The sequence below is a fragment of the Tardiphaga sp. 768_D3_N2_1 genome, from assembly GCF_052076105.1.
Classification (GTDB): Bacteria; Pseudomonadota; Alphaproteobacteria; order Rhizobiales; family Xanthobacteraceae; genus Tardiphaga.
In genome coordinates this window covers 848,425-906,095 of record NZ_CP197245.1, presented here as the reverse complement: position 1 = coordinate 906,095, position 57,671 = coordinate 848,425, and the positions used below count along the sequence as shown (strand labels likewise).

Genomic DNA, 57,671 nt, shown 5'->3' with positions numbered 1-57,671 from the left:
CGCCCGGCTTGTCGAGGTCCTCGGCGGTAAGGAACAGATATTGCGGACAGGTCTCGGCGAAAATCTTGACGCCGCGGCCGCGCGCTTCGCGGATCACCGCCGCGCCCTCGCGCGTCGAGACGTGGAAGATCATCACCGGCTGATCCAGCAATTCGCTGAAGGCGATCAGCCGCGTGAATGCCTCGGATTCCGAGACGCGCGCATGGCTGACGGCATGATATTTCGGCGCGGTGTAGCCCTTGTCGATCAGCCGCTTCACCATCCAGGCGATGACGCCGTGGTTCTCCGCGTGAACGCAGACCAGTGCCCTGGCCTCGCGCGCGGCGGCGAGAATATCCAGCAGCTTCTCGTCATCGACCTTGAGCCGGTCATAGGTCATGAAGATCTTGATCGAGGAATGGCCCTGCTTCACGAGCGCCGGAATATCCTCGGCAATGACCTTGTCGGTGACGTCGGAGACGATGATGTGGAAGGCGTAATCGATCATCGCGCCCTTCTTTGCGAGCGCCGTGTAATCGGTGACGACCTCCTGCACATCCATGCCGACATGCTGGGCCGCAAAGGAGATCACGCTGGTGGTGCCGCCGAAGGCGGCAGAGCGCGTCGCGCTCTCGAACGTGTCGGCATTCATGATGCCGGCTGCCGAAAGCTGTTCGATATGGGCGTGAGCATCGACGCCGCCGGGCAGCACCAGCTTGCCCGTTGCATCGATCTCTTTGCGGCCGGCGGCCAACCCGCTGCCCAGTGCCACGATGGTCTCACCGGTAATACCGACATCGGCGGAAAATACATCGCTCGATGTGGCAACGGTGCCACCACGGATCACGAGGTCGTAGACGGGATCGGACAAGGGCAGAACTCCAGCTAGTCGAACATTTTAGAGGCTTTGACGGTCAGCACTTTCCGGCAATACTGCTGCCCTGACAAGGAGCCTGACATGCAGCCCCGCAAGAAGATTTTGGTGGTCAATCCGAACAGCAATCCGCAGGTGACGCGCAATCTCGCGGAGGCGTTGCAACCGGTGATGTTCAACGCCGGGCCCGAGATCGAATGCGTCACGCTGGCGGAAGGACCGCTGGGCGTGCAGACGCAGGCCGATCTCGAAAGCGTCACGATACCGCTGAGCCGGCTGGTGGCCGCCGACAATTCCGCCGATGCCTTCGTCATCGCCTGCTATTCCGATCCCGGCCTGCATGTGTGCCGCGAGGCGACGCAGCGTCCGGTGTTCGGCATCGCTGAATCCGGCGTGCTGACGGCCCTGTCGCGCGGCGACCGCTTCGGCGTCATCGCGGTGGCCCAGGGCTCGATCGGCCGGCACATGCGTTATCTGCGCCAGATGTGCCTGATGGATCGCTTCGCCGGCGAACGTCCGCTCAACATGACTGTGGCGGAGGCTGCCTCCGGCGATGACACGCTGGCGCGCATGATCAAGGTCGGCCGCCAGTTGAAGGATGAAGACGGCGCCAATGCCGTGGTGATGGGCTGCGCCGGCATGTCGCGTCATCGCAGCGCGCTCGAGGATGCGCTGGGCATTCCGGTGATCGATCCGACCCAGGCCGCGGTGAGCATGGCGATCGGCACGGTGATGTTTCAGTAGGGATTGCGATTAGAACGCAGGCCTCTCGCCCGTCGTCCCCGCGAAGGCGGGGACCCATAGCCTCAGGCCTTCTGAGCCGAAACGCGACGCCCGCCACAGTAGTGCCCTACAGCACTTCAACACGCTGACCGTGGTTATGGGTCCCCGCCTTCGCGGGGACGACAGCTGAGTTTAACCGCTCACTCCGGCGGCAGAACCACGCCCGTCTGGCTGGTGATCCGGCCGTAATGCTCGATGCGGCGGTGACGCTTGAAATCGAAGATGGTGTCCTTGCCAAACTTCGTGTCGTCGAGATCGACGGTGCACACCAGCAGCTCGTCGCCTTCGGTTTTGGCTTCGGCGAGAATGACGCCGTTGGGATCGACGATCAGCGAGCCGCCGATCAGGGGATGACCGTCTTCATCGCCGGCCTTGGCGACGGCGACGACGAAGGTCGAGTTCTGATAGGCGCCGGCCTGCACTGACAGGCGATTGTGGAACAGGCGCTGCTCCGGACCCTCGACCGACTTCTGCGAATTCACCGACGGCGTGTTGTAGCCGAGCACGATCATCTCGACGCCCTGCAGGCCCATCACGCGATAGGATTCCGGCCAGCGACGATCGTTGCACACCATCATGCCGAAGATACCGCCGAGCGCGCGGAAGACAGGAAAGCCGAGGTCGCCCGGTTCGAAATAGCGTTTTTCCAGATGCTGGAAGGCACGCTCGGTGTCGAATTCGACATGGCCGGGCAGATGCACCTTGCGATATTTGCCGACGATCTTGCCGGTTTTGTCGGTGAGGATCTGGGTGTTGAAGTGGTGGCCGTCGGGCGTCAGTTCGGCATATCCGATCGACAGCGCGATACCGGCCTTGGCGGCGGCATCGAACAGCGGCCGCGTCGCAGCATTCGGCATTTCGGACTCGAACCAGGTGTCGACTTCCTTCTGGTCGGTCATGTACCAGCGCGGGAAGAAGGTGGTCAGCGCAAGCTCGGGATAGACGATGAGGTCGGCGCCCTTCCCCTTGGCCTCGTCCAGCAGCACCAGCATCCGCTTGACCACGGCCTCGCGGCTTTCGGCTTTCTGGATCGGGCCTAACTGGGCGGCGGCGACGGTCAGCTTGCGCATGGGATCATCCGGATTGGAGTGGTCGAGACATCTATCGGGGCTTGTATCAGGTCCCGGCCCTCGCTTCGAGCCGAATGGGAAGGCGTTCAACCCCGTGGAAAAACCCGGAATTGCTTAGTCCGAAAGCTTGCCTGCCTAACAATCGGGCGCAGCATTCATGCCAGGGAACACCTTGGTTCTGCAAGAATTCTCCCTCCCGCAGAGGATTAGAGAATGACTCCCTCCGGCCTTGTGCCGTAGGTTGCGCGGGCCATGCGCTGGTTCCATCTGCGCAGGCCCGACGCAGGAGATTTCGACACCATGACCCGCCTGGAAATGACGCGCCGCACGGCACTGCTGACCTCCGCCGCCATTGCCGCCAATGTCGCGAACCCGTTCCGCGCCTTCGCGCAGGAAACGCCCAAGAAGGGCGGCGTGTTCAATGTCCATTACGGTGCAGAACAGCGTCAGCTCAACCCCAGCATTCAGGCCTCCACCGGCGTCTACATCATCGGCGGCAAGATCCAGGAGTCGCTGGTCGATCTCGACGCCAATGGCCAGCCGGTCGGTGTGCTGGCGGAAAGCTGGGAGGCGTCCCCGGACAACAAGACCATCACCTTCAAGTTGCGCAAGGGCGTGACCTGGCACGACGGCAAGCCGTTCACCTCGGCCGACGTCGCATTCACCGCCATGAACATGTGGAAGAAGATCCTCAATTACGGATCGACCCTGCAACTGTTCCTCACCGCCGTCGAAACGCCGGATGCGCAGACCGCGATCTTCAAATATGAGCGCCCGATGCCGCTCGGCCTGCTGCTCCGCGCGCTGCCGGACCTCGGCTACATCTCCGCCAAACATCTCTACGAGACCGGCGATATCCGCCAGAACCCGACCAATCTCGCGCCGGTCGGCACCGGCCCGTTCAAGTTCAACAAATACGAGCGCGGCCAGTACATCATCGCCGACCGCAACGAGAATTACTGGCGCCCAAACGCGCCCTATCTCGACCGCATCGTCTGGAAGGTGGTCACCGACCGCGCCGCCGCAGCAGCCCAGCTGGAAGCCGGCGACCTGCATTACTCGCCGTTCTCGGGCCTGACGATTTCCGACATGGCGCGGCTCGGCAAGGACAAGCGCTTCATCGTCTCCACCAAGGGCAATGAAGGCAACGCGCGCACCAACACCATCGAGTTCAATTTCCGCCGCAAGGAGCTTGCGGATATCCGCGTTCGCCGCGCCATCGCGCATGCGATCAATGTGCCGTTCTTCATCGAGAACTTCCTCGGCGACTTCGCCAAGCTCGGCACCGGCCCGATCCCCTCGGTCTCAACCGACTTCTATCCGGGCCCGGATACGCCGCAATATGCCTATGACAAGAAGAAGGCGATCGCGCTACTCGACGAGGCTGGCTTCAAGCCCGGCGCCGGCGGCACCCGTTTCTCGCTGCGTCTGCTGCCCGCGCCGTGGGGCGAGGACATCTCGCTGTGGGCGACCTTCATCCAGCAGTCGCTGAGCGAAGTCGGTATTCCCGTCGAGATCGTCCGCAACGACGGCGGCGGCTTCCTGAAGCAGGTCTATGACGACCACGCCTTCGACCTTGGCACGGGCTGGCACCAGTATCGCAACGATCCCGCGGTCTCGACCACGGTCTGGTATCGCTCCGGCCAGCCGAAGGGCGCGCCCTGGACCAACCAGTGGGACTGGAAGAACGACGCCATCGACAAGGTAATCGACGACGCCGCCACCGAGATCGATCCGGTCAAGCGCAAGGCGCTCTATGCGACCTTCGTCAAGGAAGCCAACACCGAACTGCCGGTGTGGATGCCGATCGAACAGATCTTCGTCACGGTGATCAATGCTAAGGCGCGTAACCATTCCAACACGCCGCGCTGGGGATCGTCGAGCTGGCACGATCTTTGGCTTTCCGCCTGAGCCAAACTTCGCCACAATAGCCAGATGCGCATCCTGAGCCTTGCGGGGCGGCGGCTCGCCGCCTCGATACCAACACTATTCCTGATCCTGATCGGCGTGTTCCTGCTGCTGCAATTCGCACCGGGAGACACCGTCGACGCCATGATGGCGCAGATGGGCGGCGGCGATGCCGCAACCGCGCGCGAGCTGCGCAAGTTCTACGGGCTCGACCTCTCGATCCCGATGCAGCTCGGCAACTATCTGTGGCGGCTGATCCGCCTCGATCTCGGTTTCTCCTCGATCTATGGCAAACCGGTGGCCACCGTGATCATCGAACGGCTACCGCCGACGATCCTGTTGATGACGGCGTCGCTGTCCTTTGCGTTCTTCTTCGGCCTGCTGCTCGGCGTCATCGCCGCGCGCGGCGTCAACAAGTGGCCGGATACGCTGATCTCCACGCTCGGCCTCGTCTTCTACGCCACCCCGTCATTCTGGTTCGGACTGATGGCCATCGTGGTGTTCTCGATCTATCTGCAGTGGCTGCCGGCCGGCGGCTTCGAGGATATCGGCGCCGTACAGAGCGGCTTTGGCCGCACCATCGACATCGCGCAGCATCTGATCCTGCCGACGTTGACGCTGGGCCTGATCTTCCTCGCCATTTATCTGCGCATCATGCGCGCCTCCATGCTGGAAGTGCTCAATCTCGATTTCGTGCGCACCGCGCGCGCCAAGGGGCTCGACGAGACTCGCGTGGTGGCCAAGCATGTGCTGCGCAATGCGCTGCTGCCGATGGTGACGCTGATCGGTCTGCAGGCCGGCACCATGCTGGGCGGCTCGGTCGTGGTGGAGAGCGTGTTCTCTCTGCCTGGCCTCGGGCGTCTCGCTTATGAGTCTGTCGTGCAGCGCGATCTCAACACGCTGCTCGGCATCGTCTTCGTCTCGGCGTTGCTGGTGATATTGGTCAATTTCCTTGTCGACCTTCTCTATGCGCGGCTCGATCCGCGCATCCAGGCGGAGGGCTGACGATGGACGCCGTGAAACGCTATTTCCGCAGTCCGGCCGCCGTAGTTGGCCTGTTGCTGCTGCTGGTGGTCATCGTGATGGCCATATCGGCGAGCTGGCTCTATCCGCGCGATCCGCTGGCGCTGGCCGGGCGGCCGCTGATCTGGCCATTCTCCAATCCGCGCTTTCTGCTCGGCACCGATAATTCCGGCCGCGACATCGCCGCGCAGATTTTCTACGGCGCGCGTATCTCGCTGTTGATCGGCGGCGTGGCCACCCTGATCGCGGTCGTCATCGGCGTGCTGATCGGGGCGTTCGCCGGCTTCTATGGCGGCAAGGTCGACACCATCCTGATGCGCATCACCGAAGCGTTCCAGACGCTGCCGAATTTCGTGCTGCTGCTGGTGCTGGTCGCGGTGTTCGGCTCGACCATCACGACGGTGACTATTGCGGTCGGCATCGTCTCGTGGCCCGCGCCCGCGCGATTGACGCGCGCGGAGTTCATGTCGCTGCGCAGCCGTGAATTCGTCCAGGCTGGACGCACGCTCGGCATGAAAGATATTCAGCTGATCCTTGGCGAGATCCTGCCCAATGCGCTACCGCCGGTGATCGTCTATGCCAGCGTGGTGATGGCGCTGTCGATCCTGCTGGAAAGCGCCCTCGCCTTCCTGCGCCTCTCCGATCCGAATGTCGCATCATGGGGCAATCTCATCGGCCTCGGCCGCGACGTGCTGCGCGTGCAGTGGTACGTCTCCGCGATCCCCGGCATCGCGATCCTGCTCACCGTGCTGTCAGTGTCGCTGGTCGGCCAGGGCCTCAACGATGCACTCAATCCGAGGCTGAAGAGCCGATGAGCGCCGTGGACAATCCGATCCTCACCATCGACGGCCTCAGCGTGAAGCTGCCGAAAGGCGCCGACCGCTCGCATGCGCTGAACGGCGTCTCGCTGGCAATTGCTGCCAACGAGATCGTCTGCGTGGTCGGCGAATCCGGCTCCGGCAAGTCTGTCATGGCCAATGCCATCATGCGGCTTCTGCCGGGCGAAGTTGCCATCGATGGCGGCCGCGTGCTGTTCGAGGGCAAGGACCTCGCCAGCGCCAGCAATGCCGAGATGCGCAAGGTGCGCGGCGCCGGCATCGCGATGATCTTCCAGGAGCCGATGACGGCGCTCAATCCGCTGCGCACCATCGGCGACCAGATCGGCGAGATGTTCGAGATCCACACCGAACTTTCGAAGAAGGAGATCAAGGCGCGCGTGCAGGCGCTGCTTGCCGACGTGCACATTCCCGATCCCGCGCAGGCGGCGCGCGCCTATCCGCACGAACTCTCCGGCGGCCAGCGCCAGCGCGCCATGATCGCCATGGCGCTGGCGCTCGATCCGCGCCTGCTGATCGCGGATGAGCCGACCACTGCGCTCGACGTCACCACGCAGGCGCAGATCCTCAAGCTGATCAGGGAATTGCAGAGCCGCCGGAATACCGCGGTGCTGTTCATCACCCACGATTTCGGCGTGGTCGCCGAGATCGCCGACAGGGTCGTGGTGATGCAGCACGGCAATGTGGTCGAACAGGGCACCGTGAAGGATGTGCTGACGAATCCGCAGCATCCCTATACGCAGCAGCTCATCGCCGCCGTGCCACCGCTGACGGCGCCGCCGCCGCGTGCGCTCTCGGATGACATCATCCTCGATCTCGCCGGTGTCTCGAAGACCTATCGCAATGGCGGCTTTCTCGGTCGCGGCGTACGCGTGACGCATGCGGTGAAATCCGTCTCGCTGAAACTGCCGCGCGGTGCAACGCTGGGCATTGTCGGCGAATCCGGCTCCGGCAAATCGACGCTGGCCCGCTGCATCATCAGGCTGATCGATCCCGATGGAGGATCAATCCTACTGGAAGGCAAGGACTGGGCGAAGCTTACGCGCGATGAGGTGCGCCGCGAGACCCAACATATCCAGATGGTGTTTCAAGATCCGTTCGCCTCGCTCAACCCGCGCCGCAAGGCCGGCGAGCTCGTGGCGCAGGGCCCGATCGTCCATGGCACGCCACGCGCAGACGCCATGGCGCAGGCAAAGGAACTGTTCCGGCTGGTGGGCCTTGATCCCTCGGCCATCGACCGTTTCCCGCATGAATTCTCCGGCGGCCAGCGTCAGCGTATCGGCCTTGCGCGTGCGCTCGCGCTGAAGCCCGATGTGCTGGTGGCGGATGAAGCCGTCTCCGCGCTCGACGTCTCGGTGCAGGCGCAGGTGCTGAAGATGCTGCACGAGCTGCGCGAGCGGCTCGGGCTCTCCATCGTCTTCATCACGCATGATCTGCGCGTCGCCGCGCAGATCTGCGATCTGGTGGCCGTGATGAAGGACGGCGAAGTCGTCGAGCATGGATTGGCCGGCGAGGTGTTCGGCAATCCGCAGCATGCTTATACGCAGGCGCTGCTGGCCTCGATCCCCGGCGGCGATTTTGCGCGGAGCAGAGCGCCTGTGACGGTATAGATTCTATTGAGGTGAAAGCTCTCGATGTCGTCCCCGCGAAGGCGGGGACCCATAACCACGGTCGGCGTAATAGAAGTGGCAGAGTTACGGCGATCTTTTTCTGATTTGATCTATAGTGTGTATGGGTCCCCGCCTTCGCGGGGACGACTTGAGATCAAATTTCCCTCGCGTCCCTGCGCCGATAGACCAGCAACATGAAGGGGGCGAGCAGGCGCATCAGTCCATGGGCCGCGATCGGCACCGGCTCGGAGAATGGCAGTGCCAGTTCGCTCTCCGGCACGCCGCGGACCACCTTCGCAAATTCATCGCCAAGCGCCACCGACAGCGCGACACCGCGGCCGTTGCAGCCGGTCCAACCATAGGCATTGGGCCCGAGTCTGTGCATGCGCGGCAGGAAGTCGGTGGTCATGCCCACATAGCCGTTCCAGACATAGTCGAACTGGACATCGCCGATCTGCGGCCACAGCCGCTTCAAGCGTTCGGTCACCATCACTTTCAGCCGCTCCGTCTTGTCACCGAGACCGACCACATTGCCGCCGGTAACCAGGCGGTTGCGCGCATCGTAACGCGCGAAATACAATTCGCCATGGGTGTCGGACATGGACTGACGGCCGGGAATGATGGTCTTGCGCGCCTCGTCTGACAGTGGCTGTGTCGCCATCTGCCAGGACAGCACCGGCATCACTTCACTGGCGATGCCGGGCGAGAGCTGCTTCGAGAATTCGCCGGTATAGGCATTGGTGGCAACGACCAGACTGCGCGCGCTGATCTCGCCGGCTTTCGTCTTGACGATCCAGCGATCACCCTTGCGCTCATAGCTCTCCACCGGCGAGCGCGCATAGATGCGGCCGCCCTGCTCCAGCACCACGCGCGCGAGACCGCGCGCCAGCGCCAGCGGATTGATGTGGCCGCCGGTCCTGTTCCAGAAGCCGCCGAACCACGCATCCGATCCGAGCAGCCCGCGCATCTGCTCACGCGACAGCAACTCCACCGGCGCGCCATGTTTGGACCACTGCCGCACGCGGCGCTCGGCGATCTTGATACGGCCCGGCGAATGTACCGGCTGGATCCAGCCATTCTGCTCGGCTTCAGCCTGGATCTGATAGCGGCGCGTGAGATCGAACAGGATCGAGGCGCTGTCACGGATCAGCCCGACAAGGCGCTCACCGGCTGCGCCATAGCGCTTGATGATGTCTTCGGGATCAGGCCGCGACAGCGTCGGGATCACCTGACCGTTGTTGCGCCCGGACGCACCCCAGCCGGGCTCCATGGCTTCGACAACCGCGACATCCACGCCGGCCTCGCGCAGATGCAGCGCCGTCGAGAGCCCCGTGAAGCCGCCGCCGATGACGACGACATCGGCTTCGACAGCCCCCTTCAGCTCGGGCAATTCCGGACCCGAAGGCGTGACGCCGGCCCAGAGCGACTTCGGCCAGGGCACATTTGCGGTATCCATCATCACGCCTTTCTGCAGCATCAATCATGTATTGCGCCGCGCAACCGAACATAACCGTTCTCTTGCGGCACCCTGTCATTCTGCATAGTTTACGCACCTGATCCATTGCAAGGTAATGAGCACGTGACGCTGAAAAACATCGTTGGAATCGACCACGCCGTGGTCGTCGTCAAGGACCTCGACGCCGCCGCCGCGAACTGGAAGTCGCTCGGCTTTACGGTGTCGCCGCGCGGCACCCACAGCGCCAAGATGGGCTCCGGCAATTACACCATGATGCTCGGCCCGGACTATGTGGAGCTGCTCGGCGTGCTCAACGAGACCGAGCACAATGCGCCGACGCGGGCGTTTCTCGCCAAGCGCGGCGACGGCATCGAGCGCATCGCCTTCACCACCACCGACGCCACTGTCGGCGCCGAGGAAATCCGCGCACGCGGCTACACGCCGATCGGCCCGACCGATTTCGAGCGTCCGGTGACGATGCCCGACGGCACTTTGAGCGCGGCGAAATTCGCCACCTATCAGTGGCCCTATGAGGAAGCCCCCGGCGGCCTCCGCATCTTCGCCTGCCAGCACAAGACCCGCGAGACCGTCTGGATTCCCGAGCTGCAGGTGCATGCCAATACGGCCAAGCGCCTGAAGAAGGTATTCATCGTCACGCCGGAGCCGGAGAAGGACGCGGCGCACATGGCGAAGCTGATCGACGACGCGGTGAAGACAGAGACCGACGGCGCCGTGACCGTGCCATCGGGCGGCGACCGCGCGGACTTTGTATTCGTCACCAAGGACGTGCTTGCGAAACACTTCCCTGGCACATCGCTCGCCGGCATTCCCGACCGCGGCGGCATTTCACTGGTGTTCGGCGTGGCAGATGTGGCAGCGGCCGAGAAAGCCGTGGGTTCGGCAGGCACGCGCAGCGACGTCGGCGTTGTCGTGCCGCCGAGCAAGGGTAACGGCGTGCTGCTGGCGTTTGTGAAGGATTGATCTTGCTTACCTCGCCCCGCTTGCGGGGCGAGGTCGACTTTCACTTGCGCGAGCAAGTGGAAGTTGGGTGAGGGGGAGCCAGTGTTTCACTCGCTGGCTCCCCCTCACCCGTCGCGGACTTCGTCCGCGCCACCCTCTCCCCGCAAGCGGGGCGAGGGACTTACGGCGCCCGGCTCTTCACTTCACCCAGATCCCAGAACAACCCCGCCATGATGTTCAGCGCCTGTTCCGTCACCGGCAGAAGAATGTGCTCATCGGGCGCATGCTGCGAGCAGCCGGGATAGGAATGCGGCACCCACACGGTGGGCAGGCCGAGAATATCCGTGAACACGTCATTCGGCAGCGAGCCGCCGAAATTCGGCAGCAGCGCCGGCGCGCTGCCCGTGGTCTTGCGCACGGACTCAACGGCCCAGCCGACCCATGGATTGTCGATATCGGTGCGCGAGGCCGAGAAATATTGCGACTGGCTCACCTTGATATCAGCGAAGCCGCTTTCAGCGAGATGCTTCTGAATAGCCGGTACGACATTTTCGATATCGGTGCCGACCACGAAGCGCAGTTGCAGCACCGCGCTCGCTTTGCCGGGAATGGCATTGGCGGGATTGTTGATATTGCCGGCATTGATCGCCAGCACTTCCAGCGTATTCCAGGCATAGAGCCGTTCCGCCGGCGACAGACCGTCTTCGCCCCAATTCTCCGACAAAGCGGGTTCGTCCGCAGACGGCGCCACGATCACGTCAGCCAGCGCTGCGCGCACCTGATTGGAGATGCGCGGCGGCTTCAATGCATCGAGCAGGATGCGACCATTTTTGTCGACCAGCGTTGCGATCGCCGAAGCGAGAATCGTCGCGGGATTGGCGAGCAGCCCGCCCCAATTGCCCGAATGATGCGCGCCGTCGCGCAGCTCGATATCGAGATGAATGCGCCGGCCACCACGGCAGCCGAGAAAGATTGTCGGACGCTCGGCGGAGAGACGCGGCCCGTCGGAGGCGAGAAACAGATCGGCCTTCAGCGCATCGCGATGGGCTTCGCAGACCTTCGGCAAATCGGGCGAGCCAATCTCCTCACCCATCTCGATGATGAACTTCGCATTGAAGCCGAGCTTGCCGCCGCGCGCCTCGTGCACGGCGCGGAGTGCGGCGATGTTGATGGCGTGCTGGCCCTTGTTGTCGGCTGTGCCACGGCCATAGACGCGCTCCCCCGATGTCGTGCAGCGCCACGGATCGAGACCATCGCGCCACTCGCCTTCCATGCCGGGAACGACGTCGCCATGGCCATACATCAGCACGGTCGGCAGATCGTCGCTCTCATGATAGGTCGCGAGCAGATTGGGCCCGCGTCCCGATGGCGACGGGATGATCTCCGTCGTGAAGCCGAGCGCCGTAAAGGTCGGCGTCAGTTCCTGTTCGAGATAGGCGCGCAGATCCTCGGCGCGTCTGTCGCTCTGGCTTTCGGTCTTGTAGCTCACCATGCGATCGAGCATGGCGAGGAAGTCGCCCGAGGTGAACTGCGCGTTGACCCGCGCGATGGCATCCGCCCGCGTCATATCAGAGCGACGCCATCACGGCTTCGGCCTCGGTGAGGAGGCGATCGGCGTTCGCTTCGGTGAAGACCAGCGGCGGACGAACCTTCAGCACATTGGCATGAGGGCCTGTCGCCGAGATCAGCACGCGACGCGCGCGAAGACCGTTGACCACGGCCGATGCAGCGGCGGCATCCGGCTCCTTGGTGCTGCGATCCTTCACGAGTTCCACACCCACATAGAGGCCCGAGCCACGGACATCACCGATCTGCTCATATTTCTTCGCCAGCGCGTGGAAGCCATCGCGCAGGATCTTGCCGGTGCGGAGCGAATTCTCCACGAGCTTCTCGTCGCGAATGACGTTCAGCACGGCCTGTGCGGCCGCCATAGCGACGGTGTTGCCACCGAACGTGTTGAAGTAGCGGTTGTCACGTCCGAATTTCTCGACAATCTCCGGCAGCATCACGGCGGCAGCAACCGGATAGCCATTGCCCATCGGCTTGCCCATGGTGATGATATCCGGCGTGATGCCATGACGCTGATAGCCCCACAGTTTCTCGCCGCTGCGGCCGAAGCCGGATTGCACTTCGTCGGCGATGAACACACCGCCGGCCTTGTGCACGACATCGAGCACCGGCTTCAGTACATCCGTCGGATGCGAGAAGATGCCATCGGACGAGAACATCGAATCCGCGATGAAGGCGGCAACACCGGCGCCGCGGCGCTGCAGGTCGACGATCTGGATCTGGACCTGCTCGGCCATCCAGGCGCCGATCTTCTCCGGCGCGATGCGATAGGAATCCGGCGCAGGCACGCGGCGCACATAGGTGCCGAGCGGCGAATACGGCCCGAGCGACGGCGAGAAGCCCGCGGTCAGCTCCGAATTGCCGTGATAGGCCTCCTCGGTGATGATGATGCCCTGATTGCCGGTGTGATGCTTGGCCATACGGACGGCGAGATCGTTCGCTTCTGAGCCGGTGCAGGTGAACATCGCATGGCGCTTCGGCCCGTCGAACGTGCCGAGCAGGTCCTCGGCATAATCGAGAATGCCCTTCTGGATGTAGCGCGTATGGGTGCAGATGGTCTGCGCCTGCTGCGTGATCGCATCGACCACGCGCGGATGGCAGTGGCCGACCGACACCACGTTATTATAGGCGTCGAGATATTCGTTGCCCTCTGAATCATAGAGCAGCACGCCCTTGGCGCGCGCGACCTCGACGGGGTTGCTGTAGAACAGCCGATAGGCCGGGCCGAGCAGTTCGCTGCGGCGCGTGACGAGCTTGCGGCTTTCCTCGGTGAGGCCGGTTGCCGTAGCGGGGTCGAAGCCGTTGACCATCTTGCCGCGCTGGGCGCTGGTGGTTGCGGTCATGTTCTTGTTTCCTCTGGAAGCGGGGTCGGGTGTGGCGAAGATTATCTGGCGAAGTCCATCAACTGATCGGAGATCTCGTCCATCGAGCGGGCGATGAACCAGTCCATCTGCACCCAAGTCTGCTCATTGTTGCGCAGGACATAGGCGGCGACGGATGGCACCCGGTTGGCCATGGCCGTGGACAGCAGCAGGCGCGTCGCCAGACGGGAGAAGATCAGATGCGGAATGAGGCTGAGTTCTTCCGCGGTCAGATCGGCGATGGACAGATAGCCTTTGAGCAAATCGCGGCCGTCGGCAAACACATCGCCGTCCATCACGACCGGCAACTGGTTGAGCATCGCCGTCGAGGCATCGATCGCGATCGCGGTACGGACCGTATCGCCGAAATCGATGATGCCGCTGACGAAACCCGGCAGCGACGCATCGACGACGACATTGGAGCGGGTGAAATCATTATGCAGCACCTGCGTGCGGCATTGTTTAAGTCGGCCTTCGATGGCGGCGAAACGCTCCAGCGCCGCCTCGACCTTGCGCCGCTGGCCGGCATCGGTGATCTCAGCGAGCAGATCGCGCAGGGTCAGCAGGTTCTTGACGTCCCATGCGACGGTGCGGGAATCCGACGGATGGCTGAAATCCGCCAGTGCGAGGCGGAGCAGCGCCAGCAATTTGCCGATTTCGGCCCTGCCCGACGCCGTCGACGGCACCTCGCTCAAAGGCTGACCTTCGAGATAGGACATCATCCGCACCTGGCGGTTCTGGCCGGCGCGATCGAGATAATTGAAATGCCGCTCGCCCTTGTCGTTGGGGATGACGCGCGGCACCGGCAGATCGGGCGCACGCGCCGCGACGTGATCGAGAACCTGCACTTGAAGATCAATCTCGGGAATGTCCTCGACCGGATTCGCAACCTTGAGGATAAAGCGCGGCCCGCTCGCCGGCGCGATCCTGAAGGTGTCGTCCTTCTCGGTGGCAAAGCGTGTCGGGCGGCCTTCGATGCCGAACCGTTCGCGGGCGAGATCGACGGCCTCGGCGTCCGTCATATTTATATACGATGCCGCGAGTCCGCCCTGCATTGCACCCGGACGCGCGGAAGGCTCAAATGTCACCTGAACTGATCCATCTCGATTCGGAACCCGGCACGTCACGGCCGGTACGCGCGACCATAGCAACGCAGTTCCCGCTTGTCAGGACGTCCGCGCGGATGCGGGCATTTTCGATGAATTAAGCCCGCATTTTCTGCCTTTGCTGCCCATTTGGGCATGGATGCCACGGAAACCACATCGCACGCGCGCGGGGGCGATCCGCTGGACGCCATCGATCACGCCTATGGCATGGGCCACCTGCGATGTAGCAGCCACCGGCGTAAGCGCCGTTGCGGTGACTTGGCTATTTGCCTTTGATGGCACCGGGGCCGCGAACGTCGCTGATCGGCACGCAGCTTTTCTTGCGACGCTGGTTGTTCGGCGCGCCTTGCACCTTCAGCACCTTGCCCGGCGAACACGAGCCGTTATCGACGAACACGGTCGAATACGGGTCCATCATCAGAGGTTCGAAGGAGAGAAATTTTTGGGCGAAACACGGCTGGGCGACGGCCGTCAGGAACAGTCCGAGTAGAATAGTACGCACGACGATTATCTCACATAGATGACGAGACCGCCGATCATCACCAGGGCCGCGATAGCTAGGATATGGGCGCATGCGATCGAAACCGCCTCGACGGCGGAACCGACCTTCTGCCTGAGCTTCGACTCCTTGCATCGGAGCATAGGCATGCGAGACGCCACTTGCGCCTTCAAACGAGAGTCAGTCAATGAGCAGTCCCCAAATGCCGGCGCAAGATGTGTCCCACTTTGCCGACTGGTAAAGAGTTGCGGTCAAATGAGGCGACAGTGAGTCAGGGTAACAGCCGACAATGATCGCCGGGTTTGCAGGCTAGTTGGATTCCATGATCCATGCCCTGCCCGCCTGCGCGACGGACGGCGCCACGTCACGGCCGCAGAACTCCGCAGCGCGCTCGAATTGTTCCTGAATTTCCGCTGTTACCACACCATTCGCGGCGTCGAGTTCCCGCAGCGAGAAGGTCGATGTGAAGGTTCCGGCAAAACAGCTGCAGAACTTTTTGGAATCGCTCGAAGGTTTGTTCGGCCGCTTGCGAAAGTGGTTCGAACAGCTTGTTTCCAGATTGTTCGCCATCTGATCGATTTCGTTCGCATAGGCTGGCGATGCGATGACCGTGGCGAGTGCCAATGCAAATGCAGTCTGTTTCATGGTGTCATCATAACCTTGGTACTCCAGCAACGCATCGTCACTCTCTCGTCATCTTCAGGTTCCCCGCAGAAAGCTGTTGCTCACGCGCCTGTGTTCGGTATTGCGACATTCTGGGTTGAATTGTCGCAATTGTGACGGTTGAACGAATGAGTCCCATTGGCGATGGTCGCGAATGGGACGGATGCTGAAACTGATTCTGATTTTGGCGATCTGCGGTCTGAGTGCCGCATTGTCAGCTTATTCGATCGGTTCTCTGATACTCGACGATCTCGGCATTTCCAGCAGACATGTCAGGTCGATAGCGCTACACTGTGCGGGATTGATTGCGCTGTTGCTTGCGCTCGAATTCCTGAGCACCAACTGGACCACACCGTTGCAGGATAACGGTATGCCCCATGGGGAATCCTTCATGCAGAAGATCACTCCGCATAAGGTAACAACGGCCGACATCGTTTTCTCCGTCGGCCGCGGCCTCGTGATGGCCGCAGCCATCATCGGCGCCACTTATTTTCTCGGAAGCTGGTATTTCGGCGGAAGCGACCTCGACTCGATCTATCAAACCGAAAGCTATGGCGACGCTTCAGCAACGCCGCGCATCGAACATGCGACCGCGCCCGGCACAACGGAAGAAGCGACGCAGTAAATTACTGCGCCCTTCCCCGCCTTCGCGCTTTTTCTTTAATGGAGCCTGATCTCTCGACAAACGAATTCGTTTGTCGGTGAAAACCGGCATCCACTTTCCGGGATCGTGCTCTAATAGGCCACCGCTTGCGGCCGCCCGACGCCGCTATAGAGAAAACCGTTCCGCGTCACTTCATCCGGCGAATAGATGTTGCGGAGATCGATGATCACCGGACAAGCCATGATCGCTGACATCTCCTTCAGGTCGAGCGCGCGGAACTGCTCCCATTCGGTGACGATGACCATGGCGTGACAGCCGCGGGCACATTCATAGGGCCCTTCGCAAAAGGTGACGTTTTCAAACACCTTCTTCGCCTGCTCCATGCCCACGGGATCGTAGACCCGCACCTCTGCGCCCATATCCTGCAGCGCCGTGATCAACGGGATCGACGGTGCGTCGCGCATGTCATCGGTGTTGGGCTTGAAGGTCACGCCGAGAATGGCGATGGACTTGCCGCGCAGATTGCCGCCGAAGGCCTGCGCCACTTTGCGCGCCATCGCGCGCTTGCGCTGGTCGTTGACGGCCACCACCGTCTCGACGATGCGCAAAGGCGCCTCGTGATCCTGGCCGGTCTTGATCAGCGCCAGCGTGTCCTTCGGAAAACACGAGCCGCCATAGCCTGGCCCGGCATGCAGGAACTTCAGGCCGATCCGGTTGTCGAGACCGATCCCCCGCGCAACTTCCTGCACATTGGCGCCGACCTTTTCGGCGAGATCGGCGATCTCGTTGATGAAGGCGACCTTGGTCGCCAGGAACGAGTTGGCGGCGTATTTGGTCAATTCGGCCGTACGGCGATCCGTATACATGATCGGCGACGAGTTGAGATGCAGCGGCCGGTAGACTTCCGCCATGACGTCCTTGGCACGCTGGTCGCTGGAACCGATGACAATACGGTCGGGATGCTTGAAGTCTCTGATCGCAGCGCCTTCGCGCAGAAATTCCGGATTCGACACGACAGCGAATTCGGCATTCGGATTCTCTTCGCGGATGATGCGCTCGACCTCGTCACCGGAGCCGACCGGAACCGTGGATTTGTTGACCACCACGGTGAACTTCTTGATGGCCTTCGCGATCTCGCGTGCAGCCGCATAGACATAAGACAGATCCGCGTGCCCGTCACCGCGCCGCGACGGCGTGCCGACGGCAATGAAGACCACTTCCGCGGAACCGACAGCGGATGCGACGTCGGTGACGAATTTCAGCCGCCCCTGCTTTGCATTGCTTGCCACCAGCGCATCGAGGCCAGGCTCATGGATCGGGATCTCACCCTTGTTCAGCGCATCGATCTTCCCCTGATCGGTATCGACGCAGGTAACGTGATGGCCGAAGTCCGAGAAACACGCCCCCGACACCAGCCCCACATAGCCAGCGCCAATCATGGCAATTCGCATTGCATGTCCTGTCTTGCAAACAGTCCGCGGTCAGAACGACCCGGACATCCCCCGAGAATTCCGCATGCGCCTCAGCTGTTGAGGATCAACTCGCCGTCGAGATGCTGCGGAAAGAAAAAGAAGTTGTTGACGTAAGCTTGCCCGGGTTTGCGGCCACCATTGGGCAGCAGCGCATCGGCGTCCTGCATTTCCCCAGCGTTGAAATGATCTATGGAGATCACCTCGTCGTCCTGAAGGAAGAATCCACGATAGGATTTGTCGCGAAAGAAATCGAACACCGAGCGCGTCGCCTCGGCGCGGTGGCGATCCTCTGCCTCGACAAGGAAGACCGGCTGGCACCGATCGATCAGACCGACGGCACCATGCAGGACGCTCAACTCGTGTCCCTCGACGTCCACCTTCACGAAGGACACGTCATCGCGTACGACACCATCGAGGCGCGCCAGCGGAACATGCGCCGTGACCAATTGCTTCACCGACGGCTCATATTGCTGTTCGAGCGAGGCCCGTCCGTAGACAAGTCCATCTTCGCCTTGCGGCGTGTAGAGCTCGGCATCGCCCTCATGATCCGATAGGGCAACTTCGTGAATGCGGACATTGGACGCGGAGGTGCGCCGGAGCAGATCGGCCATCTCATGCGACGGCTCGAACGCATGGACCTGACCGGACAGCCGCGCCAGTTGCTGGGTGTAGAGACCGCAATTGGCGCCGACATCCACCGTGACAGCGCCTTGCGGCACGATCTTGTCGAGATAGGCCAGTTCACGCTCCGCCGATTTGGGGCGCTTCATGAAGCGCCAGCGCAGATACATCGACGGGAAGGCATCTTTCAGGAGCTGCTTGGTCCGTTGCGTCGCAGTCATGGTTGTCACCCTTCGTTCGAGGCTGGTTTCAAGACAAAAAAATCCGGAGCGCCGGACGGTGGTCCGCCGACGCGATATCTGCAATCTGTGGTGTGATCGATGCCGCCGCTCAATCGGTCGTCGGCATCAGAAGGCATTACCGGAGAGGAACTCGCGCCGAACGGTCTGCACGATGATCATGATGTCCATCCGCATCGACCATTTCTCGATGTAATCGAGATCGTAATCGATCCGCGAGATCGCCCGCGGCGCCTCGACCGTGCTGCCACGACAGCCACTCACCTGAGCCAGGCCGGTGATCCCCGGGCGGGCGCTATGACGCGTAAAGTAATATGGCACGAGGTCTTCATAGAGCACGTTGGCGGCCAGCATGCCCGGTACATGGGGCCGCGGTCCAACCAGCGACATGTCGCCCTTGAGCACGTTGATGAGCTGCGGAATTTCGTCGAGGCTGGTCTTGCGCAGCAATTTTCCGATCCGCGTCACGCGGGTATCGCCTTCGACCGTCTGCTGAATGCCGCGCTTGTCGCCGGCATCGGTGCGCATGGAACGGAACTTGTAGATCTTGAAGAACCGGTTCCGATACCCGTAGCGATGCTGCGTGAAGAACACCGGCCCCGGCGAAGTCGCCTTGATGATGACCGCGATGGCGATCAGCAACGGCGCCAGGAACAACAACGCCGACCCTGCGGCGGCGATGTCGAATAGTCGCTTGGCAATCGAATCCGCTGGCTCGCACCGGGCGACCTGGTTCGTCCGACGGCTCCGATAGGCGCTGTTGCGATAGGACCCGTGCCCGGCAAACTCGACGGGCCGCACCGAAATGAACTGCCGCTCCTTCCAGAGCGGCGTCACCTTATTGCGATCAAAACCAACTGAAACTGTAGAGGCCATGCTCTCGCTCCCTGCTGGAACTTTGGTGCGCGACGATCGAAATGAAGCATGCCGATGTGGCAGGCATGCGAACTCAGAACCCTTCCTTCCGACAAACTTCGCAAATGCGAAACCATGTTCATCGACCAGCAAGAACCTTCATCCCTGAAGATTTCTTAACTCTGCGAACGAATTGGGGCGGCAAAACGGTATTGGCGTGTAAGATTACGCGGTCGCAATATTGATACAATTGTGCGGCGCGCAAAATTCTTTGCGCACGGAAGCGCTTAGATAGTTTTGTGTGTTTGCTGCGCTGCATCCCGCTCACGGCAGCCATGCAAAATAATTACGCTACGCAAATCGACGAATTGCATCGCGTCGCTGCGAGATCGGGTGCATGATCTCCGCACTTAACAAATCGACACCAAGCGGCAATCGATTCGAGCTTGATTTTTCACTCGGTACTAAAGCGCACCCATTATGTTGCGCACTGAGAATGCTCACTCCGCCAGATACTGCCGGCATCGCCATGGTTGCTCGACGAACACCTCAGATGAATACAGGGGACATTTCATTTCCCTCGCGTGTGATCGTCGTGGATACGGCGGTGCTCCCCGCTGTGGATAGCTCGAGCAGCGATGGGCGTAACGCATCTGGCCGCAAACTGCGAAATAGACTTCTTCTTCTCAATGCGGCCGTCTGGGTCGCTGTGATCGTCGCGGCGCGTATCCTTTTCTTCTGAGCTCATCGCTATCCCCAAAGCTTTATGAGTCCCAAGGCGTTGCGCGGCCGATTGAAATTGACCGCGACGGTTCCCTGATCGTAGTTTGCGCGAAATGCCGCGCTCCCTCTCCAGGTCAGGTTCGAACAAGGCGGCACTGCCGCCCGATACGCGTATCTATGCCATCGGTGACATTCACGGACGCGCCGACCTGCTGCAGGAAACCATCGCGCGTATTGATGAGGACATCCAACGTCGCCCGATCGCCTATGCGGCGGAGGTTTATATCGGCGATTACATCGATCGTGGCGCGGATTCGAAAGGTGTGATCGATTTGCTGGCAGTCCGCATGGTTCATAACCACGCAATCTGCCTACGCGGCAATCACGAAGCCATCATGGAAGACTTCCTGGAGGATGCCAGCGCGCTCGAGCACTGGCGACAACTGGGCGGACTTCAGACTCTCGCGTCTTATGGCGTTTCTCCATCGCGCACGGCAACGGCGAGCGACGTGCAGCGCGCCTTTCATGCCGCATTCCCTCCGGCACACGACGCTTTTTTGCGTTGTCTGCGGAACAATATCAGATGCGGTGACTTTTTATTTGTTCACGCGGGCATTCGTCCCAATGTACCGCTGTCGTCTCAGGATCCGCATGATCTGATGTGGATCAGGGACGAGTTTCTGGATTCAAAGCGCGATCATGGCGTCTATGTGGTGCACGGGCACACGCCGGTTCCACATGCGGATATTAGAGACAACCGTGTGAATATTGACACAGGTGCGTGGCGCAGCGGCATTCTCACATGCATCGCCATCGAAGGCACAGAGATTCTGGTTCTCTAAGGAGACACTAGTACGCAATCTGCGCACTCTCTGAGTATGCCACATTTTTTCGCCGCTTTTTGCCGGACACTCTCGCGCAATTGTCGTCTGCATCAATTGTCATCGAATTGATGCAGACGATCACAATTGTATTGTGTTGGGGGTCTAACATGCTGCTTGCGAACAAATGTGCCGGGGTCTTGATAGTGCCGGTGCTCTCACTTTTTCTGACTGCCGTCGCTCCGTCGATCGCGCTCGCGCAGGACCAGCGGGGCTCTGCAGCCTCACCGTCTGGCACGTATCTTCTTGGGCCAACGGACCGCGTTCGTCTGAAGGTCTATGGCGAAGGTGATATCACCGGCGAATATGAGGTCGACAGCAACGGATTCGTATCGATTCCACTTGCGGGCCACGTGAAGGCCGCCGGCCTCACCACACGGCAACTTGAAAAGAATATCACGTCCGCTTTGGCCAAGGGAATCGTACGGGATCCGCGTGTGAATGTTGAAATCGCGCTATATCGCCCGTTCTACATCCTCGGCGAAGTGAAGAAGAGCGGCGAGTATCCCTACCGGACGGGCCTGACTGTGATGGATGCCGTCGCGACTGCTGGCGGGTTCACCTACCGCGCCAATGAGAACAAAGTGTATTTGCGTCGATCGGGTGCCACCGTCGAAGAGATCTATGCTCTCGATTCACCCGTGCTGATATTTCCCGGCGACAATGTTCGTGTCCCGGAACGATACTTCTGAACTCATCATTTTTGATTTTGTCTGATGTGTAGTGACCGACGCGCGCCTTCATGTCGCGCGTCGCCATAGTCTCGACTTTTTGCGATGCGTATTCTTGTGCAGTGCGACGAACTTTACTTCGCACTTCGCATTGTGGGCAGCAAAGAGAAAGACGTTTCATCAGACGAGTGTTGAGTGCGCTAGTGGGGGCGCGACATTCATCACGGACTTGCTGAGTTTGTAAGCTCCGGGATGAATTTCTAAGCGGCAATCAAGTCTCGAGACAATTCGATCGCGGAGGAATGCAAATCCTTCGCAAGGGATGAGTGATGAAATGTACGTTTGCGTCAGCAGGATCGGATGCGATCAGCGAAGGATCGGAAGGGCTGCGGCCGATTCCTTCCACGCGCCGCGTTCTCCGTATCGCGCCATGGCCGGTCACGGCGATTCTGCTCGGTATTGCATCACCCGCCAACGCCCAGGCCATCCCGGCAACCAGCGACGAGCTCGCGCCACCCTGGAATTCGCAGCGGATTTTCGAACCAACTGCGCTACCCGATCTTGTCGACCGGGATAACCGCGAAGAGGTAGCGCCCGAGGACATGCCGGTGAAAAAGCGACAGCAACCTGGTTATGAACCCGTCGGCATCCGCCAGGGATCCTGGATGTTCAATCCGTCGCTGATGACGGGCGCACTCTATGACAGCAATGTGTTTGCCTCGAACACCCAGAAGCGCGGCGACGTCGCGGCGGTGATCGAGCCAAGCCTGCGTGCTCACACGCTGTGGGAACAACACGGCATCGACATCAAGCTCAATTCACGAACCACGGCCTATAATGAAAATTCGAGTCTCGACCAGACCGATGTAAGCCTGAAGGGCGCCGGCTGGATCGATATCGCCAATGACTTGGTCGTGCTGGGCAGTTTCCAGATCGCGCATCTCAACGAGGGCGTGGGATCGCTGAGCTCGCCTGCCAATGCCATCACGCCCACACCTTATAATCTGTTGTCTGGTGACCTCACCGTCCGCAAGGAATTCAACCGGCTGGCGACATCGATCGGCGCACGGGTCGATTCGTACGATTATGGTACGGCGCGCGCGCAGGATGGCAGCCTGATTGACCAGAGCAGCCGTGACGGCCAGATCTATGCAATTCATGGCCGCGTCGATTATGCATTCTCGCCGGTGCTTGGCTGGTTCGGCGGCGTCGAAGGCAACCAGCGCAATATCCGCGGCGTGCCCGGCCAGACGCTGGACTCCACCGGCTATCGCGCTTTGTCCGGCTTGACCGTCGGTTTCGGCAATCTGATCCGCGGTGAATTTGGCGGCGGCTATGTCGAGCAGCGCTTCGACAATCCTCTGATCGGCACCGTCGACGGGCCATCCTATCGCGCCAAGCTCACTTGGAGCCCGACGCGGTTGATGGACATCCACGTCAAGGCCGAACAACTGGTCACGCAGACATCCGATACGAGTTCGACCGGCGTGCTGGCCAATGCCGTGCAGCTGGGCGTCGATTACGAACTGCGTCGCAACGTCATCCTGTCGCTGGCGGGCGCCTATGAGATCGACCGTTTCTTCGGCCAGGCGCGCAAGGACCGCGTGACCACGACCAATGCCAGCGTGAAGTATCTGATGAATCGCTTCAGCGCGATCTCGGCCTATCACCGCTACACATCGCGCGACAGCGATATACCCACCTTCAGCTACGACAAACACCAGGTAGGGCTCAATGTTACAGCGCAGTTTTGACCAGCCTTATCCGGCGGCACCAGAGCCGGTTCCGACCGCCGTTGCCGGTTGGCAGGCGCCGACCGTCGATCTCCGGGAAATGGCGCGCATCCTGCGCCGGCGCTGGCGCGCGGTCGTGCTGCCCGCCGCCGTGCTCGGCGGCATCGCGCTCGCTTATGTGCTGACGGCCACCACACTTTATACTGCGAACTCCACCGTGCTGGTCGATCCCCGGCGCGCCAATGTGGTCGAGACCAATCAATCGGTGCTCACCAATTTCGGCACGGATGATGCGACCATCGAGAGCCAGACGCTGCTGATCCAGTCGCTCGCGATTCTGCAGCGTGTGGTCGACAAGTTGAAGCTGACGCAGGATCCCGAGTTCATGCCGAAGCCCGGCCTGCTCGATCCGATCCGCAACCTGTTCCGCAGCAGCGGCCCGGTGGATGGCGTGAGCCCCGAAGATGCCGCCCGGGCATACTCTATATATTTGCTCCAGCGCCGCATGAAGGTGACACGGCAAGGCACCACGTTCCTGGTCGACATCGCCGTCAGCTCGGAATCGCCGCAGAAAGCCGCGACCATCGCCAATGCGGTGGCCGACGCCTATTTCGAGGAACAGGTCCGCGCCAAATACGACGCGACCCGTATCGCGGCGAAATGGCTGGGCAGCCAGATCGACGCGCTGAAGAACCGCGTCGTGGCCTCGGAACAGGCGGTGGCGGATTATCGCTCCGCCAACAATCTGGCCGTCTCGCAGGGCGTGACGGTCAACGACCAGCAGATCACCGATCTCAACAACAAGCTGATCGCCGCTCGCGTACAGACCGCCGAGGCGCGCGCCAAGTTCGATCAGGTGCAGCAACTGGCGAAGACCGGCGGCGATGCCGGCGGGCTCAATGCGGCCGTCTCCTCGGAAATGGTGACCAAGCTGCGCGCGCAATATGCCGATATCGCCAAGAACGAAGCCGACCTGACCAGCAAATACGGTCCGCGCCATCCGCAGGTGGCCAATGTGCGGGCGCAGCTCAGGGACACGCAGCGGCTGATCAACGAGGAAATCGCGCGCATCGTGCAGAGCACGACGCATGATTATGACGTCGCGAAATCCCGCGAGGCCTCGCTGCAGGACAGTTTCGACAAGCTGCAGGGCGTGTCCAGCACGTCCGGTCAGGCCGTGGTCCGGTTGCATGAGCTGCAGCGCGAGGCCGAAGCCAATCGCACGCTCTATGAGGCATATCTGGCGCGCTCAAAGGAAACGACGGCGCAGGAAAGTCTGGAGATGCCGGACTCCCGCATCGTCAGTTCAGCCAGCATTCCGCTGAAGCCATCGGCGCCGAAGACAGCCCTCATCCTCGGTTTGGCCATCCTGCTCGGCCTCGGCGGTGGCGCCGTGCTGGCATTCCTGACCGACTATCTCGACGGACGGATCAAGACGCTGGAACAGGCCGAAGAGATTTCGGGCGTGCCCGCTCTGGCAGCCTTGCCATCGATCAGCAGCCGCGAACTCGCCGGGCGCGCCAAACGCGGCCGCACCGAACTCGGCAATTACGATCCACGCACCATGCGGCTGCTGCCGGCTGCATTGCAGCCTCCGCTGATGCGTTATGCCATCGAGGAGCCCGGCACATTCTTCGCCGAAGCGATCCGTGCCGTGCGTCTGGCGATCCAGCGTGCGCGCAAGATCGATACGGTTAAGGTGGTGCTGGTGACGTCGGGCCTCGAAAGTGAAGGCAAGACGACCTTCGCCGGCAATCTCGCTTTGTCCTTCGCCACGCTGGGCATCAAGACGCTGCTGATCGATGGCGATCTGCGCAATCCCGGCCTGACCCGCGCCGTCAGCCCGCACGCCGATGCCGGCCTGCTGCAGGTGGCGCTCGGCGAGACGTCGCTGGAACATGCGATCTTGCACGATCGCAGCACCGGCCTCTCGATCCTGCCCTCCCCTGCCATCAAGGACGTCGATGCCATCACCGAGCTGATGTTCTCCGAGCAGATGGTCGACATCCTTGACCGGCTGAAGTCGCATTATGAACTGATCATCATCGACTCGCCGCCGCTGATTCCGCTGGTCGACGGCCGCGCGCTGGCCGAACTCGCCGACCGCATCCTGCTGGCGATGGCCTGGGACCAGACGCCGCGCGAGGTCGTCGCCCACACGATGGAGCTGCTCGCCCCGGTGCATGATCGCATCCTCGGCACCGTGCTGACCCAGGTCGATCTCAGCAAGATCCGCTTCTACGATTATTATCGCAGTTCGGCCTATCTGAAGCCCTATGGCGTCGCCGCCGCCAATGCGGGAGCTGCGCGTTGACATTGGCCCGGACCGCGCCGCTCAGGCTGCATCGCAACGGCGCCATTGCCGCTGCGGGCCCGCGCGCACGCGTTCCGCAACGACGTCAGATCGTCAATGCCACTCAGCTCATCAATTTTATGATCATGTGCGTCCTGCTGGGCGCCGTCATCGCGATCTTCACGCTGTCCGGCGGCGTTCTGACCAATCTCAAGATTCACTATCTGACACCCGGCGGCAATTTTCTGGAGAAGCTGCATCCCGGCACCTATGCGACTTTCATCGCGACGCTGCTGCTGTTGATGCGCGACGGTGATCCGATCGGCGAGATCAACCGTGCCTTCACGGACGCCAAGCTTTTGCTGGTGCATCTGTTCTGCTGGTTCGTCCTGCTGATCCAGATGTTCGTGCTGGAACGTCCGTTCACAGTCATCATCGACACGTTCCTGCTGCCGGTCCTGCTGTGCCTGCTGATCTGGCGGCTGACGCCGGCGCAGCGGCGTCCGCTGGTTTGGGCCATCCATGCGACGCTGCTGCTCAACATCCTGATTGGCTATTACGAATATTTTTCCGGCCATCGCATCATTCCACTGACGCTCGGCAGCGTGCTGGTGGTCGGTGAATGGCGCTCGGCTGCGCTGCTCGGCCATCCGCTCACGGCCTCGGGCATCGTCGGCGCCTATATCATGGCACTGGTGCTGCGACCGGCCATCTGCCCGCCGATCATGATCCGCGTGCCCCTGATCGCCTTCAGTCTGGGCTCGCTGATGGCCTTCGGCGGCCGCACCGCGCTGATGACGGTATTAGTGGTGCTGGCCTGTCTCGCTCTGCTCGAGACGATCCGGCTGATCCGCGGCAAGCGCGTGCCGCTGCTATTTGCGGTTGGCGCACTCTGCTTTCTCTTTGCGGCGGCAGGCGTCGTGTTTGCTGCGCTCAATCTCGGCATCTTCGACAAGATGCTGTTGCGCTTCTCGTCGGACAAAGGCAGTGCCATGGCGCGCTTTGCGACCTTCGACATGCTCAATCATTTCCAGTGGAGCGAATTGATCCTCGGGCCCAATCCGGTTCGCGTGAACGCGCTGCAATCGCAGCTCGGTTTGAATTATGGCATCGAGAATTTCTGGGTGTCCTGCATCGTGCAATTCGGCCTGATCCACACCATCCTGATCACGCTGGGCCTGACCTGCTTCTTCATCGAACTGCTGCGCCGATCCGACCTCGCGGCCTGGGCCATCGTGCTGCTGATCCTGATGATCGCCGCGAGTTCGGTGAGCTTCTCGTCGAAAAACATCCAGCTGGCGCAGCTCGTCCTGCTCATCGCGCTGCTGCTGCCGCGTGAACGGGCACCGACCACCACGCCCCCGCCTTCACTTCACCCGAGGCCGCCGATGGCCGCCCCGCATGTCCGCGCCGTCCCCCGGGATCAGGAGTTTGCATGACTATCTATGTCGATCACACCCATCTCGGACGCCATGTGACCGGACTCGAGCGAATCACGCTGGAGCTGTTCTCGGAGCAGGCGCTGGCCCCGCTCGATGTCGTGCCGATCACCTCGCGCGGCACCGGCCAGATGGTGGCGACGCAGACTTTCGGCCTGCCGATGCGCCTGGCGTCTCCGTCGTCGTTCCTGCTGTGCCCCGGCTTTCCGCCAAGCCCGCTGCTGCGGATGTTTTCATCGCGTGTGCTGCCTTATATGCATGACGACTTCCTGCTGACGCGGCAGGCCGATCTCAATGCCCGCGCGCGACTCTATATGGCGACGCCTTTCAAGATCGCGCTCAAGAACTATCCGCGCTTCCTGACCAATTCGCGCGACACCCAGCGCAAGCTCGCCGAGCATTGCCGCCCGGACGCCGAGATCACGCTGTATCGCCCGCCAGTGCGCAACGTGTTCAAGCTGGAATCCGCCGAACGCGCCGACCGCGAGCCCGAGACGTCGCCGCTGCGCGTCGTGGCCCTCGGGACCGTGGAGCCACGCAAGAATTTCATCGCCGCGGCCAATATCGTACGTGAATTGCGCCAGCACGGTTTTCCCGGCGCCACCCTCGATATCGTTGGCCGCAAAGGCTGGGGCGATGACTGGAAGACGCTGGAACGCATGTCCTGCGTGACCTTGCATGGCTATCAGTCATCCGAGAACGTCGCGCGCATTCTGGGTGAAGCCGATATTTTCCTGTGCACCTCGCATGATGAAGGCCTCGGACTGCCGCTGCTCGAAGCCCAATATGCCGGCCTGCCGATCGTGGCGCCGAATGCGCCCGTCTTCCATGAAGTACTCGGCACATCCGGCATCTTCATCGATCCATCGGACCATGGCACCGCGGCGTCGCAGATCGGCGGGGCCATCGCGGCTTCGCAGTGGCGTCGCCATTATGTTGCGGCAGCCACCGAGAACCTCGCGCGCTGGAACGCGCTAGCGGCGAGCGACCACGACATTGTCATCGACCTGATCGCCGAACTCGCGGGCGGGCAGTTCGCCGGCCGTCGTTCGGCGGCGAAGCCCAACGTCGCGCATTAGAATCGTGACGTCGGCGTGCATGCCGGATCGGGGCCACGTCTAATCCATTCAACAGGGGATATTGCTTCTTGCAGGATATCGACACCAGCACACGACATCTGGACGGGCTGCGCATCGTTGCGGCCAGCGCCGTCGTGATCCTGCATTATTCCGATTACATCAAGGAACTGCCAATTGGTCGCTTCATGGTGGACCACACCTGGCACTTCAATCTGTTCGTCGACCTGTTCTTCGTCATCTCCGGCTTTGTCATTGCCAGCCAGTATCTGACGAAAGTTGGCTCACCCGCCGCGGTCGGCCGCTTCCTGTGGCGGCGCCTCGCGCGGATCTATCCACTGCATCTGGCGACGCTGGCTTTTTATATACTGATCGCACTGGCACTTCATGCGGGCATCGCCAAGACCGACAATCCGGCACGTTATCCGTTCTCGGACTTGCCGGCGCAATTCCTGCTGCTGCACGCCATCGATGGCGACCGGCTGACCTTCAATTTTCCAAGCTGGTCGTTGTCCGCGGAGTTCTTCTGCTACGTGCTGTTTCCGCTGATGGTGCTGACCATCGCGCGGAACAGGACGGTGATTGTGGCCCTCGTCGTGCTGCCGCTGCTGGCCAACAGCATCTATGCCGTTGCCATGGGCACCGAACCCTGGCCTGACTGGATCAACAAGGGGGGCGCCTTCCGCGCCTTGCCTGCCTTCAATCTCGGCATTGCCTGCTGGCTGTTTCGCGACCGGATTGCACGACTTCCGGCGATACCGGGTCTGCTGACCACGGCCCTCGTCCTGTTCCTGATCCTCGGCGCGCAGCTTCCGATCATGGCAGCACTGGCTGTGATCTATTTCATTGCAGTACTCGCCATCCATCACGACCTCTCTAGCCAGACCACCCTGTTCTCGCGGCTTCGCTTTGAGCGCTGGTCGTCGCTGACCTATTCGTCTTACATGCTGCATATTCCGGTCGCGACCATCGTCCTCACCCTGGCGGCACGCTTCCTTGCCCCCGTCATTCCCGGCGGCAAGCTCGCTCTTGTGCCGCTTGCCGTCGCCGTTCTTGCTGCCGCCAGTATTCTGTCCCTGCGTTATTTCGAGACGCCCATGCGGCGCGCTCTCAATGAGGCTTATGATCGCCATTTCAGCACGCGAATTGCCGCGGCGACGGTGCCAAGGCAGACGTGAACTGATGGTGGATGCAACGCAGACAATGTCCGGGACGGCGCGGCCGCTGGCTCAAACGAGAACGGCCAGCCGGGATGCGGCCATCGACAGCATGCGCGGCCTCGCCATTCTGATGGTGATCGGCATCCATTCGCTGCAGCAACCGCTCGATGCATCGTGGAAGACCATGTTCGATGCGGCGCTGCGCCCCTGTGTGCCGATCTTCCTGTTCGCATCCGGCTATCTGACCGCGCTGTCGGGCCGCGTTCCGCTCGGCAAGCGTGTGATGGCCGCATTGATCCCCTACACAATCGCGTTCGTTGCCGCCTATCTCTACATGGCGCTGCAGAACCCGGCGATGGATCACCGCCCGACAACGACGATCGCCCGTTTCGTGCTCGCTTACGTGTTCGTGTATTATTACGTCTTCGTCTATCTCGGTTGTACGCTCATGCTCTGGCTGACCCTGTGGTTCGCCCATCGCGTGCCGTCCCAAACCGATGAGCGGCTGCGCGTCGTCCTGATGCTCGCCCTTGTCTTCGGCCTCATCATCGGCAGCTATCTCGATCCCCTGCTGATGCGGCGCGGGCTGTCCGAAGGGCTGATCGAGGAAGTGCGCATGCGCAATATTCCGTTCTGGTTCAGCTTCGTGGCGCTGGGGATGCTGGTTGGCGGATCTTCGGTGATGCCGGTCCTTCGCCAGATGCGCCTGACACTGACCGCGGCGGCGCTGCTGGCCTATGCGATCTATGCGGCAGTCAGGCTGCTGAACATCGGCGATGCCGCCGACTATGATTCGATGGCGTTCTTCGGCTATGCCGCGGCGCTCTGTATGCTGTTGCTCGCCCTCGGTATCCGCGCGCCGGTCCTGGCCACGCTCGGGTCCGGCAGCTACTTCATCTATCTCTGGCATATTTTCATTGTCATGGCCTTGCGCGATCATGGCGGACTGCGCCAGTTCGGCCCGGTTGCGGGAACATTTCTGATGTATGCGATCACCGTCACCTTGAGCACTGTCGCACTGCTCGCTGTGCAGCGATGGGCGCCGCCGCGCGCGGCCCGCTGGCTCGGAGCCTGACCATGCTGCTGAAGCGCACGATCCTCTATCTTCCCGCCCAGATCGTCGGCCCGATGTTCCAGTTGGTCGCGATGATCGTGTGGACCCATGTGGTCAACGAGCATACGCTGGGTGTGATCACGCTGATCACGGCGACACATGAACTGCTACAGATCGCGTTTCTGGCCTGGTGGTCGCAATATGCGCTGCGCTTCTTCGGTCGCTATCAGGACGGCGAACAGGCCGAACGCTTCTATCGCACCGAGAATGTCGTCATTCTTATTTCATTGGTGCTGCAGAGCACCGCCGTCATCGGTGTCCTCTATACCGTCATCGCGACTGACACCAATCCGGCGCTGCTCGGCGCGACCGTCGCTTACGTCATCAGCCGCTCCCTCAATCTCTATATCGCCGAACGCGCCCGGGTCCGGCATCAGATCGGCGTCTACTCGATCCAGCAGATCATCGGGCCGTCGATCGGCTTCATTCTCGGTCTGGTGCTCATCAAGCTGATCGGCCCAGCGCCGGAATGGCCGCTGCTGGGCTATGCCGCCGCGCAGCTCTTTGCCGCTTTGGTTGTGCTGCCGGTTATCGGCTATAGCCGCCGCCTGTGGCCGATCGATCGCGAGATCGTTCGCCATGCGATGGGCTATGGCATCCCGCTGATCATCGGCGGCGCGCTGGGCTGGGTCGGCCTCAATGCGTCGCGCTTCATCGTCAACGACATGCTTGGCGTCGCCGCCGCCGGTCTCTTTGCCGTTGGTTACGGTCTGGGTCAGCGCGCTGCGGCAGTGGCCGCGATGCTGGTGACGGCGGCCGCGTTTCCGCTGGCGGTCAAGAGCATGGAGCAAGGCGGCAGCAAGGCTGCGATGCGCCAGCTTGCCGACAACAGTGCGCTCCTCATCGGCATTCTGGCGCCGAGCATTGCGGGCATCTTCCTGCTACGGGCCGAGATCGTGCATCTGCTGATCGCCACGCCGTTCCAGCAGGTAACGCTGGCGATTCTGCCTCTTTCGGCCCTGGCCGGTTCGATCCGTAACGTCCGCGCCCATTTCGGCGATCAGGTGTTTCTCCTGCACAGCAAGACCCAGCTCATGATCGTCGTCTCAAGCATCGACGCGCTGGTGACGATTGTGGCGAGCTTCGTCTGCATCCACTATTGGGGCCTCGTTGGCGCCGCCGGCGCGACAGTGCTGTCCGCCATTGCCGCAGCGCTGGTCAGTTTCGTCATCGGCTTCTCCAAATTCGGCCTGACCCTGCCCTGGGCGCATCTCGCCCGCATCGTCTTCGCAACCGGGGCCATGGCGGCGCTGCTGACGCAACTGCCCGAAGCGCCGAACCATGTCTTGCTGGCGGCACATGTCGCCGCGGGCGCGGCGATCTATGTGCTGGTCCTTGCCATCCTTTACGGGCCGACATTGCTCCGGATGCTGCGCCGTCAGCCGCAGCTCTCGGAGCTCTGATGTCGCGAAACCGTTACGATCGCTTGGCGCCCTCCAATGCACGGGCCATTGCGTACCACAGCGGCTTTTTCTGCATGTTCTCATCGAACGGCAGCGGCCGTGGCAGTCGCTCTGCGAGAGGATTCTTCTTTCTCGCGGCGTCTGTATAGAATGAATAGTGATCGGAGAGCTGCCACGCGATCACGGCCTTGACCGCCGGAACCTGCAGCACCGTTTCAAGGAATTTCCCGCCGGTCTCCGCGATCATCTTGTCGCGCGTGGCCACATCATCCGGGAATGTGTCGTCACGGACATCGAATTCCGTGATGTAGATGTCGACCTTGCGTTCAGCGAGCGCGTGAACGAATTCCAGAAACCGCTGGGGATCGTGCGGATAGCGCGGCTGCAAGTGGCCCTGCAGGCCGACGACATCGAGCCGGACGCCGGCATGCTGCAACTCATCGACGAGGCGCAACAATCCGGCCCGTACTGCGAGACCGACATCGTCGTCGCGTTCCGCCTGTGCCTCATTGAGCACAAGTTTGGTCTTCTTATCCACAACAGCACCGGCCCGCGCGAAGGCGCGTCGCACATAATCAGTTCCAAAAGCGCCGTACCATGGGCCAAGGCGATAGCCGCCGGGTGCCTTGTGGCCGGGCCAGAACGGCTCATTCACGACATCCCATGACTGCAATTGGCCGGCATAACGTCCCGCGACTTCATCGATATAACTATCGAAGAAGGCCTGCCGCTCCGAATTGCTCATGGACTTGATCCATTGCGGAACCCATTCGTTCCAGATCAGACAATGACCGCGCATGGGAATGCGATTGCTCGCACAAAATTGCAGCAATCGATCAGCGCTCTCGAATCGCTTCGGGCCAGCCATTGGCGCAAGCGTGCCCATTTTGAGAGCTATGTCCGTCGTTATAATTTTCGTCTGTGTTGTATAAAGCTCACGATATCCGACATCCTTGTCGATCACCGGCCCCGCAGCAGCGCCGAACATCAAACCATTTTTCGCCGCAATTGTACCAAGGCTCTGCGTTTGCGTCGCGCCGAGCGCATGTTGTTGCATAGCGACTGTCGCGCCGGCGATGACTGCGAGCGACTTTCTCCTTGAACACTCGAACATATCCACTCTCCATCGATTCAAAATCGTGACTGCTATCTTTTCGATATTGCGCGACAGCATCGCCATCGTTGCGTCGCAATAGTTCGTTTTGATGTCCATCACGTCGAGCAGATGATTTTCGACTCACATTTCTTCGCTGCATCTGTAGCAAGCAAGTTGTGCACTTCGTTCAAGCGTAACTCGGCCACATTGTCATCAGGGGAGCGACATGTTGCAGACGCAGGCGCCACACGCCCGAAATCTCACCGTTGACGGTGTCACCGTCAACATTTCGTCACTCGACGAAGCCGTTTCATCGATCGTCGAAGCGGCCGAACGCGGCGATAACTTCAGTGTATGCACGCTTAATCTCGATCATGTCGTCCATCTGCAGAATAAGCCCGACTTTCGCGCGGCCTATCGCCGCGCCCGCTTCGTGACTGCGGATGGCTTTCCGATCGTCGTGCTCAGCCATCTGCTTGGCACACCCATTTCACGAACAACCGGCGCGGATCTTGCCGCTCCCTTGTGCGAAGCTGCAGGCAAGAAGGGTCTTCCGATCTTTCTGTTCGGTTCCGATACGTCGACGCTCGACAAGACAGCGGCGGAATTGCGCAAAAGATATCAAGGCTTGCAGATCGTCGGAACTTTTGCGCCCAGCCGTAACTTCGATGCCTATTCAGCAGAGGCTGATGCAGCAATTGCACAGATCCGCGCATCTGGTGCAAAACTTTGCTTCCTTGCATTGGGCGCACCGCGACAGGAAGTGTTTGCATCGCGCTGTATCGATGAACTCGACGGCACGGGCTGCCTGTGTTTCGGCGCGGCGCTCGACTTCATCGCAGGCAAACAGATTCGCGCACCAATGTTCACGCAGCGTACCGGCCTCGAATGGGCCTGGCGCATGTTCAAAGATCCACGCCGCCTTGCGCCTCGTTACGCACGCTGCGCTGCCGCCGTGCCACGCTTGATCGCCGGTACGCTTCCACAAATCCTGAACGCCCGCATGAGGAAAGCCGCATGACCTCGACACTGACTCTGGGGCTTCGCGCCCGGAACGCCGCGCCGACTAAGCAACGCTATCAGATCTGTCTCATCCACCCGTTCGATCCGCGCGGCCAGAAGGTGGGCGGGCTCGAGACCTATATCCGCGACTTCATCACCTTTCATCCCGCCGACACGGACATCCTGTTCGTCGGCGTCGATTCGATCGGTGATCTCATGCTCGGCGAAGTGCGGCGGCTGACTTTCCGCGGACGCGACTTCGACTTTCTCCCGATCCTGCACTATTCCGACCAGCAGGCCCGGGAAGCCGCACGCACCATCCGCTCGTCCCTGACCGGCCAGTTCTTCATGGCCTTGCTGCGCTATTTCGGTCCGGTCTCGCGGCTGATCCGCGAACGCGGCTGCACGGTCGATCTGCGCCGCGTCGAGTTTTCCTGGTTGCCGACGCTGCTGCGCCGCCCCTTCATCCAGATGCTGCATGGCGAGGGCGCGCCGAAGCTGCAGATGGATTCGCTCCTGAAGAAATATTCGTTCGTGCACAATATCGGCGAGCGCTTCGCGGTCACGACCAGCGCAAAGTTTCTGTGCGTGAATCCCTTCATCACCGAACGGCTGCAAAAGACCTATCCGGGTCAGAGCGGCAAGATCGACACGCTGTGGACCTGGGTCAACACCGACATCTTCAAGCCCCAACCGTTTCCGGCGATGACCGAGCCGTTCCGCATCATCTTCGCGGGCCGCCTTGACGAATTCAAGGATCCGCCGTTGATGTTCAGCACCATCGCACGCCTGCGCGAGCGGCTGCATGGTCATGTTGAGTTCCATTATATCGGGACCAGCGATCCGCATCGCTTTGCCGAATTCGTCGCTATCGAAGACATTACGATCCGGCACGGCTTCAAGGATGCTGTCGGCATGGCCGCGACACTGGCCAATGCCCATGCAGGCATCCTGACCTCGGAATTCGAGGGCATGCCGCGCTGCGTGCTCGAGACGCTTGCGGTCGGCCGCCCGGTCGTCGCCGTGCACTTGCCGCAACTGGAATCGGTGATCCACGATGGCCAGAGCGGCTATCTCATTTCCCGCAGCTCATCGCGCGACGAGATGATCGAGAACCTGGCCCAACGTTTCCTCGATACCCGCGATGCGATCCGTACTGGCGAGATCAACCCGGCGAAAGTTGCCAGCGCGATCGAGAATTTCACACCAGCGACACAGTTGGCGCGCGTCTTTACCTATCACCAGGACATCCAGAATGCGCGCAACATGACGATGACGCCCTCCGCGGCACACTGAGGTTATTTGTGAATATCCTGTTGCTATCGAGCGAATATGCTCCCGCACGCGGCGGGATCGGCACCTACGCCCACGAGATCGCACTGGCCGCAACGCAGCTCGGCGCGCGGGTGACGCTGGTCGCTCCCGATTACGCACAGGATATGTCAGCCGACGATCGCGCCATGCCCTTCGCAATCCACCGCTTCAGCGGCGGATTGCATTCGGCGCGCGATCTGCCCGCCAAGATCATGCTGACGCGCAGCCGCATCGGTGCGGCTCCGTTCGATGTGGTGCATGCCGCCGACTGGCCGTTCTTCATTCCGGTCGCACTCGCGCGCGGCCGCACGCCGGCGCGGATGCTGATGACCGTGCACGGTACAGAGATCAATGAGACGCAGACGCCGCTGAAACGACTGGCGATCCGCTTCAGTGGCGTGTTCGGACCACGCACCGAGGTCGCTGCCAATAGCACCTTTACACGCGAGCTGTTCCGCAAGAGATTCACGATCGACGAACGCCGCATCCATGCCATTCGCCTTGGTGTCTCCGATTTCTGGTCCGGCCGGCGCAGCGATCGCGTTGCGACGCGCGCGATTTATAACATTGCGGCGGACCGGATCGTCATGGTCACCGTGGCGCGGCTCACGCGGCGCAAGGGACATCATCTCACGCTTGCCGCCCTCGCGCAGCTTCCTGACGAATTACGTCAGCGCATCACCTGGCTGGTCATCGGCCCGCAGGGCGAAGCCGATTATGTCGATGAGCTTCGCCGCATGATCTCAGCGTCCGAATGCGATGTGAGGCTGCTCGGCGCACTATCGAATGAAGAAATTCGCGACATCTATGGTGCCGCGGACTTCTTTTGCCTGACCGGCGTGCCGGATTCGTCTGGCCGCGTCGAAGGCTTCGGTCTTGTCTATCTCGAGGCCGGCGCCACGGGCCTGCCGAGCGTCGCGAGCAATATCGGGGGTGTGCCCGATGCAGTGCTCGCCGGCCAGTCTGGCCTTCTGGTCGCTCCCCGCGTCGACAAGATCACCCATGTGATCCGGCAGTTAGCCGAGGACAATGAACTGCGGGCGCGCCTCGGCGCTGGTGCCGCCGCGCATGCGCGGGATCTATCGTGGGAACGCTGCGCCGCAGAAACCTATGGTTTGAAGCGGCCATCGCCATCGGAGGATGCCTTGCAGACCGGATCCGAGCTGAGGGCATTGGCATGAGACAGCTCGCTGCCATCATCGCTCTACTCGTACTCAGTGCTGGCGCCGCGCATGCCGACAATTGCAACAAGAGCCGGGAGTATCTGCTCGGCGGTCTTGCAGGCGATCTCACCATGCCGCCGCAGGCCTATGAAAGCCTGTTCCGGGTGTGCACGGCAACGGCGACGATGCCGAACGTCAAGGACGCCTATATATTGAAGGACGGCGGCATCGCAGTGATTCCGAAGCAGGACACGGTGCCTGCCACCGCCGCCACGCTATCGCGCTTCTGCGACGCCAATCCCAGGGTCACGCTTCGCTTCATCTCCGCCAAGGAACTCGCGCTGACGAAATCGACATCGGGCATTGTGCAGATGTCGTCAGGCTCCGCAACATCGTGTAAAAAGATCAAGGGTCTCACCTGAGCCAGAGGGAAATGCCGCCATGCTGAAGCGCATCTTTCGCTCATCGTCCGAGACATTCCGGACACGCTCCCCGGAACGCGATCGCATCACCGATGAACGGCTGGTCCTTGCCATTGCGGCGACCATCGATTCCGGCCTGCGCAGCGCAGAATACGAGCATGACGGCCTGAAGCGGCGGCTGGACGATGTCATCTCCATCGCCGCAATCGTCGGCGGCAACGAGATCGAGGACGTCAACAGCCAGTCGGACCCGCGGGCGGAACTCCTGCAGAAATCGGACGACGAGATCCGCATCGGCGAAGCGCGGCTGCGAACGCTCGAGAACAATATCGAGCATTTCAGATCGCTGAAGCGGGACCTGAGACGGCGTTTCCCGGGCATCAATCTCGATGCGGCCGAGGTAGAATCAAAATAGCCGCTTTCCGCCTGCCTGGCCTCGGCCCGTAGAGACCGATCCCATCAAGACCCGGCCGGTGCCATTCGGCGGGTCTGCCACCCATCGCGGGACGGCACTGGGGCCCCCTTCCCGGTGATCGACGGATTATGGCCGAGCTCGATGTGATCGGGCATACTGATCCCATAAGTGTTATCCCTCACCTCGTCGCTGGCGGCCGTCCGGACCGTGATCGGCCGCGCCTGACTGACTCACACAACACGGCCCCACCACAAGGGGACCGACCGGAGTATCCGCTTCCATGACTGATCGCGCCGACGCCATTGCCGCCAGGATCGAGACCTTCATCCGCGCCGAAGTCATCCCCTATGAGAAAGATCCGCGGACAGGCGCGCACGGCCCGAGCGACGAACTGGTGCAGGAGCTGCGCGACAAGGCCCGCAAAGCTGGCGTTTTGACTCCGCACATTCTTGCGGATGGATCGCACCTGACGCAGCGTGAAACGGCAAAGGCCCTGATCAAATCCGGTCTTTCGCCGCTGGGTCCGCTTGCCTGCAACACGATGGCGCCCGATGAGGGCAATATGTATCTCCTCGGCAAGGTCGGCACCGCCGAGCAGAAGACGCGTTTTCTGGAACCGTTGGTGTCGGGCAAAGCACGTTCGGCATTCTTCATGACCGAGCCGGCGGACGCCGGCGGCGCGGGCTCCGATCCGTCGATGATGCAGACCACCTGCAGGCTCGATGGCAATCACTGGGTGATCAACGGGCGGAAGAAGTTCATCACCGGCGCGGAAGGCGCCAAGGTCGGCATCGTCATGGCGAAGTCCGAGGATGGCGCCTGCATGTTCCTCGTCGATCTGCCCGATCCTGCCATCCGCACCCTGCGCGTACTGGATACGATCGACAATTCGATGCCCGGCGGCCATGCGGAGATCGAGATCGACAACCTGCGTGTCCCCGCAGACCAGATGCTTGGCGCATCAGGCGACGGTTTCAAATATGCGCAGATCCGCCTCAGCCCGGCGCGCCTGTCGCATTGCATGCGCTGGCTGGGTCTTGCGATCCGCGCCAACGAGATCGCCACCGACTATGCCTGTCGTCGCCATGCCTTCGGAAAGGCCCTGGTCGATCACGAAGGCGTCGGCTTCATGCTGGCGGAAAACCTGATCGATCTCAAACAGTCGGAACTGATGATCGACTGGTGCGCGGGCGTGCTCGATACCGGCTCGCTCGGCACGGCCGAGAGCTCGATGGCCAAGGTCGCCGTGTCGGAAGCGCTGATGCGGATCGCCGACCGTTGTGTGCAGGTGATGGGCGGGACCGGGGTATCCGGCGAAACCATCGTCGAACAGGCCTTCCGGGAAATCCGCGCCTTCCGCATCTATGACGGCCCGACCGAAGTACACAAATGGTCGCTCGCCAAGAAGATCAAGCGCGACTGGAAGACCGATCAGCAATGACGCATATGGCGAAGCGTCGCTATTCGATTGAGTGCTGCGGCCAGCGCAAGTGCGTGACATACCGCTGCGTGTCCGCGGCCACCGGCGCGTGTTGTTGATTCCGGCGTAACAGCTCACACCGAATATCCCATCACTTACCGATAGGATCGCTGCCTTGGCGGCGAACAGAACACGCATGTCGAATGCCTATGTCATCGAAGTCTTCAATCGCACCGCCGGAATCGTCGTCGCCGAAGAGCGCGGATTTCGCTTCTTTTCATCCGAGCCTGCCTTCGACACGCTCGAAGGCGACCATTTCGGATCGGCCCGTGCTGCGGAACGCGCAGCGAAGGCACTTCTGGACCAGCGAAATCACAAGGCAGGTCAATCCCGTATCGCTACGGCCCGCTGAGTGTTCCGGACCGACCTGAATGACAACCGGCTTTGGCAACGAACAAAATTGCCCGGCACGGACGGCATGGAGAATATTGCTCCACGCCGAAACGCCCCGACGTGCGGATCATCATTATTTCCGGCGCGCGCTTGCGCCGGCCGGATTTATCGCCTTGTTATCTGCAAATCGCGCGTTGGAGAACGATGATGCGTGAACTATCGGCGGAAGCCCGGTTGCATAACCGTGCGCGCGCGTCGTCGAACCGCACGGCGGTGCGCCTGCACACAGCCGCCGTTTACGGCGCATTTGCGCTGATCGCAGCCATCGTGTTCGGCGCGACATCGTTGCGCCCATTTTGACACCGACACAGGACGGTGAGGCACGGGACGGTGAGCCGCACGCAAAAATGCGGACCCATCGTCAGGGGACATCATGAACGATCGTTCGGAATTTCTTTGGTACATCCCGAATGACGTGAAGGCAGGTCACCGCGGTGATGTCGTCGATCCAAATCACAACAGTATCGAGACGCTTGCGGACCAGGCGCAAGCGCTGGAACGTCATGGGTGGAAAGGCGCACTGATCGGAACCGGCTGGGGACGGCCGGATACATTCACCGTCGCGTCAGTACTGGCCGCCCGAACAACGAGTTTCGAGCCGCTTATCGCCATTCGCCCGGGCTATTGGCAGCCGGCACATTTTGCATCTGCCGCAGCCACACTGGATCAATTGAGCGGTGGCCGGGTTCGCATCAATATCGTCTCCGGCAAGGACAATCTGGCGGCTTACGGGGATGACGAAGCCGACTCGTCGCAGCGATATGCGCGGACCAAGGAATTCATGCGCATCGTCCGGCGGCTGTGGACCGAAGAAAACGTCACCTATTCCGGCGTACATTTTCGTGTCGCTGACTCCACCGCGGCGCCGCGCATCATCCAGCGCGGCAATCGCCGACATCCAAAGCTGTATTTCGGCGGGGCATCGGACGCGGCCGAACATGTCGCGGCAACCGAAGCCGATGTCCAGCTGTTCTGGGGCGAACCGCTCGGTGACGTCAAGCAGCGCATCGAGCGGCTCAAGAGCCTGAGTCAGCGCCTTGATCGGGATCTCCCGCCTTTGGAATTTGGTCTCAGGATCACGACGCTTGTCCGGGAGAGCTCGGCCGAGGCCTGGACTGCGGCGGAAGCCAAGGTTGCCGACATGGCGAAAAAAGCAGGCGCGGGCTGGAACGACCATGGCCCTGCAATCGCCATCGGCCAACGCCGACTGCTCGACCTGCAGGCGCGCGGCGATGTTCTTGACGACAATCTCTATACGGCGCCAGGAAAATTCGGCGCAGCCGGCGCCGGCACCACCTGGCTGGTCGGTTCGGCATCCAAAGTGGCCAGCTCGCTGCAGAAATACCGCGATCTCGGGATCAAGTATTTCATCCTGTCCGACACGCCCTATCTGGCGGAGATCGAGCGGCAAGGCAAAATACTCCTGCCTTTGCTTCGAGCGTGATCGGCTTTCGTCCCGATGAGACAAACCAGGTAAGCACCACTGCCCTTTCGCGATATCCCGGCGCGCGAATTTAATTGCGGCGGTCTGCCGTAAGTGATTGAATTTTCAGTAACTCGACTCAACTAATGATGGAGACACTTCGCTAGCGAGGTTAGTGCCATGCTTGCCGAGAAGTTTTTTCTGGTGCTCGAGACAATCAGAAGTCACGCCTCCGATGATAAGCCATCCGGGGGTAGATCATCTCCAGTCGTGACCGATCCCGTAGCGCCGATCCCGATCAAACCGCCAAGCGAAAAACAGATTAAGACCCCCAGCTGAAGCAGCTTTTTCGCTTTTCACGGATATGGGCGTTCGCACCATCGAACAGCCCTCAGGTCCCGCTGGTGCCGATCGATCCATAATTGCCATCGCAATTTGCCGCGTCATCCCATCGCCATCTCGGGCATGTCTTGCTAGTGTCATAAAACATGATGCGTGCTTCCGATGGAGTTACCATTGAACGCCCAGCAGCCAATCGTGCCCGACCCTGCTGGCGCAGCAATTGCTGTACGACCGGGTGAACAGGCGGAAATCGAACTTAAGCTGCTGGCGCCGCAAGCTACCCTGGAAAAGCTGCGCGAGATGCCCGTCATCGCACAGCATGCGCGCAATCGCGGCGTGGTCCGCCAGCTGGAGACAGTTTATTACGACACACCGGAAAGAGCGCTGTTTCAACGCGGCATGGCGCTACGCGTGCGACGCAGCGGCAAGCATTTCATTCAGACATTGAAGCTTCTGCCCGACATCGGGCGGCCGTTGGCACGACGGCAGTGGGAAACACCGGTTGACGGCATCACTCCGGATCTAACGCGACTTCCTGTCGCCGAGATCGGAGATCCGCTGACGACGCTTACGCCCGATGCGCTCGTGCCAGCGTTTGCGACAAAAGTTCGCCGGCATGCACGGCAGCTCGATCTGCCTGATGCGTCAGTTGAAATCGCCTTCGACGTGGGAACCATTGAGGCCGGTACGCGTCAAGAAGTCCTGTCCGAGATCGAGCTCGAACTAAAGAGCGGCAACGCCGGCGCGCTGTTTGATCTCGGAACGCAGTTGCTCGACGCAGCGCCGCTGCAGGTCGGCACACGGAGCAAGGCGGAACGCGGCTATGCGCTGGCGTTCGACGTCGTGCAACCGGCGGCGAAAGCCGAGCCCGTCAGCATCACCGCCGAGCACGCGGTTGACGACGTCATTGCACTGCTTGCCGGTGCCTGCTGGCATCATCTCTTGCGCAATCATGCTGTGGCAAAGCAGGGTTCCGATCCCGAAGGCGTACACCAGATGCGCGTCGCTCTGCGTCGTCTGCGCACGATCTGTGCGCTGTTCCGGCGCGAGATCCCATCGCCCTCGTTCGAGGCGATCAACAGCGAAGCGAAGTGGCTGATGCGACAGCTCGGCCGCCCCCGCGAGTGGGACGTTTTCGCGACCACGATCGTTTCGCGCGTGGCGACGACAACGCCGGAGGTCCACTTCGGCGCCCTGCGCGAGGCAATCGAGCGGCAGCGCAAGTCGAGCTACGGCAGCCTGCAGGCGGTTCTCGACGATCCGCGCTACAGCCGATTTCTGCTGTCGCTCGGACACTGGGTCGAGCACCGTAGGTGGCGCAACGATATCGACAGCGATGCGCTGGCTGTCCTGTCGCAGCCGATACCGGCGCTCGCCGACAAAATTCTGGCGCGACAGCAGCGGAAAGTGCGCAGGCGTGGCGCACACTTCCGGCAGCTCGACATCGCTGCACGGCACAGTCTCAGGATCCAGCTCAAGAGGCTGCGCTACGCGGCGGAATTCTTCTTGCCACTTTACGCCGGCCATGCACCCGCCAAGCGGTATGTGGCTCGGCTTGCCAGGCTCCAGAAGAGTCTGGGACGTGTGTGCGACATCGCAAGTATCCGTGGATTGCTCGGTTCCATCGGGCAAGACGATCAGGCCCCGCTTCATCTCGCCATCGGCACGGTGACCGGCTGGCAGGCCCGCGACGAGATTGCGGCCGCTAAAACGCTGCGCAAGAAATGGCAACGCTTCAAGGCAACGCCGGCATTCTGGGGCCGGTAAGGTCCTTCGTGGGGTCCCGGGCGGATACTCGCCTGCGCACCGGAGTTACGCGGCAAACGGAGGTCTTCGATCGCAAGCGGAGCCACAGCAGTCGACGCCGCAGCTGTGTAGGACGCTATGTATGACCACATCGTCCGCAACAACGGCTCGAAGAGCCAACGAAATTGCAAACCGCCTTGCTTATATGAAGTGGCGCGCCGCTTAGTCGGCGTTGATCAGTGTCCGGCCGATTGCCGGCTCATTTTTTCTAAAAGATCCCGCATCGCGTCGATCTGCGTGCCGAAGCCTGCCCAGTCTCCGGACTTCAACAGCTTCATTGCCTGATTGTAGCGATCAAGCGCTTCCTGCGCCTTGCTTTCCGCAGGGCTCGCACGTGGCATTTCCGTTGCAGTACTCGCCGATACCGGCGACGCGTTAGCTTCGATGAAAAGCGCGGACAAGGCCTCGGCAAGCGTTTCTTTCATGACGACATGCTCGCCATAGGCGGCGATCACGCGCTTGAGCTCCGGCAAGTGTCCGTGGACCGCGCGCAGATACAGCGGCGATACGTACAGGATCGAATTTTCGATCGGGATCACCAGCAGGTTTCCGCGGATCACCCGTGACCCCATCTGGTTCCACAACGATATCTGCTGGGAGATCTCCGTGTTCTGATGAATGCGCGCTTCGATCTGGAACGGTCCGTAGACGAGCTTCTCCTTGGGAAATTCGTAGACGATCAATTTTCCATAGTCGGGAGCGTCGCAGCGCGCTGCCAGCCAAGCGATCATGTTGTCGCGTCGGCTTGGCACCATGGGGATCATGATAAAGAACTCGGCCTGGGTTTCTCCGGGAAGCCGCATCACGATGTAGTAAGGGACCATCGGCGCAACGCCGCCGTCGCCAGCCGGCTGGCGCGGAAACTGCCAAAGATCCTCCCGGTTATAGAAAACGTCGGCAGATACCATGTGATAGGTCTGGTAAAGCTGCGCCTGAATCAGGAAGAGGTCTTCGGGATAGCGAATGTGCTTTTGCAGATCGGACGGCATAGCCGCGAACGGCTTGAACAGCTCCGGAAAGATTTTCTGGTAGGTGGCCGCGATCGGGTCTGCGTGGTCCATCAGATAAAAGTCGACACTGCCGTTATAGGCGTCGATGACGGCCTTCACGGAATTGCGAATGTAGTTCAGCTTGCGGCCGGGCGCAGGCTGCGCAGAGGGAAAATAGTCGCTGATTGTATAGGCGTCCTGGATCCAGAACATCCGCCCCTCGCTGACGACCAGATAGGGATCGCGGTCGAGGCTGAGGAACGGGGCGATCATGCGTAGCCGTTCCCCGATATTGCGCCGGATCATGATCCGGCTGTCGTCGGTAATGTAGCTGGAGAGCAGCAGATTCATGTCGTTGAAATGGTGAGCGAAGATGATTTTTCGCAGCATCCCTGGCAGCGGTATGCCGCCGACACCGTCGTAGACCGCGTATACGTTTTCACTTCCCTTCGGATAGTCGAATTCCGGCGTGGTCGTCCTGACGACAACGTAGTTGCTCTCCTCCTGTCCATAATAGATGCGCGGTTCGCGGATTTCGGGGCCGCCGTCCGCAACGGGGGGAATATCCCGCAGGTAAAGCAGCGGAAGCCCCTCGGCGCTCTTGTGCGTGACCGGGCTCATCACCGCTCCATTACCATGAGTGAACAGCAGGTGGAGGTTGACCCACGTCTGGGCGTTCGGCGGCAACAGTGAGGATCTGAGCTCGCGTGCCGACAGCATCACGCTCTGATAGGTGCCGCGAAGCCAGTAGCGGTCGACATCCAGGTCGCTTAGTTTGTAATAGGTGCGTATCTCCTGCAGCTGGGCGTAGGTATCCGCCAGCGGCTGCCCGTCCCACAATCTGATGTTCTCGATGGTCGCCTTGTTGGCCTCGAGTGTCGCGAAGGTAAGGTCCTGTTCGGCAGGAAAGGGCTTGGCGGCGATCCGGTCGAGATTATAGGCTTCTCTGGTCAGACGGATGCTGCGTTCGATATAGGGTCGCTCCAGTTCCAGTTCGTTCGGTTTCACGTAGAACCGCTGAAACAGCATCGGGATCACGCCGGACAGCAGGAAAGCGCCTCCGAAGACGAGCAACATCGCGGCAGTGGGGAGCCAGTAGGTACGCGCCCACAGGTTCGCCCACGCGGCGCATGCCGCGACGATCGAAAGCCCGATCAGCAACCAGAGAACGGGTAGCTGCACATGGACATCGGTGTAGCTCGCGCCAACCACTACGCCATTGTCTCCGTAGAGCAGCAAATAGCGGTCGAGTCCGTAGGACCATGCCTTCACCGCAAGGAGCAAGCCGAGCAGCGCCGAGCCATGAGCAACCGCTGTCGGTGATATCGACCACCGCTGGACCTTGTATTCGATCTGACCATGCAGCCAATAGATCGCTGCGGCGAGAAGTGCGCTCATGAACAGCGTGAGCAATGCCCAATTCTTGATGGCGATATAGGCCGGCAGAGAAAACAGATAGAATCCAATATCCTTGTCATACAGCGGATCGTTCGCGCCATATGGCACGTGATAGAGGAATTGCAGAATGATGCTCCAGTTGCCGATCTCCTCCCATGCAACAAGCAGAGCGAGGAATCCGGCGCCGCCAGCGATAGCGACGCGCCATGGCAACCGATCGCGTATGAATTCGAACGGATCGGGCGGCACCGCTGTGGCCGCGAGCTTCCAGTCGAAGTCGACCGGAAGCCGGCCTCGCCGCCGTCGGGCAAGGAAAAGTGCCAGCCGCGCATTCGCCCACACAACGACGGCAGTTGCCGCGAAGACGACGGAAAAGACTGTGACCTTCGCGCCGATCGATGTCCAGAAAACCTGCGAATAGCCGACTGCGGAGAACCACATCCAGTCGACCAGGAAGTCGCCGACAATCGCGAGAAGGATCAGGCAAATTCCGGTGAAGATGGCAGTCACAATCAGCCCGACCACGGCGTTGCGCCCTGGCGTCTTCCGTTCGGGCCCGGTGATCCCGATCGTCATGAGCGAATTATAGCAGAACAAGAGAGGTGGCGGCGGCTGTCATGAACCCTCGCACCTGTTTTTTTACGCCGGCCTTCCTACATCAGAATTGAGGCGCGCCTCACCTTGCGCGCCCGATCGGGAGAGCGCGCGCCATGAGCGGTGATCTCACGATGCTGTTGGGTTGTGCGCCTTCGCTCGCGATCGGGATGGCATGCCGAGCCGGCGCGAGGGAGGAACGCGGCAGGAGCGCTTGCCATGACCGATTTCGCCGGTCTTGAAGCCCGTTTTGGCGCAGGAAACTATGCACCGTTGCCGGTCACGATCGTCCGCGGGGCCGGTGTCTACGTGTGGGACGAGGCTGGCAGACGCTACATCGACATGATGGGCGCGTATTCGGCGGCGAGCTTCGGCCATTGCCATCCACGCCTCGTCAAGGCGCTGACAGAGCAGGCACAGCGCCTGGATACGATCTCGCGCGCTTATTTCAGCGATCGGCTGGGGCCTTTCCTCGCCAAGGCGTGTGCGCTTACCGGTATGGACGCCGCATTGCCGATGAACAGCGGCGCGGAAGCTGTCGAGACGGCGCTCAAGGCGGCACGTAAATGGGCCTACAAGGTCAAGGGTGTGCCGACTGACCGGGCCGGAATCATTGCCGCGGAGGGAAATTTCCACGGCCGTACCATCTCGATCGTCGGCTTTTCTTCGCAAACCCAATATCGCGACGGCTTCGGGCCGTTCCCGCCAGGCTTCACATGCGTGCCATTCGGCGATGCGTCGGCGCTCGCCGCGGCCATTACCCCTGACACCGCGGCCTTTCTGGTCGAACCGATTCAAGGCGAAGGCGGGATCAACGTGCCGCCCCCTGGATATCTCGCCGAGGCCGCGCGCATTTGCAAGGCGAACAACGTGCTGCTGCTGTGCGACGAGATCCAGAGCGGTCTGGGACGCACCGGACGTCTGCTCGCGTGTCAGCATGAAGGGGTAACACCCGACGGTCTGATGCTCGGCAAGGCGCTCGGCGGCGGGATGTTGCCGGTTTCGCTTTTCCTCGCCCGTCGCGAGGTCATGCAGGTTTTCACTCCCGGTGACCACGGCAGCACGTTCGGAGGCAACCCGATTGCATCGGCGGTTGGATTAGCCGCCCTCGACACACTGATCGACGAGCGATTGATTGAACGTGCCGCGACTGTCGGCACACATCTTCTCACGCGACTCTCTGCGATCAAAAATCCGATCATTCGCGAGGTGCGCGGTCGCGGTTTGTTTGCGGGGGTCGAGCTACACCGCAACATGGCGAGTGCCGGCACGGTGATCAAGCGCTTGCTTCAGGCGGGAGTGCTCACCAAAGATACTCACCGAAACACGATACGCTTTGCGCCTCCCCTGATTATCGACGATTCACAGGTGGATTGGGCCGTAGACCGATTGACCGAAGTACTGGACGAGATTGCCGCATCGACGGTTCAGGCCTAGCGGCCACCATTACCCGCCAGAACCGTTCGAGAACACCCGGCTCGCGAGCACATCCGAAGCCTCCAGTGACATGATGTCGTCGGCGCTCAGCACGCGGTCGAGATCGGCGACAAGCCGGTTGGCCTGACGCAGCCGCATGCGGTCGAGCGCGTTGCGGATCGAACGGGCGTTGGAGAACAGCGGCTGGGTCTTGCGCAGCGCGATGTAGCGGGTGAACGCCGCGCGCGCATCGGCACTGAACTTGTAATTCATATCCCCGAGCATCAATTCGGAAATGGCGAGCAATTCGTCGTCGGCATAATCGGGGAAATCGATATGGTGGGCGATGCGCGAGCGGAAACCGGGATTGCTGCCGAAGAATTTTTCCATGCGGTCGCCGTAGCCGGCGAGGATCACCACCAGATCCTCACGCTGCGATTCCATCACTTGCAGCAAGATCTCGATCGCCTCCTGGCCATAATCGCGCTCGTTATCAGGCCGATGCAGGTAATAGGCCTCGTCAATGAACAACACGCCGCCCATCGCCTTCTTCAGGATCTCCTTCGTCTTCGGCGCGGTATGGCCGATATATTGCCCGACCAGTTCGTCGCGCGTCACCGACACCACCTGCCCTCGCCGCACGAAACCGAGCTTATGCAGGATGCTGGCGATGCGTAGCGCCACCGTCGTCTTGCCGGTGCCGGGATTGCCGGTGAACGACATGTGCAGCGTCGGGTTGCCGGACGCCAGGTCCATGCGCTTGCGGATGCGCTCGATCAGCAGCAGCGAAGCAATCTCGCGAATCCGCGTCTTCACCGGTTTCAGCCCGATCAATTCACGATCGAGCTGATCGAGCACCTCGCCGATGCCGACCTCGTCGAACTCGCGGCGCAGATCGACCTGCGTCGCCCGCGGCGCGTCGCCGGCGCTATCGACCACCGTCAGCGTGCTCATGACCCACCGTAGCGCTGGCCTTCGGGGCGGTCGACGGCATAGGATTTGGCCGTATAGCGGATGTTGCGGCCTTCCATCTCATGCCGCTCGAGCCGGAAGCCTGGCTCTTCCTTCGGACGATTGACGATGAAGGAGAGCCGCACGGATTCCCAGCCATGGCTGGAGTCGAACGCCGACAGCCGGATGTAGCTGTTACCATAGACCTTGCGGCATGCGGCCAGTTCCATCAGCACACCAGCGGCATCGCGCAGATCGAACATCGGCAGCCCCCACATTTCCCAGAAACTGTTGCGAGGATGCGGATCGTCGGTGAATTCGATGTTCACGGCCCAGCCATTGGCGAGGCAATACTGCACCTGTTTTGTAATCTGTTCATCAGTGAGATCGGGCAGGAACGAGAAGCAGCCCTGGGTAATGCGCATGATCGTGCTCCTTACAACGAGACGCTGGCGGTGGGGGCGTAGTCGGGCATGTCGGTGGATTCATAGTTGAAGGTGACGCTCTTCCACGTCTCCAGTGCCGCCTTCAGCGGCGTGCAGGTCATCGCCGCCTTGGCAAGAATCTCCTCGCCTTCATGCAGGTAGTCGCGGCCCTCGTTGCGAGCGAGGATCATCGCTTCCAACGCGACGCGGTTGGCGGTGGCGCCGGCCTGGATACCCATCGGATGGCCGATGGTACCGCCGCCGAACTGCAGGATGACATCTTCGCCAAGATGATCGAGCAACTGATGCATCTGGCCAGCATGGATGCCGCCCGACGCGACCGGCATCATCTTATTGAGGCTGGCCCAGTTCTGCTCGAAAAACACGCCGTGTTCGAGCCGCATCGGATTGTAGTCTTCACGGCAGATGTCGTAATAGCCGCGGGTCGTCGCCGGATCGCCTTCCAGCTTGCCGACGACGGTCCCGGCATGGATGTGATCGACACCAGCGAGCCGCATCCATTTGGCGATGACGCGGAACGAGACGCCGTGATTGCGCTGCCGCGTATAGGTCGAATGCCCTGCGCGGTGCAGATGCAGGATCATGTCGTTCTTGCGCGCCCATTTCGCCATCGACTGGATCGCGGTGTAGCCGATCACGAGGTCGATCATGATGATGACGGAACCGAGCTGCTTGGCGAATTCGGCGCGCTCGTACATGTCCTCCATCGTGCCGGCGGTGACGTTGAGATAGGTGCCCTTGATCTCGCCGGACGCCGCCTGCGCCTTGTTGACTGCCTCCATGCAATAGAGAAAGCGCTCACGCCAATGCATGAAGGGCTGCGAGTTGATGTTTTCGTCGTCCTTGGTGAAGTCGAGCCCGCCCTTGAGCGCCTCGTAGACGACACGGCCGTAGTTACGACCGGACAGACCCAACTTCGGCTTCACGGTCGCACCGAGCAGTGGGCGGCCGAACTTGTCCATACGCTCTCGCTCGACCACGATGCCGGTGGCCGGGCCCTGGAACGTCTTCACATAGGCGACCGGGAGCCGCATGTCTTCCAGCCGCAAAGCCTTCAGCGGCTTGAAGCCGAACACGTTGCCGATGATCGAGGCCGACAGGTTGGCAATCGAGCCGTTCTCGAACAGGTCGAGATCGTAGGCGATATAGGCAAAGTACTGGCCGGGCGAATTAGGCACCGGATCGACCCGAAAACACTTGGCGCGGTATTTTTCAGCGGCCGTGAGGCGGTCGGTCCACACCACGGTCCAGGTCGCGGTCGAGGATTCGCCGGCAACTGCCGCGGAGGCCTCGATCGGATCGACGCCGTCCTGCGGCGTCACCCGGAACAATGCGATGATGTCGGTGTCCTTGGGTACATAATCGGGCTCCCAATAGCCCATCTTCTTGTATTCCATGACGCCGGACTTGTAGCGGTCCTTGCCGCGGATCGTGATCGAAGCGTGTTCATTCATGGTGGCCTCCTCGTTTGGACCCGGCGTCACCGGATGGAATAAGGTCTGTTCATTCGGCAGCTTGCGCGACGTTGCCGATTTTCGGGTCGAGCGCGCCACTGCGATAGCGCTTCGCCATTTCGGCCAGCGGGATCACCTTGATCCTTGCGGCGTGACCGGCGGTGCCGAATTGTTCGAAGCGTTCGCGGCAGAGGTCGCGCATCGCGTCCATCGCCGGTTTCAGGAATTTTCGCGGATCGAATTCGCTTCTGGTTTGCGCGGCGACCTTGCGGAAGGCAGAGGTCATTGCGAGGCGGCAGTCGGTGTCGATATTGACCTTGCGGACGCCATGCTTGATGCCGCGCATGATCTCCTCGACCGGTACGCCCCAGGTCTGCGGCATCTCGCCGCCGAATTGATTGAAGATGTCCTGCAGCGGCTGCGGCACCGATGACGAGCCATGCATGACAAGATGCGTATTTGGCAGCCGGCGGTGAATTTCCTCGACAACGGTCATGGCGAGAATGTCGCCGTCCGGCTTGCGCGAGAACTTGTAGGCGCCGTGTGACGTCCCCATCGCGATCGCCAGCGCATCGACCTTGGTGGCGCGGACGAAGTCGACGGCCTGATCCGGGTCGGTGAGCAACTGGTCGTGGCTGATCTTGCCCTCGACGCCATGGCCGTCCTCCTGCTCGCCGCCGCCATACTCCAATGAACCGAGTACGCCGAGTTCGCCCTCGACGGAGGCGCCGATCCAGTGCGCGATATCGACCACGCGACGCGTGATGTCGACGTTGTAATCGTAATCCGCTGCGGTCTTTGCGTCGGCCTTCAGCGAGCCGTCCATCATGACCGAGGTAAAGCCGTGCTGTAGCGCGGTGGCGCAGGTGGACTCTTCGTTGCCGTGGTCCTGGTGCAGGCAGAGCGGGATCTGCGGATGCATCTCCTCCAGCGCGTCGATCATCCGCGCCAGCATGATGTCGTTGGCATAGGAGCGTGCGCCGCGCGACGCCTGGATGATGACCGGCGCGTCGACCTCGGCGGCGGCCTCCATGATCGCCAGGCCCTGCTCCATGTTGTTGATATTGAAGGCCGGCACGCCGTAGCCGTGTTCGGCCGCGTGATCCAGCAACTGCCTCAGGGTAATGCGTGCCATGAATCCTCCGTTGCGTTCCTCGGTCTGGAATTCATTATTCAGCGGCAACCAGTCTGGACCGGGCGATGCAGCGCATCGCCGCCGTTGCGACCGCCGCGGCGGTGATACCGAATTCGCGATACAGATCGTCCGCCGGCGCCGAGGCTCCGAATCCAGTCATGCCGACGAACTCACCGCCGTCACCGAGCCAACGCGCCCAATCGCCTTCGATCGCGGCTTCGATACCGACGCGCGGAGCGCTGCCGAGAATTGCAGCCCTATACTCGCCGCTTTGTTGCCGGAACATATCGAAACACGGCGCCGAGACGACAGCGGCGCGAATTCCGTCGTCAGCAAGCAGCCTGGCCGCAGCAATCGCGATCGACACTTCGGAGCCGGTTGCAATCAGAGTGACATCGCGGCCACCTTCCGGCTCGATGACGACATAGGCACCGCGCGCGACCCGGTTGGTGGAATCGACGCCATCGCGGAACACAGGCAGCGCCTGGCGCGACAGGCAGAGCACCGACGGCGCATGCGGCGTCCGCAACGCGCAGTCCCAGGCCTCGGCGGTCTCGACGGCGTCGCCCGGGCGGAACACCAGCAAATTTGGAATCGCGCGCAGGGAAGCAAGGTGCTCGACCGGCTGATGGGTCGGGCCGTCCTCGCCAAGCCCGATCGAGTCATGCGTCATCACGTGAATGACGCGGATGCCCATCAACGCGGCCAGCCGGATCGCGGGACGGCTGTAATCGGCAAAGCACAGGAAGGTGCCGCCATAGGGAATGAGGCCGCCATGCAAGGCGACGCCGTTCATCGCTGCCGCCATGGCGTGCTCGCGTACGCCGTAATGGACGTAGCTGCCGTCGAAGGCATCGTGCTGGACTGGTGCCTGCAACCTGGCGCGCGTGAGGTTCGAATGGGTGAGGTCAGCCGATCCGCCGAGCAGATTCGGCAGGACACCAGCAATGACATCGATGACGAGTTGCGAGGCCTGCCTCGTGGCGATCTTCGGCCGCTCCTGCAGGAAACGGGCACGAATCCTAGCCAGCGCATCGTCATATCGGCCAGAAAGCTGGCCCTTCAGCGCGGCCTGAAAGTAGTCCCGCACAGCGCCGTCGAGACGCGCAACGCGCCCGGCCCATTCCGCATGCGCCGCCTGTCCGCGCGCGCCGACCGCGCGCCATTGTCGCGCCACCGCATCGGGCACGTGGAACGGTGCATGCGGCCAGTGCAGCGCGTCGCGCGTCTTTGCGATTTCGTCCGCGCCCAGCGGCGCGCCATGGGCCTTCTCACTGCCTTGCCGTGTAGGTGCACCGAAGCCGATCACCGTGCGGCACGCGATCAGCGATGGGCGGTCGTTGTCGCGCGCCTGTGCAATGGCCGCGGCCACGGCCTCGGGATCATGGCCGTTGACGCGGCAGGTCGACCATCCCGATGCAGAGAAGCGCGCAAGCTGATCATCCGAACACGACAGCGAGGTCGCGCCGTCGATCGAAATCTGGTTGTCATCGAACAGCACGATCAGGCGATTGAGCCGCAAATGTCCCGCCAGCGAGATCGCCTCGTGGCTGAGGCCCTCCATCAAGCAACCGTCGCCGGCGATCACGTAAGTATAGTGATCGACGAGAGCGTCGCCGAAGCGCGCATTCATCAGGCGCTCGGCCAGGGCCATGCCCACCGCCGTGGCGATACCCTGGCCGAGCGGACCGGTGGTCGTCTCGACGCCTGCCGTGTGGCCGTATTCGGGATGGCCGGGTGTCTTCGAGCCCCATTGCCGGAACGACTGCAACTGATCGAGCGTCACTTCAGCCGATCCGGTCAGATGCAGCAGCGCGTAGAGCAGCATCGAGCCGTGGCCGGCGGACAGGATGAAGCGGTCGCGGTCCGGCCAGGACGGATCGGAGGCATCGAATTTGAGGAAGCGCGAGAACAGCACTGTCGCCGCATCAGCCATCCCCATCGGCATGCCGGGATGGCCCGAGTTCGCTTTTTCCACCGCATCGATCGCCAGAAAGCGAATCGCATTCGCCATATCCGCGTGCGGAACGGTCACTTGATCGATCTGGGGAGCGGGGCTCTGAATATTCATACCGTGCGCCTTTTGCGTTCCATCAATTGCAGGATCAGCGGGGTGAGGATGAGCTGCATCGCCAGATCCAGCTTCGAGCCGTGGATCACGATCGAGTTGGCGCGCGACATGAAGCTGTTGGGGATCATCGACAGCAGATAGGGAAAATCGATGCCGCGCGGATTCTTCAACCGGATCACCACCATCGATTCATCCGGCGTCGGGATCCACCGCGCGATGAAAGGGTTCGAGGTGTCGACCGTCGGCACACGCTGGAAGTTGATGTCGGTCTCGGTGAATTGCGGACAGATGTAGTTCACATAGTCCGGCATCCGCCGCAGGATGGTGTCGGTGACGGCTTCCTGGCTGTAACCGCGATCCTTGCGGTCGCGATGCAGCTTCTGGATCCACTCCAGATTGATGACGGGCACGACGCCGATCTTGAGGTCAGCATGCTGGGCGATATTGACTTTGTCAGTCACCACAGCGCCATGCAGGCCCTCGTAAAATAGCAGGTCGGAGTTTTCCGGCAGCGGCCCCCATTCGGTAAAGGTCCCCGGTGCCGCCCCGTATAATTTGGCTTCGTCTTCGTCGTGCACGTAATGACGGGCGGTGCCGGTGCCGGACTCGCCGTAGTCGCGGAAGACTTTCTCCAGCTCCTCGAACAGGTTGGTTTCCGGGCTGAAGTGGCTGAAGTGCTTGTTGCCCTTCTCGCCTTCCTCCAGCATCTTCGTACGCATCTCGGCGCGGTTGTAGCGATGAAACGAATCGCCCTCTATGTAGGCGGCGGCGACCTTCTCGCGACGGAAAATGTTCTCGAACGTCTTTTTCACCGAGGTGGTGCCGGCGCCCGACGAACCCGTGATCGATATGATGGGATAGCTGCGTGACATTTTGCTCTGTCCCCGGTTCAGCGAAACAGGCCGCGCCGCGCAAACAGCGGCGCGTCGCTATTGTCGAACATCGGTTCGATCCCCTCGTGAATGGCGGCGACGTCGCGAACGCCGCGCACCGAGCCCATGATCAGCGGCACGCGCTGGTGCGGCGTTCGCGCCGAGAGTTCGAGGATGCGGCGACGGCCGGTGGTGGCGGCGCCTCCGGCCCATTCCATGACCAACGCCATCGGATGGGCTTCGTATAAAAGGCGCAGGCGCCCTTCGCGATATCCAGGGCGCGCGTCGGCCGGATAAAGGAAGACCCCGCCGCGGACGAGAATGCGAAGTGACTCGGCAACCAGCGAGCCGATCCAGCGCATATTGAAATCTGCACCGCCGTTGCCGCTAATGCCGGCCAGGCATTCGTCGATATAGGCCCGCACCGGACCGTGCCAGTGTCGCCGGTTCGACGCGTTGATGGCGAATTCCGGCGTATTGGGCGCAATCCTGACGCCTTGTGCGACGAGCAGGAATTCACGCGCGTGGCGGCCCAGAATGAAGATGTCGACACGCCCGTTGTACGCGAGCACTAGCGTGGTCTGGGGACCGTAGACCACGAAGCCCGCGGCGCACTGAGCCGTGCCCGGCTCGAAGAAGGTGGAAACCACATCGTTGCCGCGCGGACGAATCGAGAAAATGGTTCCGACCGAAATGTTGTTCTCAAGATTGGCGGAGCCATCCAGCGGATCAATCGCGACACAGAGCGGCGCGGCGACGTCGAGGATTTCGGGCAATTCCGCCTCTTCGGACAGAATGGCGGCGACGGGGGTCACAGCCAGCGCGCGGCGCATCATCCCGTCCGCGACAACATCGATATCCTTCTGCGCATCGCCGTCGGAATTCACGCCGCTGAGACGGCCGGTAATGCCGGCCAGCGGGCCGTCGGCAATGAGGTCGGCAAGGTCGATGGACGTGGCGGCGATTCCCTCGATCACGGCGCCGACCGCAGCCCAGTTCGGCGTCTTCGCCGCCTGATCGAGATGCGAACGCAGCGTCACGCGTTCATCCATGACCGTTCCCTCGTCGCTGCCCTCTGCGGGGCTATTTCAAAGCGTCGTGCCGTTCGGCACCCGCGCAGCAACAACATCCCAGTTTGCGGAATTAGTGAAATATTCTTATCTTTGGCCGGGGCAAAGTTTTCCTTATAGAGGTGGCGACAACGGTGAGCCGGTTGCTACGGGAATTGGCCCTTCAACAGTTGCGCGCTGACCGCCGTTTCACCGCGCTCGGTGATCAGCGGCTCGACGCCCATACGGCGCTTGAACTCTTCACTGCCGCCGGCACTGCGCTGACTCCGGATCGCCGCAAAGCGCGTATAGTCCCTCGCCATGACCGACACACCCAGCTCAATCATCCGCCTGTCGCACAATGAGAGTCCGTTCGGCCCTTCGCCGCGGGCGCTTCGTGCCATCGAGGAGAACCTCGCCCATCTCGACCGCTATGTCGGCGACGAGCTGGACGAGCTGACCGCCGCCATCGCCGCGCACGAACGCGTCGCGCCCGACCAAATCGTGCTCGGCGAAATCCTGGATGTACTCGGCCTGTTTCTCTCCGCCCGCGGCGATCCCGGCGGCGAATTCATCTATTCGGAGCCGGGCTATACGGCGCTGGTCGATGCCGTCGCGCCGGCTGGCGGCAAGGTCATCGCCGTGCCGCTGAATGATCGGCTCGAAAACGATCTTCCGGCCATCGCCAGCGCGGTGAGTGCGCGAACCCGCGCCGTCTATCTCGTCAACCCGCATAATCCGAGCGGCACCGTGAGCCCGGCCGAGGAATTCATCGCATTCGTCCGCGATCTATCGAACCGCGCGCTGGTGATCGTCGACGAAGCCTATCTCGACTATACGCCCGATCCGGAACGGCGCACGGTGGCCGGTCTCGTGCGTGACGGCCATCAGGTCGTCGTATTCAGGACCTTCGCCAAGATACGTGGCCTCGCCGGTCTCGCCATGGGCTATGTGCTGGCGCCTGCCGAGCTTGCCAAATCGCTCAGGCAGATCGGCATCGGCGCGTTTCATGGCCTCAACCGCCTCGGCCTCGTCGCCGCTCAGGCAAGTCTAAGCGATCGCGCACATATCACCGCAGTGCGTACCGCGGTTGCCGCCGAGCGTGAGAGTTGGCACACTTTGTTTCGCACGAGCGGCGCTTCCTTCTCCGCAGCGCAGGGCAATTTCGTATTCTTCGATGCCGGCCGGCGACACAGCGATGTGACTGCAGCCCTTGCTGCGCAAGGCATCGCGCTCAAGCAGTCCTATCCTGCGATGCCGGCCTGGCTGCGGATATCGATCGGTCTGCCTCATCACAATGCGCTGGCGCGCCAGATCGTCGCCGACAGCCTGCGCTGATCGCCGACGATGGCACCAAACGCTGGCCTGGGCTATCGCAACATCCGAGCCGCTGCCTTGGCACGCACAACCTTAACCAACCGGGCTATGCCGCTGTCAGGCCTTCTCTCCCAAAACCTATGTCAAAAATAAGCAAGAGCTTCGTTCCTCGCCTTCGCCGCTGGCGGCGCAGCGGACGGTGGGCGCGACGAAAGTTTGCGAGAGCGCCGCGAGCCGTTCGGATTGCGGGCATCGTCGCAATCGTGCTCGCCACTCTTGCGACGACAAACCTCATTTATCACGTGATCCAAAAGCCGACCGAGTTGTTCTTCTTTATCGGCCACAAGCTCGACAAGGAGCCGGTCGAGACGTGGCGGCAATACGGTCCGTTGTTTCGCGCCTATTCGACCCATTCGATCACGCCCGAATTGTTGGCCGCGCTGGCGCAAGTCGAAAGCTCGGGCAATCCGGTCGACCGCACCTATTGGCGCTGGCGGTTCAGCTTCAATCCTTTCGCGATCTACCGGCCCGCATCCAGCGCTGTTGGCCTCTTCCAAATGACCGATCCGGCCTATTCCGAGGTTGCGCAGTTCTGCATCAGAGCGAAGACTGTCAAGGATACGGGCTGCGGCTTCGGACCCTATATTCGCGCAATCCCGAGTCATGCCGTAGAGCTGGCATCGATATACCTCGACCGCAATGTGGCTGCCGTCCTCACCCGGGCGGGCGGTGTTGTCGCGAACGCGCAACAGACGCAGGATCTTGCCGCCTTTATCCATCTCTGCGGCGGAGGTCCCGCCACCGCTTACGCACGCCGTCGCTTTCAGATGATGACCGGCGAGCGGTGTGGGGATCATCTCGTTGCGGCTTACATCTCCAAGGTCAACGCGATGAAACGGCAGTTCCTGCGCTTCGCAGCCGATGGCGGAAATTAACGCGTGAGTTGGGGGGACCGAAGTGCCACTCATCAATCGGTCTCTGACATGAGCTTCTTGCTGATTTTTGGGGTGACCTGCGCCAGTGGCTCGAGCTTTAGCTGCGAGCCTGACGCAAGCGTGAATCATTCTTCTTCGACTTCCTCGATCCTCATTCTTCGTCCCCATTTGTCGAAGCAGTGCCCTTCGTTCAGCACCAAGCGGTCA

The 57,671-nt window shown here is 61.4% G+C and carries 52 protein-coding genes (2 of these 52 only partly in view); 30 read left to right on the top strand and 22 right to left on the bottom strand.

Going from position 1 to position 57,671, the window contains the following annotated elements; translation table 11 throughout:
* Positions 1 to 850, bottom strand: the 5' portion of a protein-coding gene (gene hydA / locus AB8A27_RS04300; protein ID WP_441240841.1) for a dihydropyrimidinase. 617 nt of this gene lie to the left of the window's left edge; only the first 850 of its 1,467 coding nucleotides appear in the window; it begins with the start codon at positions 848 to 850; the stop codon falls past the left edge of the window.
* An 87-nt stretch (positions 851 to 937) separates the two neighbouring features.
* Between hydA and AB8A27_RS04295 the strand changes: the two genes are divergently transcribed.
* The gene (locus tag AB8A27_RS04295) at positions 938 to 1,597 is read left to right on the top strand and encodes an aspartate/glutamate racemase family protein (RefSeq protein ID WP_199488787.1); all 660 of its coding nucleotides are present in this window, start codon (positions 938 to 940) and stop codon (positions 1,595 to 1,597) included.
* 179 nt (positions 1,598 to 1,776) lie between these two features.
* On the opposite strand, the gene AB8A27_RS04290 is transcribed toward AB8A27_RS04295, so the two are convergent.
* Positions 1,777 to 2,706, bottom strand: coding sequence for an N-carbamoyl-D-amino-acid hydrolase (locus AB8A27_RS04290; RefSeq protein ID WP_441240840.1), 930 nt, complete (start codon positions 2,704 to 2,706; stop codon positions 1,777 to 1,779).
* 300 nt (positions 2,707 to 3,006) lie between these two features.
* Between AB8A27_RS04290 and AB8A27_RS04285 the strand changes: the two genes are divergently transcribed.
* Genes AB8A27_RS04285 through AB8A27_RS04270 form a run of 4 tightly spaced genes read left to right on the top strand, consistent with a single transcriptional unit; the run spans position 3,007 to position 8,083 of the window.
* Entirely contained in the window at positions 3,007 to 4,617 is a 1,611-nt protein-coding gene (locus AB8A27_RS04285) for an ABC transporter substrate-binding protein (RefSeq protein ID WP_441240839.1), read from the top strand.
* Positions 4,618 to 4,641: 24 nt separating this feature from the next.
* Positions 4,642 to 5,619: an ABC transporter permease gene (locus tag AB8A27_RS04280; protein WP_092149384.1), complete on the top strand. Its 978-nt coding sequence runs from the start codon at positions 4,642 to 4,644 to the stop codon at positions 5,617 to 5,619.
* A gap of 2 nt (positions 5,620 to 5,621) precedes the next feature.
* Positions 5,622 to 6,452, top strand: a complete 831-nt coding sequence (locus AB8A27_RS04275) for an ABC transporter permease (protein ID WP_441240838.1) — start codon at positions 5,622 to 5,624, stop codon at positions 6,450 to 6,452.
* Positions 6,449 to 8,083, top strand: a complete 1,635-nt coding sequence (locus AB8A27_RS04270; protein WP_441240837.1) for an ABC transporter ATP-binding protein — start codon at positions 6,449 to 6,451, stop codon at positions 8,081 to 8,083. Before AB8A27_RS04275 ends, AB8A27_RS04270 begins: the two co-directional genes overlap by 4 nt.
* Positions 8,084 to 8,237: 154 nt before the next feature.
* Here the strand turns inward: AB8A27_RS04270 and AB8A27_RS04265 are convergent, their stop codons facing one another.
* Positions 8,238 to 9,539, bottom strand: coding sequence for an NAD(P)/FAD-dependent oxidoreductase (locus AB8A27_RS04265; protein ID WP_441244822.1), 1,302 nt, complete (start codon positions 9,537 to 9,539; stop codon positions 8,238 to 8,240).
* A 123-nt stretch (positions 9,540 to 9,662) separates the two neighbouring features.
* On the opposite strand from AB8A27_RS04265, the gene AB8A27_RS04260 reads away from it, so the two are divergent.
* On the top strand, positions 9,663 to 10,520 hold the full coding sequence (locus AB8A27_RS04260; RefSeq protein ID WP_441240836.1) for a VOC family protein: 858 nt from the start codon (positions 9,663 to 9,665) through the stop codon (positions 10,518 to 10,520).
* Between the two features lie 160 nt (positions 10,521 to 10,680).
* Here AB8A27_RS04260 and AB8A27_RS04255 read toward each other — a convergent pair whose 3' ends face one another.
* From AB8A27_RS04255 to AB8A27_RS04235, 5 genes are all read right to left on the bottom strand, one after another.
* Positions 10,681 to 12,066 (bottom strand): M20 family metallopeptidase, encoded by a 1,386-nt coding sequence (locus AB8A27_RS04255; RefSeq protein WP_441240835.1) that lies wholly within the window; start codon positions 12,064 to 12,066, stop codon positions 10,681 to 10,683.
* 1 nt (position 12,067) lies between these two features.
* Positions 12,068 to 13,411, bottom strand: a complete 1,344-nt coding sequence (locus AB8A27_RS04250) for an aspartate aminotransferase family protein (protein WP_441240834.1) — start codon at positions 13,409 to 13,411, stop codon at positions 12,068 to 12,070.
* 41 nt (positions 13,412 to 13,452) lie between these two features.
* On the bottom strand, positions 13,453 to 14,451 hold the full coding sequence (locus AB8A27_RS04245) for a phosphotransferase (protein WP_441240833.1): 999 nt from the start codon (positions 14,449 to 14,451) through the stop codon (positions 13,453 to 13,455).
* A gap of 346 nt (positions 14,452 to 14,797) precedes the next feature.
* On the bottom strand, positions 14,798 to 15,037 hold the full coding sequence (locus AB8A27_RS04240) for a hypothetical protein (RefSeq protein ID WP_441240832.1): 240 nt from the start codon (positions 15,035 to 15,037) through the stop codon (positions 14,798 to 14,800).
* A 306-nt stretch (positions 15,038 to 15,343) separates the two neighbouring features.
* Positions 15,344 to 15,679, bottom strand: coding sequence for a hypothetical protein (locus AB8A27_RS04235; protein WP_441240831.1), 336 nt, complete (start codon positions 15,677 to 15,679; stop codon positions 15,344 to 15,346).
* Positions 15,680 to 15,860: 181 nt separating this feature from the next.
* Between AB8A27_RS04235 and AB8A27_RS04230 the strand changes: the two genes are divergently transcribed.
* Positions 15,861 to 16,322 carry a hypothetical protein gene (locus AB8A27_RS04230; protein ID WP_441240830.1) on the top strand — a complete coding sequence of 154 codons (462 nt, stop codon included), beginning with the start codon at positions 15,861 to 15,863 and terminating at the stop codon, positions 16,320 to 16,322.
* Positions 16,323 to 16,432: 110 nt separating this feature from the next.
* Here the strand turns inward: AB8A27_RS04230 and AB8A27_RS04225 are convergent, their stop codons facing one another.
* The 3 genes from AB8A27_RS04225 to AB8A27_RS04215 form a co-directional block, all read right to left on the bottom strand.
* Positions 16,433 to 17,752, bottom strand: a complete 1,320-nt coding sequence (locus tag AB8A27_RS04225; RefSeq protein WP_441240829.1) for a UDP-glucose dehydrogenase family protein — start codon at positions 17,750 to 17,752, stop codon at positions 16,433 to 16,435.
* Between the two features lie 71 nt (positions 17,753 to 17,823).
* On the bottom strand, positions 17,824 to 18,615 hold the full coding sequence (locus AB8A27_RS04220) for an FkbM family methyltransferase (protein WP_441240828.1): 792 nt from the start codon (positions 18,613 to 18,615) through the stop codon (positions 17,824 to 17,826).
* Positions 18,616 to 18,741: 126 nt separating this feature from the next.
* Complete coding sequence (locus AB8A27_RS04215) at positions 18,742 to 19,509, bottom strand: sugar transferase (RefSeq protein ID WP_441240827.1); 768 nt, start codon at positions 19,507 to 19,509, stop codon at positions 18,742 to 18,744.
* Positions 19,510 to 19,885: 376 nt separating this feature from the next.
* Here AB8A27_RS04215 and AB8A27_RS04210 point away from each other — a divergent pair, with 376 nt between their 5' ends.
* From AB8A27_RS04210 to AB8A27_RS04165, 10 genes are all read left to right on the top strand, one after another.
* The gene (locus AB8A27_RS04210; protein ID WP_441240826.1) at positions 19,886 to 20,230 is read left to right on the top strand and encodes a hypothetical protein; all 345 of its coding nucleotides are present in this window, start codon (positions 19,886 to 19,888) and stop codon (positions 20,228 to 20,230) included.
* Positions 20,231 to 20,324: 94 nt separating this feature from the next.
* A complete protein-coding gene (locus tag AB8A27_RS04205; protein ID WP_441244821.1) occupies positions 20,325 to 21,053 on the top strand; it encodes a metallophosphoesterase family protein in 729 nt (242 codons plus the stop codon).
* Positions 21,054 to 21,202: 149 nt separating this feature from the next.
* Positions 21,203 to 21,784 carry a polysaccharide biosynthesis/export family protein gene (locus AB8A27_RS04200; protein ID WP_441240825.1) on the top strand — a complete coding sequence of 194 codons (582 nt, stop codon included), beginning with the start codon at positions 21,203 to 21,205 and terminating at the stop codon, positions 21,782 to 21,784.
* Positions 21,785 to 22,092: 308 nt separating this feature from the next.
* Complete coding sequence (locus tag AB8A27_RS04195; protein WP_441240824.1) at positions 22,093 to 23,517, top strand: outer membrane beta-barrel protein; 1,425 nt, start codon at positions 22,093 to 22,095, stop codon at positions 23,515 to 23,517.
* Positions 23,498 to 25,810, top strand: a complete 2,313-nt coding sequence (locus AB8A27_RS04190) for a GumC family protein (RefSeq protein ID WP_441240823.1) — start codon at positions 23,498 to 23,500, stop codon at positions 25,808 to 25,810. Before AB8A27_RS04195 ends, AB8A27_RS04190 begins: the two co-directional genes overlap by 20 nt.
* Positions 25,807 to 27,228, top strand: coding sequence for a VpsF family polysaccharide biosynthesis protein (locus AB8A27_RS04185; protein WP_441240822.1), 1,422 nt, complete (start codon positions 25,807 to 25,809; stop codon positions 27,226 to 27,228). The genes AB8A27_RS04190 and AB8A27_RS04185 overlap by 4 nt, the downstream gene beginning before the upstream one ends.
* A complete protein-coding gene (locus AB8A27_RS04180; protein WP_441240821.1) occupies positions 27,225 to 28,307 on the top strand; it encodes a glycosyltransferase family 4 protein in 1,083 nt (360 codons plus the stop codon). Before AB8A27_RS04185 ends, AB8A27_RS04180 begins: the two co-directional genes overlap by 4 nt.
* A 68-nt stretch (positions 28,308 to 28,375) precedes the next feature.
* The gene (locus AB8A27_RS04175) at positions 28,376 to 29,482 is read left to right on the top strand and encodes an acyltransferase family protein (RefSeq protein WP_441240820.1); all 1,107 of its coding nucleotides are present in this window, start codon (positions 28,376 to 28,378) and stop codon (positions 29,480 to 29,482) included.
* Between the two features lie 25 nt (positions 29,483 to 29,507).
* Positions 29,508 to 30,539 (top strand): acyltransferase family protein, encoded by a 1,032-nt coding sequence (locus AB8A27_RS04170; protein WP_441240819.1) that lies wholly within the window; start codon positions 29,508 to 29,510, stop codon positions 30,537 to 30,539.
* Between the two features lie 2 nt (positions 30,540 to 30,541).
* Positions 30,542 to 31,981, top strand: a complete 1,440-nt coding sequence (locus tag AB8A27_RS04165; protein WP_441240818.1) for an oligosaccharide flippase family protein — start codon at positions 30,542 to 30,544, stop codon at positions 31,979 to 31,981.
* A 13-nt stretch (positions 31,982 to 31,994) separates the two neighbouring features.
* Here AB8A27_RS04165 and AB8A27_RS04160 read toward each other — a convergent pair whose 3' ends face one another.
* Positions 31,995 to 33,161, bottom strand: a complete 1,167-nt coding sequence (locus tag AB8A27_RS04160) for an endo-1,4-beta-xylanase (RefSeq protein ID WP_441240817.1) — start codon at positions 33,159 to 33,161, stop codon at positions 31,995 to 31,997.
* Positions 33,162 to 33,303: 142 nt separating this feature from the next.
* On the opposite strand from AB8A27_RS04160, the gene AB8A27_RS04155 reads away from it, so the two are divergent.
* The 10 genes from AB8A27_RS04155 to AB8A27_RS04110 all read left to right on the top strand — a co-directional run bounded on the left by AB8A27_RS04155 (position 33,304) and on the right by AB8A27_RS04110 (position 42,798).
* Complete coding sequence (locus AB8A27_RS04155; RefSeq protein ID WP_441240816.1) at positions 33,304 to 34,098, top strand: WecB/TagA/CpsF family glycosyltransferase; 795 nt, start codon at positions 33,304 to 33,306, stop codon at positions 34,096 to 34,098.
* A complete protein-coding gene (locus tag AB8A27_RS04150; RefSeq protein ID WP_441240815.1) occupies positions 34,095 to 35,375 on the top strand; it encodes a glycosyltransferase in 1,281 nt (426 codons plus the stop codon). Before AB8A27_RS04155 ends, AB8A27_RS04150 begins: the two co-directional genes overlap by 4 nt.
* A gap of 8 nt (positions 35,376 to 35,383) precedes the next feature.
* Complete coding sequence (locus AB8A27_RS04145) at positions 35,384 to 36,574, top strand: glycosyltransferase family 4 protein (protein WP_441240814.1); 1,191 nt, start codon at positions 35,384 to 35,386, stop codon at positions 36,572 to 36,574.
* On the top strand, positions 36,571 to 36,978 hold the full coding sequence (locus AB8A27_RS04140) for a hypothetical protein (RefSeq protein WP_441240813.1): 408 nt from the start codon (positions 36,571 to 36,573) through the stop codon (positions 36,976 to 36,978). Before AB8A27_RS04145 ends, AB8A27_RS04140 begins: the two co-directional genes overlap by 4 nt.
* A 19-nt stretch (positions 36,979 to 36,997) precedes the next feature.
* Positions 36,998 to 37,393 carry a hypothetical protein gene (locus AB8A27_RS04135; protein WP_441240812.1) on the top strand — a complete coding sequence of 132 codons (396 nt, stop codon included), beginning with the start codon at positions 36,998 to 37,000 and terminating at the stop codon, positions 37,391 to 37,393.
* Between the two features lie 280 nt (positions 37,394 to 37,673).
* Positions 37,674 to 38,834, top strand: coding sequence for an acyl-CoA dehydrogenase family protein (locus AB8A27_RS04130; protein WP_441240811.1), 1,161 nt, complete (start codon positions 37,674 to 37,676; stop codon positions 38,832 to 38,834).
* Between the two features lie 175 nt (positions 38,835 to 39,009).
* Positions 39,010 to 39,225: a hypothetical protein gene (locus AB8A27_RS04125; protein ID WP_441240810.1), complete on the top strand. Its 216-nt coding sequence runs from the start codon at positions 39,010 to 39,012 to the stop codon at positions 39,223 to 39,225.
* A gap of 188 nt (positions 39,226 to 39,413) precedes the next feature.
* A complete protein-coding gene (locus AB8A27_RS04120; RefSeq protein WP_441240809.1) occupies positions 39,414 to 39,566 on the top strand; it encodes a hypothetical protein in 153 nt (50 codons plus the stop codon).
* 73 nt (positions 39,567 to 39,639) lie between these two features.
* On the top strand, positions 39,640 to 40,710 hold the full coding sequence (locus tag AB8A27_RS04115) for an LLM class flavin-dependent oxidoreductase (RefSeq protein ID WP_441240808.1): 1,071 nt from the start codon (positions 39,640 to 39,642) through the stop codon (positions 40,708 to 40,710).
* A gap of 516 nt (positions 40,711 to 41,226) precedes the next feature.
* Positions 41,227 to 42,798, top strand: a complete 1,572-nt coding sequence (locus tag AB8A27_RS04110) for a CYTH and CHAD domain-containing protein (protein WP_441240807.1) — start codon at positions 41,227 to 41,229, stop codon at positions 42,796 to 42,798.
* Between the two features lie 215 nt (positions 42,799 to 43,013).
* Here AB8A27_RS04110 and AB8A27_RS04105 read toward each other — a convergent pair whose 3' ends face one another.
* Positions 43,014 to 45,800, bottom strand: a complete 2,787-nt coding sequence (locus AB8A27_RS04105) for a UPF0182 family membrane protein (protein ID WP_441240806.1) — start codon at positions 45,798 to 45,800, stop codon at positions 43,014 to 43,016.
* A gap of 237 nt (positions 45,801 to 46,037) precedes the next feature.
* Between AB8A27_RS04105 and rocD the strand changes: the two genes are divergently transcribed.
* The gene (gene rocD, locus AB8A27_RS04100) at positions 46,038 to 47,255 is read left to right on the top strand and encodes an ornithine--oxo-acid transaminase (protein WP_441240805.1); all 1,218 of its coding nucleotides are present in this window, start codon (positions 46,038 to 46,040) and stop codon (positions 47,253 to 47,255) included.
* A 9-nt stretch (positions 47,256 to 47,264) separates the two neighbouring features.
* On the opposite strand, the gene cbbX is transcribed toward rocD, so the two are convergent.
* The 8 genes from cbbX to AB8A27_RS04060 all read right to left on the bottom strand — a co-directional run bounded on the left by cbbX (position 47,265) and on the right by AB8A27_RS04060 (position 55,535).
* Entirely contained in the window at positions 47,265 to 48,188 is a 924-nt protein-coding gene (cbbX, locus tag AB8A27_RS04095; protein WP_441240804.1) for a CbbX protein, read from the bottom strand.
* Positions 48,185 to 48,610 (bottom strand): ribulose bisphosphate carboxylase small subunit, encoded by a 426-nt coding sequence (locus AB8A27_RS04090; RefSeq protein WP_441240803.1) that lies wholly within the window; start codon positions 48,608 to 48,610, stop codon positions 48,185 to 48,187. The genes cbbX and AB8A27_RS04090 overlap by 4 nt, the downstream gene beginning before the upstream one ends.
* 11 nt (positions 48,611 to 48,621) lie before the next feature.
* Positions 48,622 to 50,085, bottom strand: coding sequence for a form I ribulose bisphosphate carboxylase large subunit (locus AB8A27_RS04085; RefSeq protein ID WP_441240802.1), 1,464 nt, complete (start codon positions 50,083 to 50,085; stop codon positions 48,622 to 48,624).
* A 49-nt stretch (positions 50,086 to 50,134) separates the two neighbouring features.
* On the bottom strand, positions 50,135 to 51,220 hold the full coding sequence (gene fba, locus AB8A27_RS04080; protein WP_441240801.1) for a class II fructose-bisphosphate aldolase: 1,086 nt from the start codon (positions 51,218 to 51,220) through the stop codon (positions 50,135 to 50,137).
* Positions 51,221 to 51,254: 34 nt separating this feature from the next.
* Entirely contained in the window at positions 51,255 to 53,291 is a 2,037-nt protein-coding gene (tkt, locus tag AB8A27_RS04075) for a transketolase (RefSeq protein ID WP_441240800.1), read from the bottom strand.
* The gene (locus tag AB8A27_RS04070; RefSeq protein ID WP_441240799.1) at positions 53,288 to 54,163 is read right to left on the bottom strand and encodes a phosphoribulokinase; all 876 of its coding nucleotides are present in this window, start codon (positions 54,161 to 54,163) and stop codon (positions 53,288 to 53,290) included. Before AB8A27_RS04070 ends, tkt begins: the two co-directional genes overlap by 4 nt.
* Before the next feature lie 17 nt (positions 54,164 to 54,180).
* On the bottom strand, positions 54,181 to 55,215 hold the full coding sequence (locus AB8A27_RS04065) for a class 1 fructose-bisphosphatase (RefSeq protein WP_441240798.1): 1,035 nt from the start codon (positions 55,213 to 55,215) through the stop codon (positions 54,181 to 54,183).
* Between the two features lie 164 nt (positions 55,216 to 55,379).
* Positions 55,380 to 55,535, bottom strand: a complete 156-nt coding sequence (locus tag AB8A27_RS04060) for a hypothetical protein (protein ID WP_441240797.1) — start codon at positions 55,533 to 55,535, stop codon at positions 55,380 to 55,382.
* Between AB8A27_RS04060 and AB8A27_RS04055 the strand changes: the two genes are divergently transcribed.
* Together AB8A27_RS04055 and AB8A27_RS04050 are read left to right on the top strand one after the other, a co-directional pair.
* A complete protein-coding gene (locus AB8A27_RS04055; RefSeq protein WP_441240796.1) occupies positions 55,534 to 56,550 on the top strand; it encodes a pyridoxal phosphate-dependent aminotransferase in 1,017 nt (338 codons plus the stop codon). The two genes, AB8A27_RS04060 and AB8A27_RS04055, sit on opposite strands and share 2 nt — an antisense overlap.
* A gap of 119 nt (positions 56,551 to 56,669) precedes the next feature.
* Positions 56,670 to 57,464 carry a lytic transglycosylase domain-containing protein gene (locus AB8A27_RS04050; RefSeq protein WP_441240795.1) on the top strand — a complete coding sequence of 265 codons (795 nt, stop codon included), beginning with the start codon at positions 56,670 to 56,672 and terminating at the stop codon, positions 57,462 to 57,464.
* A gap of 125 nt (positions 57,465 to 57,589) precedes the next feature.
* Here AB8A27_RS04050 and AB8A27_RS04045 read toward each other — a convergent pair whose 3' ends face one another.
* Positions 57,590 to 57,671, bottom strand: partial view of a hypothetical protein gene (locus AB8A27_RS04045; protein ID WP_441240794.1) — the end only. Its footprint extends 311 nt past the window's final position; the window shows 82 of its 393 coding nt (coding positions 312–393); the start codon falls outside the window, past its right edge — the gene reads right to left on this strand; it ends in the stop codon at positions 57,590 to 57,592.

Bases quoted from the DNA above. Each gene is read 5' to 3' on its own strand.
- AB8A27_RS04295 (WP_199488787.1), top strand. From the start codon at position 938: ATGCAGCCCCGCAAGAAGATTTTGGTGGTCAATCCGAACAGCAATCCG.
- AB8A27_RS04290 (WP_441240840.1), bottom strand. From the start codon at position 2,706: ATGCGCAAGCTGACCGTCGCCGCCGCCCAGTTAGGCCCGATCCAGAAA.
- AB8A27_RS04285 (WP_441240839.1), top strand. From the start codon at position 3,007: ATGACCCGCCTGGAAATGACGCGCCGCACGGCACTGCTGACCTCCGCC.
- AB8A27_RS04280 (WP_092149384.1), top strand. From the start codon at position 4,642: ATGCGCATCCTGAGCCTTGCGGGGCGGCGGCTCGCCGCCTCGATACCA.
- AB8A27_RS04275 (WP_441240838.1), top strand. From the start codon at position 5,622: ATGGACGCCGTGAAACGCTATTTCCGCAGTCCGGCCGCCGTAGTTGGC.
- AB8A27_RS04270 (WP_441240837.1), top strand. From the start codon at position 6,449: ATGAGCGCCGTGGACAATCCGATCCTCACCATCGACGGCCTCAGCGTG.
- AB8A27_RS04265 (WP_441244822.1), bottom strand. From the start codon at position 9,539: ATGGATACCGCAAATGTGCCCTGGCCGAAGTCGCTCTGGGCCGGCGTC.
- AB8A27_RS04255 (WP_441240835.1), bottom strand. From the start codon at position 12,066: ATGACGCGGGCGGATGCCATCGCGCGGGTCAACGCGCAGTTCACCTCG.
- AB8A27_RS04250 (WP_441240834.1), bottom strand. From the start codon at position 13,411: ATGACCGCAACCACCAGCGCCCAGCGCGGCAAGATGGTCAACGGCTTC.
- AB8A27_RS04245 (WP_441240833.1), bottom strand. From the start codon at position 14,451: ATGACGGACGCCGAGGCCGTCGATCTCGCCCGCGAACGGTTCGGCATC.
- AB8A27_RS04235 (WP_441240831.1), bottom strand. From the start codon at position 15,679: ATGAAACAGACTGCATTTGCATTGGCACTCGCCACGGTCATCGCATCG.
- AB8A27_RS04230 (WP_441240830.1), top strand. From the start codon at position 15,861: ATGCTGAAACTGATTCTGATTTTGGCGATCTGCGGTCTGAGTGCCGCA.
- AB8A27_RS04225 (WP_441240829.1), bottom strand. From the start codon at position 17,752: ATGCGAATTGCCATGATTGGCGCTGGCTATGTGGGGCTGGTGTCGGGG.
- AB8A27_RS04220 (WP_441240828.1), bottom strand. From the start codon at position 18,615: ATGACTGCGACGCAACGGACCAAGCAGCTCCTGAAAGATGCCTTCCCG.
- AB8A27_RS04215 (WP_441240827.1), bottom strand. From the start codon at position 19,509: ATGGCCTCTACAGTTTCAGTTGGTTTTGATCGCAATAAGGTGACGCCG.
- AB8A27_RS04210 (WP_441240826.1), top strand. From the start codon at position 19,886: ATGATCTCCGCACTTAACAAATCGACACCAAGCGGCAATCGATTCGAG.
- AB8A27_RS04205 (WP_441244821.1), top strand. From the start codon at position 20,325: ATGCCGCGCTCCCTCTCCAGGTCAGGTTCGAACAAGGCGGCACTGCCG.
- AB8A27_RS04200 (WP_441240825.1), top strand. From the start codon at position 21,203: ATGCTGCTTGCGAACAAATGTGCCGGGGTCTTGATAGTGCCGGTGCTC.
- AB8A27_RS04195 (WP_441240824.1), top strand. From the start codon at position 22,093: ATGAAATGTACGTTTGCGTCAGCAGGATCGGATGCGATCAGCGAAGGA.
- AB8A27_RS04190 (WP_441240823.1), top strand. From the start codon at position 23,498: ATGTTACAGCGCAGTTTTGACCAGCCTTATCCGGCGGCACCAGAGCCG.
- AB8A27_RS04180 (WP_441240821.1), top strand. From the start codon at position 27,225: ATGACTATCTATGTCGATCACACCCATCTCGGACGCCATGTGACCGGA.
- AB8A27_RS04170 (WP_441240819.1), top strand. From the start codon at position 29,508: ATGTCCGGGACGGCGCGGCCGCTGGCTCAAACGAGAACGGCCAGCCGG.
- AB8A27_RS04165 (WP_441240818.1), top strand. From the start codon at position 30,542: ATGCTGCTGAAGCGCACGATCCTCTATCTTCCCGCCCAGATCGTCGGC.
- AB8A27_RS04160 (WP_441240817.1), bottom strand. From the start codon at position 33,161: ATGGCGATGCTGTCGCGCAATATCGAAAAGATAGCAGTCACGATTTTG.
- AB8A27_RS04155 (WP_441240816.1), top strand. From the start codon at position 33,304: ATGTTGCAGACGCAGGCGCCACACGCCCGAAATCTCACCGTTGACGGT.
- AB8A27_RS04150 (WP_441240815.1), top strand. From the start codon at position 34,095: ATGACCTCGACACTGACTCTGGGGCTTCGCGCCCGGAACGCCGCGCCG.
- AB8A27_RS04140 (WP_441240813.1), top strand. From the start codon at position 36,571: ATGAGACAGCTCGCTGCCATCATCGCTCTACTCGTACTCAGTGCTGGC.
- AB8A27_RS04135 (WP_441240812.1), top strand. From the start codon at position 36,998: ATGCTGAAGCGCATCTTTCGCTCATCGTCCGAGACATTCCGGACACGC.
- AB8A27_RS04130 (WP_441240811.1), top strand. From the start codon at position 37,674: ATGACTGATCGCGCCGACGCCATTGCCGCCAGGATCGAGACCTTCATC.
- AB8A27_RS04125 (WP_441240810.1), top strand. From the start codon at position 39,010: ATGTCGAATGCCTATGTCATCGAAGTCTTCAATCGCACCGCCGGAATC.
- AB8A27_RS04120 (WP_441240809.1), top strand. From the start codon at position 39,414: ATGCGTGAACTATCGGCGGAAGCCCGGTTGCATAACCGTGCGCGCGCG.
- AB8A27_RS04115 (WP_441240808.1), top strand. From the start codon at position 39,640: ATGAACGATCGTTCGGAATTTCTTTGGTACATCCCGAATGACGTGAAG.
- AB8A27_RS04105 (WP_441240806.1), bottom strand. From the start codon at position 45,800: ATGACGATCGGGATCACCGGGCCCGAACGGAAGACGCCAGGGCGCAAC.
- rocD (WP_441240805.1), top strand. From the start codon at position 46,038: ATGACCGATTTCGCCGGTCTTGAAGCCCGTTTTGGCGCAGGAAACTAT.
- cbbX (WP_441240804.1), bottom strand. From the start codon at position 48,188: ATGAGCACGCTGACGGTGGTCGATAGCGCCGGCGACGCGCCGCGGGCG.
- AB8A27_RS04090 (WP_441240803.1), bottom strand. From the start codon at position 48,610: ATGCGCATTACCCAGGGCTGCTTCTCGTTCCTGCCCGATCTCACTGAT.
- AB8A27_RS04085 (WP_441240802.1), bottom strand. From the start codon at position 50,085: ATGAATGAACACGCTTCGATCACGATCCGCGGCAAGGACCGCTACAAG.
- fba (WP_441240801.1), bottom strand. From the start codon at position 51,220: ATGGCACGCATTACCCTGAGGCAGTTGCTGGATCACGCGGCCGAACAC.
- tkt (WP_441240800.1), bottom strand. From the start codon at position 53,291: ATGAATATTCAGAGCCCCGCTCCCCAGATCGATCAAGTGACCGTTCCG.
- AB8A27_RS04070 (WP_441240799.1), bottom strand. From the start codon at position 54,163: ATGTCACGCAGCTATCCCATCATATCGATCACGGGTTCGTCGGGCGCC.
- AB8A27_RS04065 (WP_441240798.1), bottom strand. From the start codon at position 55,215: ATGGATGAACGCGTGACGCTGCGTTCGCATCTCGATCAGGCGGCGAAG.
- AB8A27_RS04055 (WP_441240796.1), top strand. From the start codon at position 55,534: ATGACCGACACACCCAGCTCAATCATCCGCCTGTCGCACAATGAGAGT.
- AB8A27_RS04060 (WP_441240797.1), bottom strand. From the start codon at position 55,535: ATGGCGAGGGACTATACGCGCTTTGCGGCGATCCGGAGTCAGCGCAGT.
- AB8A27_RS04050 (WP_441240795.1), top strand. From the start codon at position 56,670: ATGTCAAAAATAAGCAAGAGCTTCGTTCCTCGCCTTCGCCGCTGGCGG.